At 59.7% G+C, this 50,539-nt stretch carries 52 protein-coding genes; 26 read left to right on the top strand and 26 right to left on the bottom strand.

The genetic code is table 11. The annotated features are described in order from the left end of the window. The first annotated feature begins 742 nt into the window (after positions 1-742). Entirely contained in the window at positions 743-1,393 is a 651-nt protein-coding gene (locus CKW14_RS17445; RefSeq protein ID WP_228759220.1) for a trimeric intracellular cation channel family protein, read from the top strand. Between the two features lie 130 nt (positions 1,394-1,523). Here the strand turns inward: CKW14_RS17445 and CKW14_RS17440 are convergent, their stop codons facing one another. The 6 genes from CKW14_RS17440 to CKW14_RS17415 form a co-directional block, all read right to left on the bottom strand. After that, positions 1,524-2,291, bottom strand: coding sequence for an SDR family oxidoreductase (locus CKW14_RS17440; protein WP_034152479.1), 768 nt, complete (start codon positions 2,289-2,291; stop codon positions 1,524-1,526). A 22-nt stretch (positions 2,292-2,313) separates the two neighbouring features. After that, positions 2,314-3,381 carry a phosphotransferase family protein gene (locus tag CKW14_RS17435; RefSeq protein WP_095047468.1) on the bottom strand — a complete coding sequence of 356 codons (1,068 nt, stop codon included), beginning with the start codon at positions 3,379-3,381 and terminating at the stop codon, positions 2,314-2,316. A gap of 220 nt (positions 3,382-3,601) precedes the next feature. After that, a complete protein-coding gene (locus CKW14_RS17430) occupies positions 3,602-4,570 on the bottom strand; it encodes a 2-hydroxyacid dehydrogenase (RefSeq protein WP_095047467.1) in 969 nt (322 codons plus the stop codon). Positions 4,571-4,741: 171 nt separating this feature from the next. Then, a complete protein-coding gene (locus CKW14_RS17425) occupies positions 4,742-5,170 on the bottom strand; it encodes a hypothetical protein (RefSeq protein WP_093437066.1) in 429 nt (142 codons plus the stop codon). A gap of 15 nt (positions 5,171-5,185) precedes the next feature. Next, the gene (locus CKW14_RS17420; protein ID WP_095047465.1) at positions 5,186-5,665 is read right to left on the bottom strand and encodes a DUF4822 domain-containing protein; all 480 of its coding nucleotides are present in this window, start codon (positions 5,663-5,665) and stop codon (positions 5,186-5,188) included. 467 nt (positions 5,666-6,132) lie between these two features. After that, positions 6,133-6,516, bottom strand: coding sequence for a tautomerase family protein (locus CKW14_RS17415; RefSeq protein ID WP_095047464.1), 384 nt, complete (start codon positions 6,514-6,516; stop codon positions 6,133-6,135). A 241-nt stretch (positions 6,517-6,757) separates the two neighbouring features. Between CKW14_RS17415 and CKW14_RS17410 the strand changes: the two genes are divergently transcribed. The 3 genes from CKW14_RS17410 (at position 6,758) to CKW14_RS17395 (ending at position 10,489) form a co-directional block, all read left to right on the top strand. After that, positions 6,758-6,952 (top strand): hypothetical protein, encoded by a 195-nt coding sequence (locus tag CKW14_RS17410; protein WP_095047463.1) that lies wholly within the window; start codon positions 6,758-6,760, stop codon positions 6,950-6,952. A gap of 529 nt (positions 6,953-7,481) precedes the next feature. Next, on the top strand, positions 7,482-8,762 hold the full coding sequence (locus CKW14_RS17400; RefSeq protein ID WP_095047461.1) for an HAAAP family serine/threonine permease: 1,281 nt from the start codon (positions 7,482-7,484) through the stop codon (positions 8,760-8,762). A gap of 80 nt (positions 8,763-8,842) precedes the next feature. After that, the gene (locus tag CKW14_RS17395) at positions 8,843-10,489 is read left to right on the top strand and encodes a SulP family inorganic anion transporter (protein WP_095125764.1); all 1,647 of its coding nucleotides are present in this window, start codon (positions 8,843-8,845) and stop codon (positions 10,487-10,489) included. 205 nt (positions 10,490-10,694) lie between these two features. Here CKW14_RS17395 and acnB read toward each other — a convergent pair whose 3' ends face one another. Continuing rightward, a complete protein-coding gene (gene acnB, locus CKW14_RS17390) occupies positions 10,695-13,304 on the bottom strand; it encodes a bifunctional aconitate hydratase 2/2-methylisocitrate dehydratase (protein WP_095047459.1) in 2,610 nt (869 codons plus the stop codon). A 468-nt stretch (positions 13,305-13,772) separates the two neighbouring features. On the opposite strand from acnB, the gene CKW14_RS17385 reads away from it, so the two are divergent. Further along, the gene (locus CKW14_RS17385) at positions 13,773-14,243 is read left to right on the top strand and encodes a DUF1289 domain-containing protein (protein ID WP_064117650.1); all 471 of its coding nucleotides are present in this window, start codon (positions 13,773-13,775) and stop codon (positions 14,241-14,243) included. Between the two features lie 87 nt (positions 14,244-14,330). Here the strand turns inward: CKW14_RS17385 and CKW14_RS17380 are convergent, their stop codons facing one another. Then, positions 14,331-15,194 carry a universal stress protein gene (locus CKW14_RS17380; protein WP_095047458.1) on the bottom strand — a complete coding sequence of 288 codons (864 nt, stop codon included), beginning with the start codon at positions 15,192-15,194 and terminating at the stop codon, positions 14,331-14,333. Positions 15,195-15,353: 159 nt separating this feature from the next. Here CKW14_RS17380 and CKW14_RS17375 point away from each other — a divergent pair, with 159 nt between their 5' ends. The 3 genes from CKW14_RS17375 to CKW14_RS17365 all read left to right on the top strand — a co-directional run bounded on the left by CKW14_RS17375 (position 15,354) and on the right by CKW14_RS17365 (position 18,169). Further along, positions 15,354-15,962: a tRNA-(ms[2]io[6]A)-hydroxylase gene (locus CKW14_RS17375; protein WP_095047457.1), complete on the top strand. Its 609-nt coding sequence runs from the start codon at positions 15,354-15,356 to the stop codon at positions 15,960-15,962. 212 nt (positions 15,963-16,174) lie between these two features. Then, a complete protein-coding gene (locus CKW14_RS17370; protein ID WP_095125763.1) occupies positions 16,175-16,882 on the top strand; it encodes a winged helix-turn-helix domain-containing protein in 708 nt (235 codons plus the stop codon). Beyond that, positions 16,883-18,169, top strand: coding sequence for an ATP-binding protein (locus tag CKW14_RS17365; protein ID WP_095047455.1), 1,287 nt, complete (start codon positions 16,883-16,885; stop codon positions 18,167-18,169). It abuts the gene before it with no gap. Positions 18,170-18,331: 162 nt separating this feature from the next. Here CKW14_RS17365 and CKW14_RS17360 read toward each other — a convergent pair whose 3' ends face one another. Beyond that, positions 18,332-18,820, bottom strand: coding sequence for a GFA family protein (locus tag CKW14_RS17360; protein ID WP_095125762.1), 489 nt, complete (start codon positions 18,818-18,820; stop codon positions 18,332-18,334). 138 nt (positions 18,821-18,958) lie between these two features. On the opposite strand from CKW14_RS17360, the gene glsB reads away from it, so the two are divergent. Beyond that, positions 18,959-19,867 carry a glutaminase B gene (glsB, locus tag CKW14_RS17355; RefSeq protein ID WP_007911001.1) on the top strand — a complete coding sequence of 303 codons (909 nt, stop codon included), beginning with the start codon at positions 18,959-18,961 and terminating at the stop codon, positions 19,865-19,867. Between the two features lie 199 nt (positions 19,868-20,066). Then, positions 20,067-21,569, top strand: coding sequence for an aldehyde dehydrogenase family protein (locus CKW14_RS17350; protein WP_095125761.1), 1,503 nt, complete (start codon positions 20,067-20,069; stop codon positions 21,567-21,569). 122 nt (positions 21,570-21,691) lie between these two features. Here the strand turns inward: CKW14_RS17350 and CKW14_RS17345 are convergent, their stop codons facing one another. The 3 genes from CKW14_RS17345 to cynS form a co-directional block, all read right to left on the bottom strand. Further along, the gene (locus CKW14_RS17345; protein ID WP_077573391.1) at positions 21,692-22,351 is read right to left on the bottom strand and encodes a carbonic anhydrase; all 660 of its coding nucleotides are present in this window, start codon (positions 22,349-22,351) and stop codon (positions 21,692-21,694) included. Positions 22,352-22,363: 12 nt separating this feature from the next. After that, positions 22,364-22,600 (bottom strand): DUF2790 domain-containing protein, encoded by a 237-nt coding sequence (locus CKW14_RS17340; protein WP_095125760.1) that lies wholly within the window; start codon positions 22,598-22,600, stop codon positions 22,364-22,366. A gap of 80 nt (positions 22,601-22,680) precedes the next feature. Further along, complete coding sequence (gene cynS, locus CKW14_RS17335; RefSeq protein ID WP_093437115.1) at positions 22,681-23,148, bottom strand: cyanase; 468 nt, start codon at positions 23,146-23,148, stop codon at positions 22,681-22,683. A gap of 120 nt (positions 23,149-23,268) precedes the next feature. Between cynS and cynR the strand changes: the two genes are divergently transcribed. Then, positions 23,269-24,156 (top strand): transcriptional regulator CynR, encoded by an 888-nt coding sequence (gene cynR, locus CKW14_RS17330; RefSeq protein ID WP_095125759.1) that lies wholly within the window; start codon positions 23,269-23,271, stop codon positions 24,154-24,156. A 257-nt stretch (positions 24,157-24,413) separates the two neighbouring features. Here the strand turns inward: cynR and CKW14_RS17325 are convergent, their stop codons facing one another. The 3 genes from CKW14_RS17325 to CKW14_RS17315 form a co-directional block, all read right to left on the bottom strand. Next, positions 24,414-24,743 carry a hypothetical protein gene (locus CKW14_RS17325; protein WP_093437124.1) on the bottom strand — a complete coding sequence of 110 codons (330 nt, stop codon included), beginning with the start codon at positions 24,741-24,743 and terminating at the stop codon, positions 24,414-24,416. A 510-nt stretch (positions 24,744-25,253) separates the two neighbouring features. Continuing rightward, on the bottom strand, positions 25,254-25,757 hold the full coding sequence (locus CKW14_RS17320; protein ID WP_095047450.1) for a GNAT family N-acetyltransferase: 504 nt from the start codon (positions 25,755-25,757) through the stop codon (positions 25,254-25,256). Positions 25,758-25,805: 48 nt separating this feature from the next. After that, complete coding sequence (locus CKW14_RS17315; protein ID WP_095125758.1) at positions 25,806-27,749, bottom strand: DNA topoisomerase III; 1,944 nt, start codon at positions 27,747-27,749, stop codon at positions 25,806-25,808. A gap of 277 nt (positions 27,750-28,026) precedes the next feature. Between CKW14_RS17315 and CKW14_RS17310 the strand changes: the two genes are divergently transcribed. Together CKW14_RS17310 and CKW14_RS17305 are read left to right on the top strand one after the other, a co-directional pair. Further along, a complete protein-coding gene (locus tag CKW14_RS17310; protein ID WP_095125757.1) occupies positions 28,027-29,433 on the top strand; it encodes a serralysin family metalloprotease in 1,407 nt (468 codons plus the stop codon). Between the two features lie 289 nt (positions 29,434-29,722). Next, positions 29,723-30,091, top strand: a complete 369-nt coding sequence (locus CKW14_RS17305) for a DUF427 domain-containing protein (RefSeq protein ID WP_093437143.1) — start codon at positions 29,723-29,725, stop codon at positions 30,089-30,091. Between the two features lie 55 nt (positions 30,092-30,146). On the opposite strand, the gene CKW14_RS17300 is transcribed toward CKW14_RS17305, so the two are convergent. Then, positions 30,147-31,769, bottom strand: a complete 1,623-nt coding sequence (locus CKW14_RS17300) for an MFS transporter (RefSeq protein WP_095047447.1) — start codon at positions 31,767-31,769, stop codon at positions 30,147-30,149. 139 nt (positions 31,770-31,908) lie between these two features. Next, on the bottom strand, positions 31,909-33,561 hold the full coding sequence (locus CKW14_RS17295; protein ID WP_095125756.1) for a GMC family oxidoreductase: 1,653 nt from the start codon (positions 33,559-33,561) through the stop codon (positions 31,909-31,911). A gap of 133 nt (positions 33,562-33,694) precedes the next feature. On the opposite strand from CKW14_RS17295, the gene CKW14_RS17290 reads away from it, so the two are divergent. The 7 genes from CKW14_RS17290 to arsH all read left to right on the top strand — a co-directional run bounded on the left by CKW14_RS17290 (position 33,695) and on the right by arsH (position 38,553). Then, positions 33,695-34,600: a LysR family transcriptional regulator gene (locus tag CKW14_RS17290; RefSeq protein ID WP_095125755.1), complete on the top strand. Its 906-nt coding sequence runs from the start codon at positions 33,695-33,697 to the stop codon at positions 34,598-34,600. A 74-nt stretch (positions 34,601-34,674) separates the two neighbouring features. Further along, a complete protein-coding gene (locus CKW14_RS17285) occupies positions 34,675-35,127 on the top strand; it encodes a GNAT family N-acetyltransferase (RefSeq protein WP_095125754.1) in 453 nt (150 codons plus the stop codon). After that, on the top strand, positions 35,117-35,548 hold the full coding sequence (locus CKW14_RS17280; RefSeq protein WP_095047443.1) for a VOC family protein: 432 nt from the start codon (positions 35,117-35,119) through the stop codon (positions 35,546-35,548). Before CKW14_RS17285 ends, CKW14_RS17280 begins: the two co-directional genes overlap by 11 nt. A gap of 146 nt (positions 35,549-35,694) precedes the next feature. Next, positions 35,695-36,042 carry a metalloregulator ArsR/SmtB family transcription factor gene (locus tag CKW14_RS17275; protein ID WP_095047442.1) on the top strand — a complete coding sequence of 116 codons (348 nt, stop codon included), beginning with the start codon at positions 35,695-35,697 and terminating at the stop codon, positions 36,040-36,042. Positions 36,043-36,065: 23 nt separating this feature from the next. Further along, positions 36,066-37,349, top strand: coding sequence for an arsenic transporter (locus tag CKW14_RS17270; RefSeq protein ID WP_095047441.1), 1,284 nt, complete (start codon positions 36,066-36,068; stop codon positions 37,347-37,349). A gap of 28 nt (positions 37,350-37,377) precedes the next feature. Then, on the top strand, positions 37,378-37,848 hold the full coding sequence (locus CKW14_RS17265) for an arsenate reductase ArsC (protein ID WP_095047440.1): 471 nt from the start codon (positions 37,378-37,380) through the stop codon (positions 37,846-37,848). Between the two features lie 9 nt (positions 37,849-37,857). Then, positions 37,858-38,553: an arsenical resistance protein ArsH gene (gene arsH / locus CKW14_RS17260; protein WP_095125753.1), complete on the top strand. Its 696-nt coding sequence runs from the start codon at positions 37,858-37,860 to the stop codon at positions 38,551-38,553. A gap of 29 nt (positions 38,554-38,582) precedes the next feature. On the opposite strand, the gene CKW14_RS17255 is transcribed toward arsH, so the two are convergent. Then, positions 38,583-39,509 (bottom strand): universal stress protein, encoded by a 927-nt coding sequence (locus CKW14_RS17255; protein WP_095047438.1) that lies wholly within the window; start codon positions 39,507-39,509, stop codon positions 38,583-38,585. Between CKW14_RS17255 and CKW14_RS17250 the strand changes: the two genes are divergently transcribed. Both CKW14_RS17250 and CKW14_RS17245 read left to right on the top strand, forming a co-directional pair. Further along, a complete protein-coding gene (locus CKW14_RS17250; RefSeq protein WP_095125752.1) occupies positions 39,508-39,723 on the top strand; it encodes a hypothetical protein in 216 nt (71 codons plus the stop codon). The genes CKW14_RS17255 and CKW14_RS17250 overlap by 2 nt on opposite strands. Positions 39,724-39,757: 34 nt before the next feature. Beyond that, positions 39,758-40,831, top strand: a complete 1,074-nt coding sequence (locus tag CKW14_RS17245) for an NAD(P)-dependent alcohol dehydrogenase (protein WP_095125751.1) — start codon at positions 39,758-39,760, stop codon at positions 40,829-40,831. A 49-nt stretch (positions 40,832-40,880) separates the two neighbouring features. Here CKW14_RS17245 and CKW14_RS17240 read toward each other — a convergent pair whose 3' ends face one another. The 8 genes from CKW14_RS17240 to CKW14_RS17205 form a co-directional block, all read right to left on the bottom strand. Continuing rightward, positions 40,881-41,444: a GNAT family N-acetyltransferase gene (locus CKW14_RS17240; protein ID WP_095047435.1), complete on the bottom strand. Its 564-nt coding sequence runs from the start codon at positions 41,442-41,444 to the stop codon at positions 40,881-40,883. A 154-nt stretch (positions 41,445-41,598) separates the two neighbouring features. Continuing rightward, positions 41,599-43,014 carry an ATP-binding protein gene (locus tag CKW14_RS17235; protein ID WP_095125750.1) on the bottom strand — a complete coding sequence of 472 codons (1,416 nt, stop codon included), beginning with the start codon at positions 43,012-43,014 and terminating at the stop codon, positions 41,599-41,601. Beyond that, positions 43,011-43,673: a response regulator gene (locus CKW14_RS17230; protein ID WP_007910671.1), complete on the bottom strand. Its 663-nt coding sequence runs from the start codon at positions 43,671-43,673 to the stop codon at positions 43,011-43,013. The genes CKW14_RS17235 and CKW14_RS17230 overlap by 4 nt, the downstream gene beginning before the upstream one ends. An 11-nt stretch (positions 43,674-43,684) precedes the next feature. Continuing rightward, positions 43,685-44,329, bottom strand: a complete 645-nt coding sequence (locus CKW14_RS17225) for a tetratricopeptide repeat protein (protein ID WP_095125749.1) — start codon at positions 44,327-44,329, stop codon at positions 43,685-43,687. Then, positions 44,326-45,135, bottom strand: coding sequence for an SDR family oxidoreductase (locus tag CKW14_RS17220; RefSeq protein ID WP_095125748.1), 810 nt, complete (start codon positions 45,133-45,135; stop codon positions 44,326-44,328). Before CKW14_RS17220 ends, CKW14_RS17225 begins: the two co-directional genes overlap by 4 nt. Continuing rightward, on the bottom strand, positions 45,122-45,796 hold the full coding sequence (locus tag CKW14_RS17215; RefSeq protein WP_095047431.1) for a TenA family transcriptional regulator: 675 nt from the start codon (positions 45,794-45,796) through the stop codon (positions 45,122-45,124). Before CKW14_RS17215 ends, CKW14_RS17220 begins: the two co-directional genes overlap by 14 nt. Further along, positions 45,793-47,274, bottom strand: a complete 1,482-nt coding sequence (locus CKW14_RS17210; protein WP_095125747.1) for an AMP-binding protein — start codon at positions 47,272-47,274, stop codon at positions 45,793-45,795. Before CKW14_RS17210 ends, CKW14_RS17215 begins: the two co-directional genes overlap by 4 nt. Beyond that, positions 47,264-47,941, bottom strand: a complete 678-nt coding sequence (locus tag CKW14_RS17205; RefSeq protein ID WP_095125746.1) for a thermostable hemolysin — start codon at positions 47,939-47,941, stop codon at positions 47,264-47,266. The genes CKW14_RS17210 and CKW14_RS17205 overlap by 11 nt, the downstream gene beginning before the upstream one ends. Before the next feature lie 209 nt (positions 47,942-48,150). Here CKW14_RS17205 and CKW14_RS17200 point away from each other — a divergent pair, with 209 nt between their 5' ends. From CKW14_RS17200 to CKW14_RS17185, 4 genes are all read left to right on the top strand, one after another. Next, complete coding sequence (locus CKW14_RS17200) at positions 48,151-48,699, top strand: cytochrome b (RefSeq protein ID WP_095125745.1); 549 nt, start codon at positions 48,151-48,153, stop codon at positions 48,697-48,699. A gap of 223 nt (positions 48,700-48,922) precedes the next feature. Beyond that, positions 48,923-49,135 (top strand): DUF4287 domain-containing protein, encoded by a 213-nt coding sequence (locus CKW14_RS17195; RefSeq protein ID WP_095125744.1) that lies wholly within the window; start codon positions 48,923-48,925, stop codon positions 49,133-49,135. Positions 49,136-49,148: 13 nt separating this feature from the next. Then, positions 49,149-49,628 carry a GNAT family N-acetyltransferase gene (locus CKW14_RS17190; protein WP_095125743.1) on the top strand — a complete coding sequence of 160 codons (480 nt, stop codon included), beginning with the start codon at positions 49,149-49,151 and terminating at the stop codon, positions 49,626-49,628. Positions 49,629-50,274: 646 nt separating this feature from the next. Next, positions 50,275-50,539 (top strand): DUF6124 family protein (locus CKW14_RS17185; RefSeq protein ID WP_095125742.1); only part of this gene is annotated, 265 nt, incomplete at its 3' end.

The raw sequence follows: 50,539 nt of genomic DNA, 5'->3' as shown, positions 1-50,539 counted from the left end.
GGCCTGACAGCCGACCAATCTCTGCCAGATGTACTCTGTTCAATTGTAGGAGCGAGCCTGCTTGCGAAGGCGGCCTGAAGCCGACCAATCTCTGCCAGATGTACTCTGTTCAATTGTAGGAGCGAGCCTGCTCGCGAAGGCGGCCTGACAGCCGACCAATCTCTGCCAGATGTACTCTGTTCAATTGTAGGAGTGAGCTTGCTCGCGAAGGCGGCCTGACAGCCGACCAATCTCTGCCAGATGTACTCTGTTCAATTGTAGGAGCGAGCCTGCTCGCGAAGGCGGCCTGAAGCCGACCAATCTCTGCCAGATGTACTCTGTTCAATTGTAGGAGTGAGCCTGCTCGCGATGAGGCTCTATCAGGCAAAGCACATTTCAATTTGCCAATCCTCTCGAATCCGAACGCAAAATCGACAGCCACTTCCTCCCGATCCGGCCGATTCACTGGCGCTTGCGGGGGGCTCGGCTATAAAGAATGAGTGGTCAGGTCTTCCGTGGTCGGTTCGGTCGCGGGAGTTGCTCTTCCATTTGTCGCGGGTCGTCCTATGAACAATCTTGGGAAACGCGTGTTGCCGTTGGCTTTCTTTACAGTGTTGTTGGCGGGTTGCGCCAGTCCTCCACCCCCTCCACCGGCAGCGCCGCCGCCACCGCCGGAGCGTACGTGTCAGGTGCTCGAAAACACTGAGGTCGCCGGTGACGTGTACGCCGACGGGCAGGTTACTCGACACATCACGACCACCCGTTGCGTCACGCAATAGCGCCGGCGGGGCGGCAGTCCCGGGTTGAGCGGATTGTGCTGGTAGCCGACCTGGCCGGCACTGCGGTGTTTGCCGTGGAAGGCGCTATTGCGGCGATGCGCAGTCAGCTCGACTTGCTCGGTGTGATGGTGATTGCGTTTATCGTCGCCCTCGGTGGCGGGGTGACTCGTGACTTGTTGATCGGTGCGACGCCACCCAATGCCGTGGCCGATTGGCGCTACCCGGCACTGGCGTTTTTCATGGGCGGGCTGGCGTTTGCCTTTCATGAGCAGGTGCTGGGCTGGTCCGGTTCAACCTTGATTGTGCTGGATGCTGCAGGCTTGGCGCTGTTTGCCGTGGCCGGTGCGCAGAAAGCGTTGAATTTCGGGATTACGCCGTTTGTGGCGATGCTGATGGGCACCATTACCGGCGTCGGTGGCGGGGTGATACGCGATATTGTGTTGGCGCGGATACCGGTGGTGTTGCAGGCGGATTTGTATGCGAGTTCGGCGTTTGTCGGTGCGGCGGTGTTGATCATCGGCCGCAGGCTGGGCGTTTCACCGGTAGCGGCGGCGTTGCTGGCGGGGGCGGCGTGTTTGCTGTTGCGTTTGCTGTCGGTGCATTTCGGTTGGCAGTTACCGAAAGTCATTGCCTGATACACAAAACCCTGTAGGCGCTGCCGAAGGCTGCGATCTTTTGATTTTGATTTTTTTACAAATAAGATCAAAAGATCGCAGCCTTCGGCAGCTCCTACAGGGACAAGATCAGTTCAAGTCTCGAGTGGAATCAGGACAGAAACCCACCGTCCACATTCAGCGCAACCCCGGTGGTGTAGCTCGACGCATCGCTCGCCAGGTACAGCACCGCACCGGCCATTTCGCTTGGATCAGCCACACGCTTGAGCGGGATCTGCGTCAGCGCTTGCTTGAGAATCGCATCATTCTTCACCAGCGCCGAGGCAAATTTGGTGTCGGTCAAACCCGGCAGCAGCGCGTTGCAGCGGATGCCGAACTGCGCGCACTCCTTGGCGAAGACCTTGGTCATGTTGATCACCGCCGCTTTGGTCACCGAGTAGATGCCCTGGAAGATCCCCGGCGAAATGCCGTTGATCGACGCGACGTTGATGATGCTGCCGCCACCGTTTTCGCGCATCAGCTTGCCGGCTTCGACCGACATGAAGAAGTAGCCACGGATGTTCACGTCAACGGTTTTCTGGAACGCACTCAGATCGGTGTCCAGCACATTGCAGAATTGCGGGTTGGTCGCGGCGTTGTTGACCAGAATATCGAGGCGGCCGAACTGTTCCTTGATCCCGGCGAACACCTGGCTGATCTGTTCCATTTCACCGATGTGGCAGGCCACGGCCGTGGCTTTGCCGCCGGCGGCGATGATCGCGTCGGCGACGTGCTGGCAACCGTCGAGCTTGCGGCTCGACACGATCACATGGGCGCCTTGCTGGGCCAGCAGTTTAGCGATGGCTTCACCGATGCCACGGCTGGCGCCGGAAACGAAAGCAATTTTACCGTCGAGGTCGAACAACTGAGTCTTGGACATAAGGGTTCCTGGGTGTGGGCCGTCAGAGGCTCGATTTCGCAATGACCTGCAAGCTCATCTGCTCCAGCAGTTTGTTCATGTGAATGAACTGCGCGAAGCGTTTGTCCTGGGTCTGGCCGTGGTAGAAGCGGTAGTAGATCTGCTGCACGATGCCGGCCAGACGGAACAGGCCGTAGGTGTAGTAAAAGTCGAAATTGTCGATCTGGATGCCCGAACGTTCGGCGTAGTAATCGACGAACTCGCGGCGGGTGAGCATGCCCGGCGCGTGGCTTGGCTGGCGGCGCATCAGTTGCACCGGCGCCGGATCGTCCGCCTGAATCCAATAGGCAAGGGTGTTGCCCAGATCCATTAACGGATCGCCGAGGGTGGTCAGTTCCCAGTCGAGCACGCCAATGATCTGCATCGGGTTGTGCGGGTCGAGGATGACGTTGTCGAAGCGGTAGTCGTTGTGGACGATACTTGAGGTCGGGTGGTCGGCCGGCATCTTGTCGTTGAGCCAGGCTTTTACTGCTTCCCAATGCGGCGCATCCGGGGTCAGGGCTTTTTCGTAGCGCTCGCTCCAACCTTTGATCTGACGGGCGACGTAGCCTTCCGGTTTGCCCAGATCGCCTAGGCCGCAGGCGTTGTAGTCGACGCGGTGCAGTTCGACGAAGCGCTCGATAAAGCTTTTGCACAGGGCTTCGGTCTTTGCCGAATCAAGGCCCAGCTCCGGCGGCAGCTCCGAGCGCAGGATGATCCCTTTGACTCGTTCCATGACGTAGAACTCGGCGCCGATCACCGATTCGTCGGTGCAGTGCACGTAGGCTTTCGGGCAATACGGAAAACCGTCGCGCAATTGATTGAGGATGCGGAATTCACGGCCCATGTCGTGGGCGGACTTGGCCTTGTGGCCGAACGGCGGACGGCGCAGGACGAATTCCTGTTCCGGGTATTCCAGCAGGTAGGTCAGGTTCGACGCACCGCCAGGAAACTGGCTGATCGCAGGTGTGCCGCTCAGGCCGGGAATGTGCGCCTTGAGGTACGGATCGATCAGGCTGGCATCGAGTTCTTCGCCAGAGCGGATACGGGTGGACTGGTCAGTAAGCGCCATGCTTATCCCTTCTGCTTATTTTGGAGGCCAGACATCATTGGCTAATCTAATAGCGCGCTCGGGTCGCCACAAGCGCGAGTCGGTCTTATAGGCTAGCGTGTTGCCCGATAATCACCTTTGGGAATGTGCGCGAAAGGTCGCGGTGAACCAAGGTTTAGCGGATATGCCGTGGCCGAAAAGGAGGGCTGGGACGAGCGCTCGCCACGTCGTCCGGTGTGCTTCAGTGCACGCGCTGGTTGTTGAGTTTCGGAGGCAAGGCAATGGGCGTCAGTACCGGTTCGCCCGAAAAAAACGCCACGAGATTTTTGCCCACCAACTCCACCGTGCCTTGAGTGGCTTCCGGTGACAGACCGGCGACGTGTGGCGTCAGAAGCACGTTGCTCAGGGTTTTCAGCGCATCCGGCACTTGCGGCTCGTGGTCGAACACATCCAGTGCGGCGCCGGCAATTTTGCGTTGCTCAAGCGCCGTGATCAGGTCCGCCGTGGCGATCACACTGGCGCGGGCGATGTTGACGATAAAGCCTTTCGGCCCAAGCGCATCGAGCACCGGGCGAGTCACCAGATGCTGTGTACCGATGCCGCCGGGCGTGGCGATGATCAGGAAATCCGAGGCCCGTGCCAGTTCGGTTGGCGTCGAGCAGAATGTGTAAGGCACATCGCTGCGCATCTGGCGGCTGTGATAGCTGATCTCCATGTCGAAGCCAAGGTGGGCGCGTTTGGCTATCGCCATGCCCACGGCGCCCAGTCCGAGAATCCCCAGGCGTTTGCCGGCCAGCGACGGGCGCATGATCTTCGGCCATTCACCGCGGCGTACCGCCGCGTCACAACGGGGGATATCCCGGACCAGCGCCAGCAGCATCGCCATCGCATGGTCGGCCACCGACGAGGCATTGACCCCGGCGCCGTTGGTGACGGTAATGCCACGGTTACTGGCGGCTTGCAGGTCGACCTGCTCGTAACCGGCGCCGATTACCGTGATGATTTTCAGCGCCGGCAGGGCGGTGATTTCATCGGAGGTCAGGCCCAGCGGGCCGCGGGTCAGCACCGCGTCGATGCGGCTGCCGTGAGTGGCGATGGCTTGCGCACGCTCGGCCGGCGTGGGGGCGAGGATCAGGTGAAAACCCTGATGTTCGAGGATCGGCAAATAGTCATTGATGGTTTCAACCAGTACCAGAACGGTTGCGGGCATTGCGCGGCTCCTGTGAACGTCGGCGGGTCGGTCGCGAAAGTCGTTTCAGAGTGCTGAATCCGCAGCGGCTTGGCAATCGTTGTCATTCGCGCAGTGGTGCTTTGATTCTGGACGGCTTCGGGCAAGAAGCAAGGGTAGGCAGCACACCGGTGATCCGGTGTGCTGTCGGCATCATTGGGCTGCTTGGGCTTTGGTTTGTTCTGCGAGGGCAATCGGCTTGAAATCATAGGTTGGATAAAACTCGGTTCGGTAACTGCCCCATGCGGTGTTTTCCAGGGCAAGGTTCACTTCTGCCAGCCGTGAGGCGGGGAAGCGTACGGTCACCACTTGGCCAATGCCCATCATGATGTTCCAGCTCACCACTTCGACCCCGGCAGGGGGGAAGGTCTTGTAGAAGCCTTGTTGTGTGAGCTGGGCCTTGAGTTCGCTCAGCGGGCGGGTCTGATCATGTTTCAGAAATACGGTCAGCATCATTGCATTGTCGGCGGTGGCAACAGTATTTGTGGCGGGTTGGGTGGCGGCTTGCGCACTGACTCCGGCGCAATACACCGTGGAGGCCAGCAACGTCGACATCAGCAGGGTTTTGACTGTCTTTTGCATGTTGAACTCCAGGTTTTATTGTTTGATGGCGGATTTGGTTTCTACGGTGCCGGTATACGGCGCGTGAACGACATGAATACGTACAAGTGGATTGTTGTCGATCATGTCGCGGGGGACTTCCCGAGAGTAAGTGAATTCACTGTTGTTTAGTGTTTCCAGGCGCCTGACAATTGTTTTGGTCGGACCGACATCGGGTACCAGAATGTGCTGTTTCTGGTTACCGGTGACAAAGAAATAACCGCCTCCGCCTTTGTTGTACTTTGACTCGCCCGTGTCGGTGTAAAAGAACTCGTATCGATTACTCTCGGGATCCCAGGTCGATATACCTACGACGCCGGGATACTTCGCCTTGACGTCTGTTTCAGGAGCGCCATCGATGTAGACCTTGGTAGTCAGCCATCGCGGCGAAGAAGCCAGCTCGCGGACATCAGCGCTGGCAAGCGGGGTGAAAAGCAGTCCGGTCAACAGCAGGCCGGTGATCGTGCGCTTTTGCATGCTTTTTCCTCTTTATCAAACTTCGAAGGTCGTTTGCGATTGGTCTTTCGTCATTCAGGGCGTGGAAAATATAGGCCTGAAAAAGAGGAATGTTCAATGGCTGCGTAGTTGCTTGTAACAAATGACTGTTATTCGGATTTCGGTAATATTTCGTCGTGGTTTTATTAGGTGTTTTTGGTTGTAGGAGTATTCTGAAGTATCGATAAGCGAAGGGCTTTTTATTGGTGTTTTCTGTAATTCATAGCGCAGATGACATTAGAGAAGTACACGCAGTTGTAGGACGGAGGATAAGGTTACAAATTCGTGATTGACGCAACCGCAGACAGCGAAGTTGCGTCAATTTCAAGGAGCGTTTCTTTTAAAACCTGAAATGAGCACTGTCGATTACTCGTGCGAAGGCAGCGCCGAGGGTTGCGTTGTGATGTTTGATGATCGCTTCGGCCGGTAGCTGGCTGTCAATTGCGGGGTCAGGTGACGTACTGGGCAATGCCATTGCCGAATGACCAGTTCTCTTTTTTCACCTCGACCAGATTAATGAACACGTCTTCCAGGCGCACCGCCAACTGCGCGTGCAGGCGCTCGGCGATGGTTTTGAACAGCAATTGCTTTTTCTCCACTGTGCGCCCTTCGCTGATGGTGATCTGAATGAATACCACGCCGTCGCTGCGCTGGATCCCCAGGTATTGCGGATCGTAGACCAGGTGCTGGCCATCGTGCTCGGTCAGGATCTGAAAGTTGTCGTGCTCGGGCACATCGATACAACTGCGCAGGGCGGCGTAGATCTGCTCGCCGATGCGTTTGGCGAAGTTGGGGTCGGGGTTTTGTCTGATGTCGACGCGAACCAATGGCATGGGAAGGCTCCGCAGGGCAGGGGGACTCATTTCACGCTAGATCATGTGGGCCAAATTGAAAGGCACGGGTACTTGATCGCGAGGTGTTTTCTGAAAGGTCTCTGTATGAGGCTGCCTACCTGACTCGCGGATTTTGCCTACGAATTCGACAGATCCGTCCGCTATCGGGCAGTTGATGAATGCGAAATCATGAGGGCACAAAGCAGCCCGGGCACTCAGTGCTAAACGCCAAGGAAGGCACATGCTTCAGAATGATCGAGAAAACCTGGAACTCGAAAGACTACAAAACGAATCCCGCAAGCTCATTGTCGAGAGGCGCAAGCTCATGGCTGAGGAAAACAAACTCAAGCGAGAAAGGTTCTGGTACCCGGTGGCCGTAGGCACGGGACTGCTAACTGCGATTACGGCTGTATTCGGGATATTGACCAAGCTTTGAATGAAACGCTGCAAGCATCATGGTTTGCGATCAGGCGTATCGGATGCTCAACAACGATTTGCATAGCAGATTGATCTCGTGACTTCGCAAAGGACAATAAACATGTACACAGAAGATCCCAAGGCCAGAGTCGAACGACTTCGACGAGAGGACGCCGAGTTCGCTGAAGAGGCGAAAGGACTGTCCCCCGCGGAGATTCGCTCTGAATTATTCAGGTTCGCCATGGGGGCAATATTTGCGCTGGTCGTCATCACAATCGGAACCCTGGTTCTTCGTTCGGTCTGAAATGTGTTCTTGAACTCGCACGGTCATACTAAAAACGACATTCGGCGTGTCTTTGTACGACAGCCATTTTTCCGAAAACGACACTCGACTGATCTGCTCCGCACAACCATTCCTCAGCTAAGTCTTTGCTTCTGCTCATTTATCGCGGAGAATCGCGCCCCTGTTTCGGCCGGAGCATGTCTGTCGGTTTTTTCCGACGCGTCTGACCGAGTGGCAAGTGACCGGAATGCGGAGATCCGACCGGATGAATGATCAGGCCAATAGCGTCGAAGAGCGCTTTGATGCAGCAGCACCCGCTGAACTTTCGAGCTGGAATCGCCAGGACACCACCTGGATGTTGGGACTGTTTGGGACGGCCATCGGCGCCGGTACCCTGTTTTTGCCGATCAACGCAGGACTGGGTGGCTTCTGGCCGCTGGTGGTCCTTGCGCTGCTGGCCTTCCCGATGACGTTCTACGCGCACCGTGGCCTGACCCGCTTTGTGCTTTCCGGTCGTGAAGGCGCCGACATCACTGAAGTGGTCGAGCAGCATTTCGGCATCAAGGCCGGCGCGCTGATCACCTTGCTGTACTTTTTCGCGATCTTCCCGATCCTGCTGATCTATAGCGTCGGTCTGACCAACACGGTCGCCAGTTTTCTCGAACATCAACTGCACATCACGCCGCCACCGCGCGCTCTGCTGTCGTTCGTGCTGATCCTCGGTCTGCTGGCCGTGGTGCGTTGCGGTGAGCAGGCGATCGTCAAGGCGATGAGCCTGATGGTGTATCCGTTTATCGTTGCGCTGCTGTTCCTCGCCGTTTACCTGATTCCACACTGGAACGGCGGCATTCTCGCCACGGCTTCGCAGGTGCCGGCACCGTCTGCGTTGCTGCACACGCTGTGGCTGGCGATTCCGGTGATGGTGTTCTCCTTCAACCACTCGCCGATCATCTCGGCGTTTGCGGTCGATCAGAAGCGTCGTTACGGCGTCCACGCTGAAGAGCGCAGCTCGCAGATCCTGTCCCGCGCACACCTGTTGATGGTGGCGATGGTGCTGTTCTTCGTCTTCAGCTGTGTGCTGACCCTGTCGCCGGCACAACTGGCCGAGGCCAAAGCGCAGAATCTGTCGATCCTGTCGTACCTGGCCAACCACTTCAGCAATCCGACCATCGCTTTCGCAGCGCCGTTGATTGCGTTTGTGGCGATCTCCAAGTCGTTCCTCGGTCACTACATCGGTGCCAGCGAAGGTCTCAAAGGCCTGATTATCAAGAGCGGCAAACGCCCGGGCGCCAAGGCGCTGGATCGCATCGTGGCGGCCTTCATGTTGGTGGTTTGCTGGATCGTGGCAACCCTGAACCCGAGCATTCTGGGCATGATCGAAACCATCGGCGGCCCGGTGATCGCGGCGATTCTGTTCCTGATGCCGATGTACGCAATCCGTAAAGTGCCAGCGATGGCCCGCTATCGCGGCCAGGCGTCGAACGTGTTTGTAACGGCTGTCGGCCTGGTAGCGATTTCGGCGTTGATTTATTCGCTGACCGCGTAAGCTACAACTCCAGATACTCAGCTACAGTGGCCGCTGCATACGACGTATGCAGCGGCTTTTTTTCGTCTGGAGACAGTGGATTGTCGAGCGCCCCGCAACCTGTAGAGCAACGCAATCGCTGGCGGGATGTACTCGCCGGTCTATCGATAGCCGGTCTCTTGCTGCCCGAAGCGGTGGCGTATTCGACCATTGCCGCGCTGGCGCCACAGGCCGGGGTAATCGCGCTGTTTGCCGGGCTGTTCTGCTACGGGGTATTCGGTACGAGTCGCTTTGCGATTGTCTCGGCGACGTCTTCTTCGGCGGCTGTGCTGGCGGCGGCGACGGCGACACTGGCCAATGGTGATCCGCAATTGCGCTCCGCTTTGGCGGTCGGTCTGGTGCTCATCAGCGGTGCGCTGTTTTTGCTGGCCGGGGTGTTTCGTCTGGGCAGTGTCACGTCCTTCATCGCCAAACCGGTTCTGCGCGGATTCGCCTTCGGCCTGGCGTTGACCATCATTCTCAAGCAGGTCGCCACTGTGGTGGGCGTGCATCTGATCGAGGCCAATCTGGTGCGCTTCGCCCCGCAACTGCTAGAACAACTGCCGCATTGGAACTGGATGGCCGCGGCTGTTGCGGCCGTCGCGCTGGTGTTGCTCGCGGTGTTTTCACGATTCCCGCGGGTGCCCGGTGGCTTGCTGGTTGTAGTGATCGGCATCGCCGCCGGGCAATGGTTGAATCTGTCGGCGTACGGCGTGCAGATGATCGGCATTATCGACCTGAGCCTGGAAGTTCCTAACCTGCCGGTGCTGCCATTCGCCGACTGGCTACGGCTGGGGGAGGTGGGTTTTGCGCTGGTGATGATTCTGTATGCGGAGTCTTACGGGTCGATCAGTGCGTATGCGCTCAAGCATGGCGATCGCGTCACCTCAAACCGTGATCTGTTGGCGTTAGGCGCATCGAATCTGCTCTCCGGATTGTTTCATGGCATGCCGGCCGGGGCAGGGTACTCGGCGACCTCGGCGAATGAAGCAGCAGGTGCGACGTCACGCTGGGCCGGCGGTGTGGCGGCGTTGGTGGTGTTAATCATCGTGCTGACGGTGTTGCCGTGGATCGCCCTGACCCCGGAGCCGATCCTCGCCGCGATTGTCATGCATGCGCTGGGTCGCGGTTTGAGTCTGCAGCCGCTGGGCCGCTACTTCATCTGGCGCCGGGATCGTGTGCTGGTGATCTGCGCGGTTACGGCCGTGTTGGTATTGGGCGTGCTGGACGGTCTGCTGGTTTCGGTGGCGATCAGTGTGCTGCTGATGCTCAAGCAGATGTCAGCCGCGGACATTCAAGTGCTCGGGCGGATTGATGGCGGGCACGATTTTGTCGATGTGCAGCGTCATCCCGTTGCGCGAACGGAGCCTGGCGTACTGATCATTCGGCCCAGTGAGGCGTTGTTCTTTGCCAACGTTGAGCGGATTCTGGGCGCGGCGTTACGGCTGATCCGCCATGCAGAAATGCCAGTGCATACGGTGATTCTGAGTCTCGAGGAGACGCCGGATCTGGATGGCACCAGCATTGAGGCGATGCAGGAGTTCTTTGTGCGGGTGCATCAGGAAGGCAAGCGTTTGATTCTGGCGCGGCTCAAGCATGAGGCGCTGGCGGTGCTGGAGGCGTTGCCCGAAGTGCAAGCCAACGCTGTGATCCTCAGCGGTTTGAGCGTCGATGGCGCCGTGCAGAAAGCCCTCAAGCTCAACCCGTAACCCTATCGGGAAATGCAGGTCTCTTGTCTGGTAAGAATCAAACGTGGGAGCGAGCCTGCTCGCGAAAGCGATTCATCATCCAATAGTTACATCGACTGACACACCGCTTTCGCGAGCAGGCTCGCTCCCACAGGGTCTATGTGTGAGGCATAAAAAAACGCCGCTCATCTCACGATGGGCGGCGCTTTTTCATTGCGTTGCAGCGTTAGGCTTGAACGACCGGGATGTTGGCGTTCGCAGCAGCTTCACGGAACTCGGCAATCTGGTCGAAGGACAGGTAGCGGTAGATATCGGCCGCCATGCTGTCGATCTTGCCAGCGTATTCCATGTACTCCTCGACGGTCGGCAGGCGACCCAGGATCGAAGCCACGGACGCCAGTTCGGCCGAAGCCAGGTAGACGTTCGCGCCGTCGCCCAGACGGTTCGGGAAGTTACGGGTCGACGTCGACACCACGGTGCTGTTCGGCTCAACGCGTGCCTGGTTACCCATGCACAGCGAGCAGCCTGGCATTTCCATGCGCGCGCCAGCCTTGCCGTAGATGCCGTAGTAGCCTTCTTCGGTCAGTTGGTGAGCGTCCATTTTGGTCGGCGGCGACAGCCACAGACGGGTTGGCAGCTGACCCTTGACCTGATCCAGCAGTTTACCGGCAGCGCGGAAGTGACCGATGTTGGTCATGCACGAACCGATGAACACTTCGTCGATCTTCTCGCCAGCAACGCTGGACAGCAGACGGGCGTCGTCCGGATCGTTCGGCGCGCACAGTACCGGCTCGTTGATGTCGGCCAGATCGATTTCGATGACTTCGGCGTATTCGGCGTCGGCATCGGCTTCCATCAGTTCCGGGTTGGCAACCCAGGCTTCCATCGCTTGGGCGCGACGTTCCAGGGTGCGCGCATCGCCGTAGCCTTCGCCGATCATCCAGCGCAGCAGGGTGATGTTGGAGTTCAGGTACTCGGTGATCGACTCTTTCGACAGCTTGATGGTGCAACCGGCAGCCGAACGTTCGGCCGAGGCGTCGGACAGTTCGAACGCCTGCTCCAGGGTCAGACCTTCCAGGCCTTCGATTTCCAGGATGCGGCCGGAGAAGGCGTTTTTCTTGCCTTTCTTCTCGACGGTCAGCAGACCGTTCTGGATAGCGAAGTAAGGAATGGCATGAACCAGGTCACGCAGGGTGATGCCAGGTTTCATTTTGCCTTTGAAACGCACCAGGATCGATTCCGGCATGTCCAGCGGCATAACGCCGGTGGCTGCGGCAAACGCAACCAGACCGGAACCGGCCGGGAACGAGATGCCCATCGGGAAACGGGTGTGGGAGTCACCACCGGTACCCACGGTGTCTGGCAGCAGCATGCGGTTCAGCCACGAGTGGATGATGCCGTCGCCCGGACGCAGGGAAACGCCGCCGCGGGTCATGATGAAGTCAGGCAGGGTGTGGTGGGTGGTCACGTCGATCGGCTTTGGATACGCCGCGGTGTGGCAGAAGGACTGCATCACCAGGTCAGCCGAGAAGCCCAGGCACGCCAGGTCTTTCAGTTCGTCACGGGTCATTGGACCGGTGGTGTCCTGAGAACCCACGGTGGTCATCTTCGGTTCGCAGTAGGTGCCAGGACGAACGCCTTGGCCTTCTGCCAGACCGCAAGCCTTGCCGACCATTTTCTGCGCCAGGGTGAAACCCTTGGTGCTTTCAGCTGGTGCTTCTGGCTTCTTGAACAGGTCGAACGGTGGCAGACCCAGTTCGGCGCGAGCCTTCTCGGTCAGGCCACGGCCGATGATCAGCGGGATACGGCCGCCAGCACGGACTTCGTCCAACAGCACCGGAGTCTTCATTTCGAAGGTGGTCAGGACTTCGTCGGTGCCGTGTTTGCAGACTTTGCCAGCATGCGGGTACAGGTCGATCACGTCGCCCATGTTCATGTTGGAAACGTCGAACTCGATTGGCAGTGCGCCGGCATCTTCCATGGTGTTGTAGAAGATCGGAGCGATTTTGCTGCCGAAGCAGAAACCGCCAGCACGCTTGTTCGGCACGTAAGGAACGTCGTCGCCGAAGAACCACAGCACCGAGTTGGTGGCCGATTTACGCGACGAACCGGTACCGACCACGTCACCGACGTAGGCGATCGGGAAGCCTTGACCGCGCATTTCTTCGATCTGCTTCATCGGGCCGATGGCGCCCTGCTGATCAGGAACGATGCCGTCGCGGGCCATTTTCAGCATGGCCAGGGCGTGCAGCGGGATGTCTGGACGCGACCAGGCATCAGGAGCAGGGGAGAGGTCGTCGGTGTTGGTTTCGCCGGTAACCTTGAACACGCGCAGGCTGATCTTGTCGGCCAGGGTCGGACGGTTTTTGAACCACTCGCCGTCAGCCCAGGATTGCAGCACGGCTTTAGCGTGAGCGTTACCGTTCTTGGCTTTTTCCGCGACGTCGTGGAACGCATCGAACATCAGCAGGGTGTGCTTGAGTTGCGCGGCAGCGACCGGCGCCAGCTCGGCGTCGTCCAGCAGGTCAACCAGAGTGACGATGTTGTAGCCGCCCTGCATGGTGCCGAGCAGTTCTACAGCGCGTTTTTTGTCCAGCAGAGGGGAGGAAACTTCGCCCTTGGCCAGTGCAGACAGGAAGCCGGCTTTGACATAGGCCGCTTCGTCCACGCCTGGTGGAATGCGATTGGTGATCAGGTCAACGAGAAATTCTTCTTCGCCAGCCGGAGGGTTTTTCAGCAGCTCGACCAGGCCTGCTGTTTGTTCGGCGTTAAGCGGCTGGGGAACGATACCCAGGGCTGCACGCTCTTCGATATGTTTGCGGTAGGCTTCAAGCACAGTTATTACCCTCATCAGTGGTCCCAAATGGGTGTCCGGGACGCTCATCCCGAAACTGCCGTACTCATGCTCCTCACGACGTTGTGGGTCGTTCGGCCAGAATTACCGGCAATTCCTTACAGAAGCTGCTTTCAAAGTTTTACGCCTGCAGAACGGGGAGCTGATGAGGGTTGGCGCTGGATTTTTCCCCGCTGGAAAAATCCCTCGCCAACACCGCTCTGAAGGAACGACTGTGCTCGTGACGCTTTGAAAACAGCTTCTAACGGACATTGGCGCCTTAAAAGGCTGGCTGATTCTACGGCAAAAAAAATTTAAAGGTAAGTCGGGCTCTATTGGACTTTCGTGGCAATGCGCGTGGCCAGGGCAAACGCCGCGCGTGGCTGTGACCCTGAAGTTTGAGGGGTGATCAATGCCCGACAAAGGGCTAACATGCCGACCTGTTCCGCGTTTCAGTGTTTTACCTATCTTATGCCCAATCAGACCATCAAGACCCCCTGCGTCGGCCTCTGCTCCACTGTTTACGGTGATCTGGTGTGCCGTGGCTGTAAGCGTTTCCACCACGAAGTGATCCACTGGAATGGCTACAACGAGGAAGAAAAACGTGCGGTGTGGTTGCGTCTGGAGCAATTGCTGTCACAAGTGATGGCGGCCAAGGTCGAGATTTTCGATTCGGCGCGCCTGCGCGAGCAACTCGAGCAGCGCAAGATCCGCTTCGTGCCGCATCAGTCGGAATATTGCTGGGCGTATCAGCTGATTGCCCGTGGGGCGCGGGTGATCATTAATCTGGAAGCGTACGGGATGGTGTTGCTGCCGGAGTTTCGCGACTGGAACCTGCCGGAATTGCGCGATGCCATTGATCGGGAATTCTTCCTGCTGTCGGAAGCGCACTATCAGCGTTACATCGCCCCCGGATTTCTCAAAGACGCCTTTGGCGCCTGAAGGTCAAAAGATCGCAGCGTGCCGCAGCTCCTACATGGGAATGCGTTCTACCTGTAGGAGCTGCCGAAGGCTGCGATCTTTTGATCTTTAATGTTTCACCGCCAACTCCACCAGATGATCCTCAACCTCCTGCGGTTTGAGCACCAACACATCACTTTCCAGCGCATCCAGCACCACTTCCGCGGTATTGCCGATCAGCGCCCCTGATAACCCGGTGCGTGCCACCGTGCCAATAACCGTCACCGCCGCCTGCAGCTTGTGCGCCATGAACGGGATCAACACGTCCGCCGGGCCTTCCTCGATGTGCAGATGCTCATCATCGACATCGAATTCCGCCTGAAACGCTCGACATTGCTCGCGATAACGCGCCTCGATGGTTTCGCTCAGTTGCAGCGTCGGGTCTGCAGCCGACAGCATCGGTGATGGATGCGCAGCGATCACATGCAGATGCGCCTTGGCCAGGCTGGCGATGTCGTAGCCATGATCAATGATCGTCGTGTGCAAATGCCGATGTTCACCATCGGCATTGCCCACGTCCACGGCTGCCAGAATCACCTTGTCCTTCCACGAACCGGCGGTTTTCACCAGCAGCACCGGGGTAGGGCAGTGGCGCAGGAGCTTCCAGTCCGCCGGGGTCAGCAGGGCTTTTTTCAGTGAGCTGTCGGGGAAATGCTGCTTGATCACCAAACCGCAGCCCTCGGCCTGCTGCACCTCGATGATGGTTTCATGCAGGCTCTCGTTCCACGCCTGTTCGGTGGTCACGCTGTAGCCGTCGGCCACTAGTGCGGCTTTGAGCACACCGAGCATGCCGGCGTGGTCGTGCTTCTTGTCGCACACCAGCAGGTGCAGATGGGCCTGGGTTACGCCGGCGATCAATTTGGCGCGCTTGAGCGCCAGGCTTTCCGAATGTTCGGGTTCGATGACCACCAGAATGCTGCGAATGGCTTGCATGAGCGGAGTCTCCAGCAAAGAAAAGGCACGGCGTTGCACAACTATAGTTGCTGTCCGATCGTGCGCGACTTGATGCATATCAACGCCAGCCGCTGGTGGTCTGCGGACAGGCCGGTATAATCGGCGCCCTTCGCTCGAACACCTTTTACCGTGAGCCCCATGATCCTTCCCGAAATCCACGAATTCCTTGGCTGCCGCACCCCCGACGCCTGGGTTCAGGCTGCACTGGCCGATCAGGAAACCCTGCTGATCGACCACAAGAACTGTGAGTTCAAGGCTGCCAGCACCGCCCTGAGCCTGATTGCCAAGTACCATTCCCACGTCGACCTGATCAACATGATGTCGCGTCTGGCCCGGGAAGAACTGGTGCACCACGAGCAGGTCATGCGCATCATGAAGCGGCGCAAGATCGAACTGCGCCAGCTCCACGCCGGTCGTTACGCTTCGGGCTTGCGCAAGGTAGTGCGCAGCCACGAGCCGGTGAAACTGGTGGATACGCTGGTGGTCGGCGCGTTTATCGAAGCACGCAGTTGCGAGCGTTTCGAAGCACTGGTGCCGCATTTGGACGAAGAACTCGGCAAGTTCTACTTTGGCCTGCTGAAAAGCGAGGCGCGGCATTTTCAGGGTTATCTGAAACTGGCCTATCAATACGGCGATGCGAAGGATATTGCTCAGGTCATCGAGAAAGTCCGCGCCGCCGAGCAGGAACTGATCGAGTCGCCGGATGAAGAATTCCGCTTCCACAGCGGTGTGCCTGTCGCGGCATAACCCTGTTCGAAAAAACAACGTCAAAATATCGCAGCCTTCGGCAGCTCCTACATTTGGAATGCGTTTCCCTGTAGGAGCTGCCGAAGGCTGCGATCTTTTACGTTTGAATGTTAAAAACTCTTAAGAGTATGAAACATTACCGATAACGGACCTCCGCCTGCGATTGCCGCCATAATGCCGACCACTTCACACATGGGCGGCACACGGTCGTTATGGAAAACCTGGGTTTTGGCAAACTCCTGCTGGTGGAAGACGATGAGCGCCTCGCCGCGCTGATCGCCCACTTTCTCGAACAACACGGCTACGAGGTGCGCACGGTGCATCGCGGTGATCTGGCCGTGGCTGCCTTTCTCGAGTTCAAACCGAAAGTCGTGGTGCTCGACCTGATGTTGCCGGGGCAGAGCGGTTTGCACGTGTGCCGCGAGATTCGCAGTGTATCGGACACGCCGATCGTGATTCTGACGGCCAAGGAAGATGACCTCGACCATATCCTCGGTCTGGAGTCCGGCGCCGATGACTACGTGATCAAACCGATCAAGCCACCGGTATTGCTGGCCCGGCTGCGAGCGCTGCAGCGGCGGCAGGTGCCGGATAGCAATGTCGTCAGTTTTCTGGAGTTCGGCCAGTTGAGCGTCGACCGCAGTTGCCGTGAAGTGCGGCTGGCGGGCGAGGTCATTGAAATGACCACCATGGAATTCGAGCTGCTGTGGTTGCTGGCCAGCGCGGCGGGCAAGGTGCTGTCGCGGGATGACATTCTCAATCGCATGCGCGGGATTGCCTTCGACGGGCTCAATCGCAGCGTCGACGTGTACATCAGCAAATTGCGCAACAAGCTCAAAGACAATCCCCGCGAGCCGATGTGCATCAAAACCGTGTGGGGCAAGGGGTATCTGTTCAATCCGTTCGCGTGGGAGCTGTAGATGCTGCGGTTATTTCTCGGGCTGTTTCTGGTCATGACGATAGGTCTGGTGCTGGCGCTGCAAACGGTCGAGCGTACTTTTGATGCCTTGCTCGATTATCAGATGCAGGACTACAACCGTGAGGCCGTGCGCGGCCAGGCCTGGACGTTGGGCCAGCAACTGCGCGACCTCGACAGACCGGCCCGGGAACAACAGCTGGAAACGATCCGCCCGCATTACGGTTTGGGGCTGACGCTGGTCGACGCCTCTGAACTGGCCCTGAGCAACGAGGAAAAAGCCGAGCTGGCCAAAGGGCTGCTGGTGATCCGCGACAAGTACAACCAGTACATTTCTGCGATTGACGAGGGGCCGCAGTTGCTCAGCATCCGATTGCCGGCCGAGCCGAGCCTGATGCCGTTCTACATCGCCAGTGCCTACCTGATGATTGCCGTGTTGATCGGCATCGTCCTGTTTTTCTGGGTGCGCCCGCACTGGCGCGATCTGGAAAAACTGCGCCTGGCCGCCGAGCGTTTCGGCGATAACGACCTGTCGGTGCGCATTCAATTGTCGAAACGCTCGAACATTCGCGATCTGGCCGAACACTTCAATCTGATGGCGGCGCGCATCGAAGGGCTGATCGCCAATCAGCGTGAGCTGACCAATGCCGTGTCTCACGAACTGCGCACGCCGATTGCGCGGCTGTCGTTTGAACTCGACCAGCTTAAGCAACAGCCGGACGCCAGCCAGAACCGCGAGCTGATTGCCGACATGTACGCCGACCTTGGTGAACTGGAGGAGATGGTGTCCGAGCTGCTGACCTACGCCAGCCTTGAGCGCGGCGCGACGGTGATCAAGCGCGAAAACATCCAGGCTGCCAATTGGCTTGATAGCGTGGTTGGCAGCGTGGCGCTGGAGGCCGAAGCGGCGGGGGTGCAGTTGCTGATCGCGGATTGCCGGATCGACACAGTGCGCATCGAACCGCGATTCATGGCGCGGGCGGTGATCAATCTGCTGCGCAACGCGATTCGTTATGCCGAACAGCGGGTGGAAGTGACGCTGGAACGCACGGGCGATTATTACCAGGTGCGGGTTAACGACGATGGGCCGGGGGTGCCGGTGGACGGGCGCGAGAAAATCTTTGAACCGTTTTCGCGGCTGGATGCCAGTCGCGATCGCCGCACCGGCGGGTTTGGTTTGGGCCTGGCGTTGGTGCGACGGGTCTCGCAGTCCCATGGCGGGCAGGTTGAGGTGGGCGATTCGCCTTGGGGTGGGGCGTCGTTTCGCATGACCTGGGCGCATCTGGATTGAATGCGTTGCCCTGTGCCGCCCCCTTCGCGAGCAGGCTCGCTCCCACAAATGGAATGCGTTCTCCTGTGGGAGCGAGCCTGCTCGCGAAAGCGTCGGGTCAGTCAGCATGGGTGTGCCTATCCACCGCTATCGCGAGCAGACTCACTCCTATAGGGGCACTGTTCAACGGGTCAAGCCGAGGCGCTCATGCCACTGGGCAATCGATTCTTCGGGATATTCGTCAAATTGCTGGTCCTTGGGTTTCACCTCGACTTCCACCCAGGTTGCTTTCGAACCGAGCATCAGATGCGTATTTTCCGGCGGCACCGGCAACGGCGTGTCGATGGCCGAGGCAAACGGGTGGATCAGTTCCGGCCATTCCGGGCTGAACAGCCACAAGCCGCTGCCGCACAGTGAACAGAAATGTCGTTCGGCGCTGCTGCGATGGGCGCGCTGGTCGCCTTCGTCTTTCATCTTCGCGTGGTAAATGCTGATGTGTTTGCGCCCGCGCACCTTGAGGCTGGTCGCGTCGCCGCCAAGGTTGATCGCATAACCGCCGCCGCCCTGAGTCTTGCGACAGATCGAGCAATAGCAGCGTTGATAAGGGTAGGGATGGGCGCTGGTGAGACTGAACGTGACCTCGCCACAATGGCAGGAGCCTTCGAGTTGCATGGTTGCTCTCCCGTTTTTGAATGTGCGGTTGAGCCTAGAACATTCAGTACGATGGCGGCCGGTGTGATTCGACGGGCGGGCGCAGCGTCTAGCCCCAGTGTCCCCGCAATCCCATGGGGCGAGACTTCGGAACCCGGCATGCAAGCGCTGTTGAACGAGATTCTTGACGCTGTCCGCCCGTTGATCGGGCAGGGCAAGGTGGCTGACTACATTCCTGCCCTCGGCACCGTGCCGGCCAATCAGCTGGGCATCGCCGTGTACGGCAACGACGGCGAGATGTATTGCGCCGGTGACGCCGAGACGCCGTTCTCGGTGCAGAGCATTTCCAAGGTGTTCAGCCTGGTGCAGGCGATCGATCATTCCGGCGAAGCGATCTGGGAACGCCTCGGACACGAGCCGTCCGGGCAACCGTTCAACTCGCTGGTGCAACTGGAATTCGAGCGCGGTCGGCCACGCAACCCGTTCATCAATGCCGGCGCGCTGGTGATCTGCGACATCAACCAGTCGCGCTTTGCTGCACCAACCCTGTCGATGCGCGATTTCGTCCGCCGACTGTCAGGCAATCCGCAGATCATGATCGACGGCAAAGTCGCCGACTCCGAATATCAACACCGTGCGCGCAATGCAGCGATGGCGTATCTGATGCAGTCGTTCGGCAACTTCCACAACGACGTCGAAGCGGTGTTGCGCAGCTATTTCAGCCACTGCGCGTTGCGCATGAACTGCATTGATCTGGCCCGGGCTTTCTGCTTTCTGGCCAACGACGGTTTCTGCAAACACAGCGGCGAACAGATCCTCACGCGTCGGCAAACCCAACAGGTCAACTCGATCATGGCTACCAGCGGCTTGTATGACGAAGCGGGCAACTTCGCTTATCGCGTTGGCTTGCCGGGCAAGAGCGGTGTCGGCGGCGGGATTGTCGCGGTGGTGCCGGGGCAGTTCACGGTGTGCGTGTGGTCGCCAGAATTGAATGCGGCGGGGAATTCGTTGGCGGGCATGGCGGCGCTGGAGATGCTTAGCGCGCGGATTGGCTGGTCAGTCTTCTGACCTGATCACACAGACACCACAAAACCCTGTGGGAGCTGGCTTGCCAGCGATGAGGGTCTGTCAGTCACTATAAATTGACTGAACCACCGCTATTGCTGGCAAGCCAGCTCCCACAGGTTTCTTAAGTGTTTGAAGAGGTGTATTTCATCGAGTAATCCGCTACATTTTCCGGCCGCTCCCTGCATGGTGAATCCGCTTCATGTCTCTCGCGCTCGAACGTCTAGTCGCTGGCACGCCGATCCCTTTCGCTGGTAACCGCGTCACCGTGGTCAGCCCCGAACTGGCCGCGCGCTTTCAGCCCGGAGACCATCTGCTGGTGGAGCAGGTCAGTGGCGAGTTGCTGTTGATTCCCGTGGCGGATCAGCAAGCGGCGTCCGTGGCGATCGAGCGTGCGGCAGCGGCATTCACTGCGTTGTCGGCGGTGTCCGATGAGGCCATCAGCCAGTTTTTCGACCTGTTTGCGCAACGTCTGGAAACCCCTGCGTGCTGGGCACACATCGAAACCGCCAACCGCGCGGACATCGAACGGGCCAAGGCGCGCGGTCGTTCCACCACCCGATTGCTCGCCGATGAGCGCATGCGTGGCGACATGATCGCCGGCCTGCGCGCCTGGCGAGATGCCGCAGCCACGCGCGGTAAAGTCATCAGCAGCGTCGAGCACGACGGCTGGAAGGTCGAGCAAGTGGTTTCGCCGTTGGGCATCGTCGCGTTTGTCTTTGAAGGCCGGCCGAACGTGTTCGCCGACGCAGCCGGTGTCTTGCGCACTGGCAACACCGCCGTGCTGCGCATTGGCAGCGATGCGTTGGGCACCGCGCAAGCCATCGTCACTCATGCGTTGAACCCGGCACTGTCCGATGCCGGTCTGCCGGCTGGTGCGGTGTCGTTGGTGGAAAGTGTCAATCATGCCGCCGGTTGGGCGATGTTCGCTGACCGGCGTTTGTCGCTGGCCGTCGCGCGTGGTTCGGGTCGTGCGGTCAGTCAACTGGGCAGCATTGCCCAGCAGGCCGGCACCGCCGTCAGCCTGCACGGCACGGGAGGTGCGTGGTTGATCGCTGATCGTGATGCGGATGCCCAACGTTTCGCCGCCGTGGTGCGCAACTCGCTGGATCGCAAAGTCTGCAATACGTTGAACGTCTGCCTGATCCAGCGTGATCGCGCGGTGGAACTGGTGCCGTTGTTTCTTGAGGCATTGCAACAGGCCGGCACCGCGCGTGGTCAGGGCTGCAAATTGCACATCGTCGAAGGCAGCGAAAGTTGCTTGCCGAGCGAGTGGCAGAACGCGACGGTCGAGGTCTATCGCGCCGAGGGCTATCAGACCGAAGCACTGGCCGAACCCTTGGCAGAGTCCGAGTTGGGCCGCGAGTGGGAGTGGGAAGAAACCCCGGAAGTCAGCCTGATGATCGTTGACGATCTGGATCATGCGATTGCGCTGTTCAACCGCTACAGTCCGCAATTTACCGTGTCGTTGATCAGCGAGGATGCGCAGGTTCAGGAGCGCTTTTACAACGCGGTCAACGCGCCGTTCGTGGGCAACGGCATTACTCGTTGGGTCGATGGGCAGTACGCGCTCAACAAACCAGAGTTGGGGCTTTCGAACTGGGAGAGTGGGCGCTTGTTTGCGCGCAGTGCGATTCTTTCGGGGGATGGCGTGTTCACTGTTCGTAGCCGCATGACCCAAGTAGACCTCACGGTAAAACGCTGATCTGGCGGACAATGATCGTTCCCACGCTCCAGCGTGGGAACGCAGCCCGTGACGCTCCGCGTCACTGGACGCAGAGCGTCCCCTGAGGCATTCCCACGCAGAGCGTGGGCACGATCAGTTGCTCAGGCGGCGTGGGTGGTTTGTGCATGAATCGCGCAAGTCGCCGGCTGTTCAGCCAGCGGTACAAACGTGCGGCGGTCGGCGGACAGCGCATCGATCGAGCCGGTCTCGATGTCATACACCCAGCCATGCAGATTCAGCAGGCCTTTTTCCTGAGCCAGACGTACGCTCGGGTGGGTCTGAATGTTTGCCAGTTGCGCGATCACGTTTTCGCGCACCATCGAACTCAACTTCGCCGCGTCATTGGCATGCGGCCGCGCTTCATTCACCACTTTTGCCGACTCGGCATGCTGCAGCCAGCCACTGACGGCGGGCAGGTGATCCATGCATTTGCACTGGGCAATCGCGGTCATCGCGCCGCAGTCCGAATGGCCGCAGATCACAATGTCGGTCACGCCGAGCACCGCCACCGCATATTCGACCGTCGCCGAAACCCCGCCCGGATGCGGGCTGTAGGACGGCACGATATTGCCGGCATTACGGATCACGAACAGCTCGCCGGGTTCTTGTTGAGTCAATAATTCTGGCACTACACGGCTGTCGGAACAGGTGATGAACAAGGTGCCGGGCTGTTGCGTGGTCGCCAGGTGTTTGAACAGTTCGGTGCGTTGCGGAAACGCTTCGTTCTGGAATTTCAGGAAGCCATCAATCAGGTTTTTCATGGTGTTGTCCTCTTAGTTCGAGCAACCGCTGCCGAATTCGCTGTATTGAAGAACGTGTTTGCCACCGTGGCTGTCCAGATACGTCATCTCCACCGGCACCACGCCACACACATCGGCAACCGGGGTAATGTTCAGCACTTGGGCGATATCCAGCTGCATGCCGTAGCGGTAGGCAACGGCCTCGTCAGCGGCAGATGCCTGGACGGAAAAGCCGCCGAGCAGGGCCAGGATCAGTAGAATTTTTTGCATGGGGCAGCCTCCAGACGCAGTGGTGACGGGTAACCATTTGGGGTGGGTTGGCCCGCACGCAGGGTGCGGGCCGGTGCGGATCAGAACGGACGCAGGGGCAGGAACTTGCCGTCGAGGGTGACCACAGCGCGGGAGCCGCCTTCCGGGTCTTCAACTTTCTTGATGTCGAGCTTGAAGTTGATCGCGCTGATGATGCCGTCGCCGAACTGTTCGTGAACCAGGGCCTTGAGGGTGGTGCCGTAGATCTGGATCATCTCGTGGAAGCGGTAGATGGTCGGGTCGGTCGGCACGCCGCTGAGGCTGCCACGCAGCGGGATGATCTGCATCGCCGCGACGTCTTCAGCGCTCAGTTCCAGCTTGTCACCGACCACTTGGGCGGCGTTTTCCGGCAGCGGGTGCTGACCGAGCAGGGCAGCGGTGACGTACGCCAGGCTCAGGCCGGTGTCGTCGGCGAGATCCTGCCACGACAGATCTTTGCGTGCCTTGGCATCGAGAATGCGGGTAGTCAGGGCCAGGCTGGTGTCGTTGTAGGCGTGGGACTGTTGCATGGTGTCACTCCTTTCAGGGGTTGGCTTGCTGTGTGGGATTGATCTTCTGCCGATTGATCCATAGCGTCCAAGATCGATATACAATGCTTTGTATAAGTACTGCCTATAGATGGTGTTCCCATGCTGCTGCGACATTTGCGTTACCTGCTGGCCGTTGCCGATCACGGCGGCTTTACCCGTGCCGCCGAGGCATTGCATGTTTCACAGCCGACCCTGTCGCAGCAGATTCGCCAACTGGAAGAGACACTGGGGGTCAATCTGTTTGATCGCACCTCGCGGACGGTCAAACCCACCGATGCTGGCGAGGCCTACATCGAATGCGCGCGACGGGTGCTGGTGGAGCTGGAGGCGGGCAAGCGCGCGTTGCATGAGGTGAAGGATTTGTCTCGCGGGACGTTGCGTCTGGCGATGACACCGACGTTCATGGCGTACCTGGTCGGGCCGTTGGTGCGCGACTTTGCCGCGCGCTATCCGGGAATTCATTTGCAGATTTTCGAGCTGTCGATGGACGACATCGAGGCGGGGTTAGCGGATGACTCGCTGGATATTGCGATTGCGTTTACGCCGGTGCGCAATGCTGATATCGAATGCATTCCGGCGTTTACCGAAACGTTGGGGATCATGGTCGGGCGTGAGCATCCGCTGTATGACAGCCACTCGTTACTGACGTCGGAAGATATTGCTTCACTGGATTTCGCCTTGTTGGCGCCGGACTTCATCACGCGGTTATCGGTGGATGAATATTTCCGTCAGCACGCAATTACGCCGCAGGTGCGGATTGAGGTGAATTCGGTGAGTACGTTGCTGGAAGTGGTGCGGCACTCACCGCTGGCGACGATGCTGCCGCAGGCGATTGCGACGGAGGATCGGGCATTGCGCCGGTTGCGCGTGGAGAGCGAGGCGCCGCAGCGTGGAGCGGCGTTGTTGCGGCGGCGCAATAATTATCACAGTGCGGCGGCGGTGGCGTTTGCTGAAATGGTGTTGGGCTGGGGGATGCCCTCACCCTAACCCTCTCCCAAGGGGAGAGGGGACTGACCGAGAGATGTTGGAGTAATACGCCGACCTGAAAGTGTTTTGCTGAATCCATAATCAACTCGGTGTTCCGGGTTGACGGATGACTTGAGATCACTCGATCGGCTCCCTCTCCCTCGGGAGAGGGCTGGGGTGAGGGGCTACAATTCCAGTCACGCCAAATCAATGCAAGCGAACAAAAAAAGGCCTGCTTCCTTTAAGGAAGCAGGCCTTTCAATTATTTAATTACTAGCTCAGCAGAACCGATCAATCACCCGAACTTCATTCTTATTCTGCATCGAATCCCACGCCTGTTTCAGCGTTTGCAGAACATTCCCGATGAAGTCCTTGTCGGCCGCGGCTTTCTTGCCAACATAACCGTGGCCGCGGCGGTACATCTTCAAGCGGGCCAGCAGGTTCTGATGATTGCGGTCGAACTCGTCTTCGTCAGCATGGGTCGCCAGGCAGTCGATATGCACCTGACCCGACTTGCTGATCCAGAGAATATGGCTGTCATGGCTGTCTTTCTGCGCAGCGAACATACGAGCCAGTTCTTCGATAGTAGGTTGATTGTTCAGATTCATGATATTGCCCCTTGACCAGTCTGGTGATCTTTCAAAGTTGATTCGCTAATACAGGTAGCCCATCGGTTAGTTGATCCCTGGCACCGAAACCAGGACGTCAGCGCTCGCCCGTGTGAAGTACGGGGTCGTGCATCTGTTGCATGTAGTCGTGTTGAATAACTGCTACGCAATAGCGTCACAACGAGGAGAAGCAGCGAAAACCGGGAGGCTCCTTGACGACATTTACCGTGTCGACCACAAGCATCTTGAGAATTTTCGCCAGCGCTTCTCGTCCTTGTACTGGACGTTCAGGCCAGGTCAGCTTCTTCAATCTGCCTTGTGGGCAGCGTGTATCCGGAAAAAACAACTCGGCGGTCAGACGAGTTTGCTCAAGCGTGTTACTGGTGTTCCCGATCGGGGAACGTCTTCATCATGCAAAAGCAAAACGACGCCGTCAACGGTTTTGTAGTGATTATTTTTACTCACTACATATTGTCGGACAAAGCTGTTTTGGAATGAGAAAGAATCCGTTCAGGCAACGGAAAAAGGCGTTCGCAGCACGTAGAAGGTGCACGGATAGCCGTCCACTTCACGCTGCTGCAGGGTGAAGTGGCCGTCGCTCAATAAAGGAATCAGCCTGGCCCAGAAGCGCTGTGCCGGCAGGTTGGCGTCGATATGGAAAATCTGCCATTGACCGGGGATGCGGCTCAAGAGGGCAGAGACGACAAACTGCGCGACGCCTTGGCCACGAAAGCGTCGGGCGATGAAGAAGTAGCCGATGTTGTGTTCGGCCCCGGCGATGTGGATTTCGTTATCGACGGTCACGAAACCGGCGAGTTCGCCATTGACGCGAATCAGGAACGGTTGGGTGGTCGGGTGACGCCAATAGCCGATTTTCGGCTGGATCGAGAAAAAACCGTGCTCGGCGAGCTTCAGCGGCAGCCATTCGCTGAAGTCGTACATGTAGAACTGCATGAGGTTTTCGATGATATCCAGTTCATCGCGCTGAGCGGGGTGCAGTTCGATATTGGCCATGCGCAGGGTTCCTGAAAGTGCTGAGCCTTGCAGAAACACTAGCGGGTTTTATTTGCCTGACGGTTTCGCTGTGCGTTTTGTCGTACCCGTGGTTTTGCTGCGGGTCGATTTGCGTTTTTTCTTCCACGGGGCCGCCGCTTTACCGGCTGGTGGCGGGCCGCTGATGGTCAGGCTGAGACTGGAACAGCGCGTCACCTGTTTGCTCATCCACGCTGCCTGTTTGGTGACGAACTCTTCCAGACTCATTTCGCCACTTTGCACCATGTCCAGCGCCTGCTCCCAAATGGCTGTGGTGCCGGGGTCGGCAATTGCGCGGGGCACCGCGTCGATCAGGCTGAACGCCGCCGGGGTAGCGGCGAGGGCCTTGCCGTTTTTCACCAGATAGCCACGGTCAAGCAAGCCCTGAATGATCGAGGCGCGGGTCGCTTCTGTGCCGATCCCGGTGGTGTCCTTGAGCTTCTGTTTGAGCAGCGGATCTTCCACCAGTTTGGCGACGTTTTTCATCGCCTTGATCAGATCGCCTTCGGTGTAGGGTTTGGGCGGTTGCGTCCACAGATCCTTGAACTTGACGTCAGCCACCGCGCACTCAACGCCTTGCGTAAGTGCCGGCAAGGTTTGCGGTACCGGTGCCTCGCGGCCCTTGGCCGCTGCCAGCGCCTCGGGCAGTGCGCGTTTCCAGCCCGGTTCGATGATCTGCTTGCCGACCGCACGCAACGCTTCACCAGCGCAATCGAAATCGGCCTGGGTGCGATCGTATTCGTGATTGGGCAGGAACTGCGCCAGATAGCGCGCACGTATCAGTGTGTAGACCGCGCGGTGTTTGCCGGTCAGGCGCTCTAGATTCTTCGCTGCAGCGGTGGGAATGATGCCGTGGTGCGCGCTGACCTTGGCGTCGTTCCACGCGCGGGATTTGCGTTGCGGCTCCAGAAACCCGTTGAGCGCCTCAAGGCCCGGATCGGCCTGACGCAGCGCGGCGAGAATCCCCGGCGCCTCACTGTGCTGGCTCAGCGGCAAATAACCGCAATCACTGCGTGGATACGTGACGACTTTGTAGGTTTCGTAGAGAGCCTGGGCGATGTCGAGGGTTTCCTGCGCGCCGAGGCCGAGTTTCTTCGAGCAGACTTCCTGCAAAGTGCCGAGATCGAAGGGCAGGGGCGCCACCTCGCGCAGGCGCTCGGTTTTCAGTTTGACCACCCGGGCACTCGCAGCGCTGCTGATCGCAGCCGCCGCTTGCTGGGCCAACGCCTGATTCAGGCAGCGATCCTGATCGTCACAGGTATCCGACGGCGCACGCCACTGCGCAGTAAACGGTATGCCGTTGTGCAGCAGATCGACATCAATCGCCCAGAACGGCACTGGCACGAAATCGGCGATGCTGCGGTCACGATCCACCACCAGGCGCAAGGTCGGCGTCTGCACCCGGCCCACCGGCAACACGCCCTGATAACCCGATTGCCGACCCAGCAGCGTGAATAGCCGGCTCATGTTCATGCCGATCAGCCAGTCCGCCCGCGAGCGGCCCAGCGCCGAGTGATACAGGCTGAAGGTTTCGGCCCCCGGCTTCAATGCCGCCAGGGCTTTGCGGATCGAAGCTTCGTCCAGCGCCGACAGCCACAAACGCCGGATCGGCCCGCGATAGCGACAGTGCTCGACCAGTTCCCGGGCGATCATCTCGCCCTCACGGTCGGCGTCGGTGGCGATGATCAGCTCGCTGGCTTCACCGAGCAGGCGTTTGACCGCTTTGTACTGGCTGGCGGTGCGCGGTTTGACGGTCATTTTCCACTTGTCCGGGATGATCGGCAGATCGGCCAGGACCCAGCGCTTGTAGCGGGGGTCGTAGGCGTCCGGCGGGGCGGTTTCGAGCAAGTGGCCGATGCACCATGTCACCGTGACGTCTGTTCCCAGCCAGCAGCCGTCACCCCGACGCCTGGCGCCGAGCACGGCCGCAATGTCTTTGGCCTGAGAAGGTTTTTCACAGAGGTACAACCGCATAACCACCCACGTCGATCAAGGTCCGCACAGGTGCACAGAATGGCCGGACTTGGCGTCAGCAGCAACTTTTATCTGTATGGATATACAGATAAAAAGCATTGCAGCACATGACGGGTAATACAGGGACGCAGCCCGGGCTATCGAGAAATTGATTAGCCTGCGGTTTACACCTGTGTCAGGTTTTTCAGCGATTCAAACACGCGAGTGACAGGACGATCTCGCCAGAAGATCGCCGTGGTCTGTCGACACTGACTACTCAGAAACAAGGAAGTCCACCATGGCTCAAGCCAAATCCAAAACCACCAGCGCCTTCGACGAAATCGATACGTTCAGCCACCTGTATGACCGTGGTGTCGGGCAGGTCAATGGCAAACCCTCATTTACCGCTGACCAGGCCGCTGATGAAATCCTGCGTAAAGGCCTGTCGTGGGGCGACAAGAATGCTGATGGCAAGATCGACCTCAGCTACAGCTTTCTGACCGACAAACCGGCGAACTACAACGTCAAGCTGGGCAACTTCAGCGAGTTCAGCGCCCAGCAAAAAGCCCAGGCGGTGCTGGCCATGCAATCCTGGGCCGACGTCGCTAACGTCACCTTTAGCGAAGGCAAGGGCGGCGATGGCCACATGACGTTCGGCAACTACGACGTCAGCACCGGTGGTGCGGCATTCGCTTATCTGCCCAGCGGCGGTGGCTATGACGGCCAGTCGTGGTACCTGATCAACGATCAGTATCAGGTCAACAAAACTCCGGACACCAACAACTACGGGCGCCAGACCCTGACCCACGAGATCGGTCACACCCTCGGCCTGTCGCACCCGGGTGCGTACAACGCCGGCAACGGCAACCCGACTTACAACGATGCCAAGTACGCTGAAGACACCCGTGGCTACAGCCTGATGAGCTATTGGAACGAAGCCAATACCGATCAGAATTTCAGCAAGGACGGCAGCGGCGCATACGCCTCGGCGCCGTTGCTGGACGATATCGTTGCGGTGCAAAAACTCTACGGCGCCAACTACGCGACCCGCGCCGATGACACCACGTACGGTTTCAATTCCAATGCCGAGCGCGATTTTTACAGTGCCACTTCGACATCTTCCAAAGTGGTGTTTTCGGTGTGGGACGGCGGCGGCAACGATACGCTGGACTTCTCCGGCTTCAATCAGAACCAGAAGATCAACCTCAATGAAGGTTCGTTCTCCGATGTTGGTGGCTTGGTGGGCAACGTCTCCATCGCTCACGGCGTGACCGTGGAAAATGCCATCAGTGGCTCAGGCAATGACCTGCTGATCGGCAACGCCGTTGCCAACGAGCTGGTCGGCGGTGCCGGTAATGACATCATTTACGGTGGTGGCGGTGGCGACACCTTGTGGGGTGGTGAAGGTGCGGATACTTTCGTGTTCGGTGCTGCCAGCGATTCAACTATGACTGCGCCGGACTGGATCATGGATTTCACCAGCGGCCTGGACAAGATCGACCTGTCGGGGATCGCCGGTTTCGCCACGGGCGCGGCGTCGCTGAATTTTGTCAGCGGTTTCACCGGGCATGCCGGCGATGCGATCCTGACTTACTTCGCGCAGACCAATCAGACCAGCCTGATGGTTGATCTGACGGGGCAGGGTTCGGTGGACTTTGCTGTGGGTGTGGTTGGGCAGGCGGTGGCGGCTGATATTGTTGCGTGATGCCTGAAAGCGGCCCTCACCCTAACCCTCTCCCAGTGGGAGAGGGGACTGATTGGGGGATGCTACAGAAATACATCGACCTGTCAGCGCTTTGCCGAATCCATAATCGAAGTAGGACTTTTAGGTCGATGTTGAACGCAAAACAACACGGTAGGCTCCCTCTCCCTCTGGGAGAGGGCTGGGGTGAGGGGCTTTTGATGTTGAAGGGCCGTTCGGCTGCAAACCCACCCCAACCAGAACCAATGAGCTATACCTGAACCGGTCTCTTCGCCGTATCCAGGAGAACCCCATGAAAAGCTCCGGCCCTAGTCCCGTCATTGCCCTCGAACAACTTCCCGGCTGCCTGATAGTGAAATTCCACGGCATCCAGGTCGCGGCCTCGTCCCACGTACTGATCCTCAACGAAGCCAACTACCCGCCGGTCTATTACGTCCCCCGCGAAGACATCGACGAAAAGTATTTCGCCCGCACCGATCACACCAGTTATTGCCCGTACAAGGGCGACGCCAATTACTTCAGTCTGCAAGTGCCGGGGCATGAAGGGGCGAATGCGGTGTGGACTTATGAGAAACCGAAAATCTCGGTTGGTCCGATCAAGGACTACGTGGCGTTTTATCCGGATCAGGTGAAGTTCGAAGTGATCAAGGCTGATGCCTGAGCAAAAAAAACGGCGAGGGTCAAAGCCCTCGCCGATTGAGTTGTCAGGTTGAGTTTCAGTTCTTGTCGAGATCTATATTCTTCGTCTCACGCAAACAGATCATCCCCACCACCAGGCTCACCCCGGTAATCAGCACTGGATACCACAGCCCATAAAAGATGTCCCCGGTGTACACCACCAGCGCAAACGACACCGTCGGCAGAAACCCGCCAAACCAGCCGTTGCCGATGTGGTATGGCAGCGACATCGAGGTGTAGCGAATGCGTGTCGGGAACAGTTCGACCATCAGCGCCGCGAGCGGGCCGTAGCACATGGCCGAGATGATGATCAGCGCCACGATCAGGGCAACGATCATTGGCTTGTTGATCTGCTGCAAATCGGCCTGTTGCGGGTAGCCGGCCAGGGTGATCGCGCCGCGCAGTGCGGCCTCGTCGAAGCCATCGAGTTTGACGTCGCCGACGCTCACTTGCACGGCGCTGCCGGCCGGGGCGGCGGCGCTGGAGTAGGGCAGGCCCTGTTTGACCAGGAAGGTTTTGACCTTGTCGCACGGGCTGTCGAATTTGGCTTTGCCCACCGGGTCGAACTGAAAGGTGCAGGTCGCCGGATCCGCCAGTACGGTGATCGGTGCCTGACGGCTGGCCTGATCAATCGCCGGGTTGGCGTAGTGCGCGAGGGATTTGAAGATCGGGAAGTACAGCGCCGTGGCCAGCAGCAAGCCGAGCATCAGCACTGGTTTACGGCCGACCTTGTCCGACAGCCAGCCGAAAAAGATGAAGAACGGCGCGCCGATCACCACGCTGATGATCAGCAAGGTGTTGGCCACCGCCGGATCCATTTTCAGGAACTGGGTCAGGAAGAACAGCACGTAAAACTGCGCGGCGTAAAAGGTCACCGCTTGCCCGGCGTTGATGCTGAACAGGGCGATCAACACGACTTTGAGGTTTTCCCATTTGCCGAAGGATTCGCGGATCGGCGCTTTCGAGGTTTTGCCTTCCTCTTTCATTTTCAGATACGCCGGCGACTCGTGCAGGCTCAGGCGGATCCAGGTGGAAATGCCCAGCAGCACGATCGACAGCAGGAACGGAATACGCCAGCCCCACACCTCAAACTGATCGCCGGTGAAGTAGCGGCAACCGAGCACCACCAGCAGCGACAGCAACAGGCCGAGAGTGGCGGTGGACTGAATCCAGCTGGTGTGGAAACCGCGTTTGCCGATTGGCGCGTGTTCTGCCACATAAGTCGCAGCACCGCCGTATTCACCGCCGAGCGCGAGGCCCTGAAGCATGCGCAGCACCACCAGAATGATCGGCGCGGCGATGCCGATGCTGGCGTAGGTCGGCAGCAGGCCGACGCAGAAGGTCGCCACGCCCATCAGAATGATCGTTGCCAAAAAGGTGTATTTGCGCCCGATCATGTCCCCCAACCGACCGAACACCAGGGCCCCGAATGGCCGCACGATAAAGCCGGCGGCGAAGGCCATCAGCGCAAAGATGAACGCCGTGGTGTCGTTGACCCCGGCGAAAAACTGCTTGCTGATCACCGCCGCGAGGGCGCCATAGAGGAAGAAGTCATACCACTCGAACACCGTACCGAGTGATGAAGCGAAGATGACTTTGCGTGTATCCGGGCTGGTCTCCGCGCTGCGCACGGCGTCCAGCGGCTGAACGTGTTCTGACATATCGGTATCCCTCACAGTGATTGTTTTTGTTGTTCCACTGGTGTTGCGTGTCCGGGTGATGCCTTGAATTAAACGCGGTCCCCTGTAGGAGTGAGCCTGCTCGCGATAGCGGTGTATCAGCCAACGCAGATGTTGAATGTTATTCCGTCGTCGCGAGCAGGCTCACTCCTACAGGGGTTGTGTTTACAGCTTGGGAATTGCTGATCAGTTGTGCAGCCTTCTCGGCAATCATCAGCGTAGGCGAACAGGTGTTGCCCGAGGTGATGCGCGGCATGATCGAGGCATCGGCGATGCGCAAACCGGGCACGCCGTGGACGCGCAGCTGTGCGTCGACCACCGCCTCAGCGTCGTTGCCCATGCGGCAGGTGCCAACCGGATGGAAAATCGTCGTACCGATCTTCGCCGCCGCTTCCTGCAACTCTTCATCACTTTGCAGGCTGGCGCCGGGCAGATACTCGACCGGTTTGAACGCTTGCAGGGCAGGGGCGCTGACGATGCGCCGGGTCAGGCGAATCGCATCAACCGCGACGCGCAAATCCTCTGGATGACTGAGGTAGTTGGGCTGAATCAACGGCGCCTCCTGCGGATCCGCCGAACGAATGTCGATGCGTCCACGACTCTGCGGACGCAAATCACACACCGACGCGGTAAACGCCGGAAAGCTGTGCAGCGGCTCGCCAAAACGCTCGAGCGACAGAGGCTGCACGTGATATTCCAGATTCGCCGAAGTCTGCTCCGGCCCCGACCGCGCGAACGCGCCCAACTGACTCGGCGCCATCGACAGCGGCCCGCTACGGTCATACAGATAACGCAGGCCCATGCCCATCTTGCCCCACACGCTGCCAGCGATCTGGTTGAGGGTTCGGGCGTTTTCCAGTTTGTAGATCAGGCGCAGTTGCAGGTGATCCTGCAGATTGCCGCCGACGCCCGGCAGCTCATGAATCACGCCGATGCCCAAGCGCTCGAGCAGCGGACGCGGGCCAATCCCGGAGCGCTGCAGAATGCTCGGCGAACCGACCGCGCCGGCGCACAGGACGATCTCCTTGCGTGCCTTGAACTGTTTGATTTGACCTTCGTGACGCGCGCTGACTTTCGAGGCGCGACCGTCTTCGAGCAGCACCCGATCCACCTCAACCCCGGTCAGCACTGTCAGATTCGCCCGGTCGCGCACCGGTTTCAAAAATGCCTTCGCTGCGTTCCAGCGTACGCCGGATTTCTGATTGACCTGGAAGTAGCCGCAACCCTCGTTGTCGCCCTGATTGAAGTCGTCGATGCTGGCGATGCCGCTTTGCTCAGCCGCACTGCGAAAGGCATCCAGAATCGGCCACGACAGACGCTGCTGCTCGACCCGCCACTCACCCTTGGCGCCGTGAAATTCAGCCGCACCGGCAAAGTGGTTTTCGCTTTGTTTGAACAGCGGCAGCACGTCGTTCCAGGCCCAACCCGGGTTGCCCTCGGCCGCCCAGCCATCGTAGTCGTTGGCCTGGCCGCGCATGTAGATCATGCCGTTGATGGACGAACAACCGCCCAGCACTTTACCGCGCGGATAGCTCAGCGCGCGGCCGTTGAGGCCCGGTTGTTCTTCGGTCTTGAAGCACCAGTCGGTGCGCGGGTTACCGATGCAGAACAGGTAACCGACAGGAATGTGAATCCACGCATAGTTGTCGCGCCCGCCGGCTTCAAGCAGCAGCACACGCTGCTGCGGATCTGCCGACAGCCGATTGGCCAGCAAACACCCGGCAGGGCCGGCGCCGACCACGATGTAGTCGTATTCATCGAGGGAAGTCTGCATTCCCTGACCTCGCTTTTTGTTTTTATTGTCGGACACTCTAGTTGTTAGCTTTCGTTAAAAGAATGTTAGTTTTTGCGCAGCCGCTGTGCGTTTTTAAACAGCCTGCATTGACCATAGCCGACAAGGACACGCCATGTTCGACTGGAACGACCTGCGGTTTTTTCTCGAGCTGCAACGCAGCGGCCGCCTGCTCACCGCCGCCCGCCGCCTCAACACCACCCACGCCACCGTCGCCCGCCATATCGAAGCCATCGAAAAAAGCCTCGGCACCGCGCTGTTCGTCCAGCACGCCCAAGGCTACGAAATGACCCCGGCGGGGGAGGCGCTGCTTAAACATGCTGAAGCGATGGAAAACGTTGCGTTGCTGGCGCAGGAAGAGATCACCCAATCCACTGCGCCACTGGGCAAGATTCGCGTCGGTGTCACCGAAGGACTTGGCATCAAGTTTCTCGCCAGCCGCATGATCGGCTTGTTCGAGCGTTATCCAGGTCTGGAAGTAGAGTTGGTCGCGGTGCCGCGCTTTGTCAGCATCCTCAACCGTGAAGCGGAAATCAGCATTCACCTGGAGCGCCCGGCGGCGGACATGCTGGTCACGCGCAAGCTCACGGACTATCGCTTGGCGCTGTACGCCAGCCAGCGCTATCTCGATAAAGCCCCGCCCCTGCACAGCCGCGAGGACCTTGGGCGGCATGCGTGGATCGGTTATGTCGACGATTTGCTGTTCAGCCAGGAATTGATGTTTCTCAACAGTTTCTGTCGCAGCCCTCGGGTTGTGTTTCACAGCACCAGCGTCATCGCGCAGCAGGAGGCGGCGCGGTCGGGATTGGGCATTGCGGTGTTGCCTTGCTACATGGCCGAGTCGGATCCCGATCTGGTGCCGTTGCTGCCGGATGAAAGCATCGAGCGTAGTTACTGGATCAGTACGCGGCGCGAGTTGCACAAGTCGGTGCGGCTGCGGGTGGTCTGGGATTATGTGGTGGGGTTATGTGAAGCGGAGCAGGGGTTGTTGCTGGGCAGATCGCAGGCCGGCATCCATTAATCCTTTTGGCTGTGCTGCTGTTGGCGCCGCTTTTGCTTGAATAGCTTCAAAGCCTTTGGCAATGGAGAGCAGCAATGAGGGAATGGCTTAGCGTTCGCGACATCAATGCGGACACCTTGAAGGCCATCAGTGACGGCGTCTTACGGCATGGCCGAGCCTTGTCTGAGGCTCGCGGCGGGCACGCTGAAGCCATCGCCTGTGCGCTGATGGAGGAGGGAACACTGATCGGCGGCGCTACCGGCAGAACCGAATTCCGGCGCCTGTTTGTCAATTACCTGTGGATCGACGTGCAATGGCGCGGAACCGGGCTGGGTACTCAGGCGTTGCACAAGCTTGAGGCGCTGGCCGTTGAAAGGGCGTGCGTGGATGCCTTGATCGAAACGCTGGATGACGACGTCGCCCGTTGGTACACCCGCTGCGGCTACCGATTGATCGCGCACGTGCCTGAGTACTGCGGCCCGTGGAGTCGTCATACGCTGTTGAAAACCCTTGGCGCAACCCAGGGAAATGCCGCCGATGACCAATAGCGATCTGGGCAGTACACCCAAAACCGGCAGGCTTCATCACGTTGAAATCAACGTCTCATCGCTGGAAGTCTCGCTGCGCTTTTGGCAGCCGTTGCTCTTGATGCTGGGTTATACGCAGCATCAAAACTGGCCCGCCGGGCGCAGCTTTATTCTCAACGGCACCTACCTGGTGTTCGTTCAGGCAAGCGATCTGCAACAGGGCTTTAACCGCCGGGGCGTGGGCTTGAATCATCTGGCGTTCCAGGCGGGTTCACAGGCGCAAGTGGATGAAATGGCGGATTGGCTGCGAACGTCCGGTTTTCGTCTTCTCTACGAGAGCGCCTATCCGCACGCCGGCGGCCCGGAGCACTACGCCCTCTACTGTGAGGATCCGGACAAGATCAAAGTAGAGATCGTCGCGCCGGTGGACACGCACCTGTAGTCCCGTTTGCAGGGCTGGCAGGAATGACGTTGCGTGCGGCATTGAAGTGTGCCTTCTACAGCGCTTTGGCAAAAAGGAAATTCTTGGGGTTGATTAATATATGGATATCCGTATATTCGAATTTCCATATGTGCAGAGCCCATTCCATGATCACTCCCACCGAAGTCTTCAAGAGCCTCGCTGACGAAACCCGTGTCCGCGCCATGCTGCTCATTTCCGATCAAGGTGAACTCTGCGTCTGCGAGCTGATGTGTGCGCTCGACGACAGCCAACCGAAAATCAGCCGCCACCTCGCGCAACTGCGCAGCAATGGCTTGCTGCTCGATCGCCGTCAGGGCCAGTGGGTCTATTACCGGCTCAATCCGGAGCTGCCGGCGTGGGTGCGCGAGATTCTGCAAGTGACGTCCAAAGCCAACGCCGATTGGCTCAAGGACAACGCCGCCCGCCTGCAGAACATGGACGGGCGTCCGGTGCGCGAAGCCGCCTGCTGCTGAATCCGGATTTAGAGAGTTCTGACATGTTGCTGGCTTTCGCTGTTTTCGTCTTCACCCTCGTACTCGTCATCTGGCAACCCAAAGGATTAGGCGTCGGTTGGAGCGCCACGTTCGGTGCCCTGATCGCCCTGGCTGTCGGTGCCGTTTCGCTGCAGGACATTCCCACAGTGTGGGCCATCGTCTGGAACGCCACCGCCACGTTTATCGCGGTGATCATCATCAGCCTGCTGCTGGATGAAGCCGGCTTCTTTGAATGGGCGGCACTCCACGTTGCACGATGGGCAAAGGGCAGTGGTTATCGATTGTTCGCGTTCTGCGTGTTGCTCGGCGCGGCGGTGGCGGCGGTGTTCGCCAACGACGGTGCGGCGCTGATCCTCACACCCATTGTCATGTCGATGTTGCTGGCGCTGCGCTTTTCACCGGCGGCGACGTTGGCATTCGTCATGGCCGCCGGGTTTATTGCCGACACGGCCAGCCTGCCGCTGGTGGTATCAAATCTGGTCAACATCGTCTCCGCCGACTACTTCGGCTTGGGCTTTGCCGAATACGCATCGGTGATGGTGCCGGTGAGTCTGGTCAGTGTCGCGGCGACGTTGCTGGTGCTGTTTGTGTACTTCCGGCGCGATGTGCCACAGCGCTACCCGGTTGAGGCGCTTCAGGAACCCAAAGCAGCGATTCGCGACCACGCCACCTTCGTGGTCGGCGGCTGGACACTGCTGATACTGCTGGTCGGACTGTTCGCACTGGAACCGCTGGGGATTCCTGTCAGTGCCGTCGCGGCAGTGTGTGCGGCGATCCTTTTTGCGGTCGCTGCCAAGGGCCACAAGATCGCTACCCGACGGGTTTTGCGCGATGCACCGTGGCAGATCGTGGTGTTCTCGCTGGGCATGTATCTGGTGGTGTATGGCCTGAAGAATGCCGGGTTGACTGACCTGCTGGCCGTCGTCCTCGACCGCTTGGCCGAGCAAGGTTTATGGAGTGCCACCCTCGGCACTGGCCTGCTGTCCGCGCTGTTGTCATCGGTGATGAACAACATGCCCAGCGTGCTGATCGGTGCGCTGTCGATCCAGGCCAGCGACGCCCAAGGGCTCGTTCGCGAAGCGATGATCTACGCCAACATCATTGGCTGCGACCTCGGCCCGAAAATCACCCCCATCGGTAGCCTCGCCACGTTGCTCTGGCTGCATGTGCTGGAACGCAAAGGTCTGCGCATCACCTGGGGCTACTACTTCAAGGTCGGCATTCTGCTGACCCTTCCGGTTCTGTTGATCACTCTTTCGGCCCTGGCACTGCGCCTGAGCCTTTGATGTCCGCCAAAAGCGGTAGGAGCAATCCATGCGAGTTTTGTTCATGTGCACGGCCAACAGCTGCCGCAGCATCCTCTCTGAAGCCATGTTCAATCATCTGGCGCCAGCGGGATTCGAAGCGGTGAGTGCCGGCAGTTTTCCCAAAGGTCAGGTCTTGCCGCGCAGCCTGTCGACGCTGCAACAGGCCGGCATCGCCATTGATGGTTTGCACAGCAAAGGCAACGACGCTTTTGAAAGCAACCCGCCAGATATCGTCATCACCGTGTGCGACAAAGCCGCTGGCGAGACTTGCCCGGTGTATTTCGGCCCGGCGCTGAAATCCCACTGGGGGCTGGAAGATCCGTCCGAAGTGAAGGGCGACGAAGCCACTGTCGACGCGGCTTTTCACGCCACCCTTATGCGCATCGGCCAACGCTGTCAGGCCTTCCTCGATCTGCCTTTCCACTCGCTCAGCCGCGATCAACTCAAGGCTGAGCTCGACCGCGTCGGCACGCTTTAAGGAGGATTTATGTCCGAACTGCCCAACCTCGATCTCAATCTGTTCGATAACGCCAAACCGTCGCAAGCGGGCGCGCACAAACCGCGCATCCTGCTGCTCTACGGCTCGACCCGCGAACGCTCCTTCAGCCGTTTGCTGGTAGAGGAGGCCGCACGTCTGCTCGAACACTTCGGCGCTGAAACGCGCATCTTCAACCCGTCCGGTCTGCCACTGCCCGACGACGTTCCGGTCGACCATCCCAAGGTGCAGGAACTGCGCGAGCTGGTGCTGTGGTCGGAAGGCCAGGTCTGGTGTTCGCCAGAACGGCACGGCGCGATGTCCGCCGTGTTCAAGGCGCAGATCGACTGGGTGCCGCTGGAACTCGGCGCCGTGCGCCCGACTCAGGGTAAAACCCTGGCCGTAATGCAAGTCTGCGGTGGCTCGCAGTCGTTTAACGTGGTCAACCAGTTGCGCGTGTTGGGCCGCTGGATGCGCATGTTCACCATCCCCAACCAATCCTCGGTGCCGAAGGCCTACATGGAGTTCGACGACACCGGGCGGATGAAAGCGTCGCCGTTCTACGATCGTGTGGTGGATGTAATGGAAGAACTGGTGAAGTTCACCGTGCTGCTGCGTGATCAACAGGCGCATCTGGTCGACCGTTACTCCGAGCGCAAGGAAAGTGCCGAGCAATTGATGGCGCGGGTCAATCAGCGCTCGATCTGAGGCCGTCCCTCGGCGAGGGACGGCTGCGTTCAGTCGACCAGTACTTGCGGTGACACCACCCAGACGCTGCAGGGCATTTTGTACAGCAACTGTTCCACCGTGCTGCCGATCAACCGACCGAGGCCGCGATGACCGATCCGGCCCATGACGATCACGTCGATGTCATAGGCATCGGCGTAGCTGCACAGCACTTTGGCCGGATTGCCCATGATCATGTGCTGGCGTTCCGGCGCGATGCCGTTGCGCTCGGCCAGTTCGCGGAATGCATCACCTTGCGCATCGAACAGGGTTTTCGCCTTGCCCGGGGTAAAAAACGTCGAGGCGTTGCCAAAACCGAACTCGTCGGCGCTGATCGATGACAGGTCGTAGGCGTAGATCACATCCAGTTCGGCATCGCAGAGGCTGGCCAGTTTCGCGGCCTCGCGCAGGATGCGGTCGTTGAAGTCAGCGTATTGCTCGTCGCGATGAAACGGATCAATCGCCGCGACGATCCGCCGAGGCCGGGCATGCTGAACATGGCTGACAAAGTGCAGCGGCACCCGGCATTCGCGCAGCAAATGAACATCGAGCGGGGTGAACATCAATCGCGACATGAACGAGGCGTGCTGCAGATCCTTGATCAGCAGGGCCATCGGCTGCTCCTTGAGGTGAATCTGGATTTCACGCAACGGATTGTCGACCCACACCACTTCCGTGGTCACGGTCACGCCGAGGTGGCGCATGGGCCGGGCCTGGTCCTCCAGCCATTGGCGGTGGCGCTCGACATAACCCAGGCGCATCTGTTCCAGGGCCTGCTCGTTGACCAATCCGGCGGTCGCCAGCCCTTCGAGGTAATCGAATGCCACGATATGCAGCGCCGCACCCGATGCCTTGGCCAGGGCAGCGGCCCGATCGAACGCAGGGCTGTGTTTCATCAGCGGTGAAGCTACCAGCATGAAACGTGCTTGCTCGGACATGACGAATCTCCTGTGGGTAGCGGCATTGGCCGGCCAGACGCAACGGCGTCAGTTCATGTTGCTCCGTGCCGCCGGGCGCGGCTTGATCTTTGTCAATGACGCAGCCGAGCAACGCCCGCGCCCGACGGGCGGTAACGGCGGGCGCAATCCTGCATTGATTGATCGTTATCAACCTTGTGTCGGTCAGTTCGGCGCAGCCTTGGAAAGGTGCTGAACTCACTGCAAACACCTGCACAGGAGTCTTGATCATGGCCATGATGAAAGCGGCGATATTCGTCGAAAAGAATCGCATCGTGCTGGATGAAAAACCGATCCCCGAGGTTGGCCCGCTGGACGCACTGGTGCGTATCACCACCACGACGATCTGCGGCACCGACGTGCATATCCTGCGTGGCGAGTATCCGGTGGCCAAAGGTTTGACCGTCGGTCACGAACCGGTGGGCGTGATCGAGAAACTCGGCTCACAGGTGCGCGGATTTTTCGAAGGCCAACGGGTGATTGCCGGCGCCATCACCCCCAGCGGCCAAAGCTACGCCTGCCTGTGTGGCTGCGGCTCCCAGGACGGGCCGGACACTCGCCACGGCTTTCGCGCCACCGGCGGCTGGAAATTCGGCAACATCATCGATGGCTGCCAGGCGGAGTACGTCTTGGTGCCCGATGCCTTGGCCAACCTGTGTCCGATCCCCGACGGGCTGAGTGACGAACAAGTGCTGATGTGCCCGGACATCATGTCCACCGGATTCTCCGGCGCCGAACGTGGTGAAGTCAGTATCGGCGACAGCGTTGCGGTGTTCGCGCTGGGGCCGATCGGCCTGTGTGCGGTGGCCGGGGCGCGGCTCAAGGGCGCGAGCGTGATCATTGGCGTCGACGCGGTGGCCGAGCGCATGAGCGTCGCGCGGCAGTTGGGTGCGACCCATGTGGTCAACTTCAAGGATGGCGACGTGGTCGAGCAAATCATGGCGTTGACCGACGGGCGCGGCGTGGATGTGTCCATCGAAGCCTTGGGCACCCAAGGCACGTTCGAGTCTGCCTTGCGGGTGTTACGCCCGGGCGGACGCTTGTCGAGCCTTGGGGTTTACGCGTCGGACCTGCGCATTCCCTACGATGCCTTCGCGGCGGGGCTGGGCGATTACAGCATCGTCAGCACCCTGTGCCCCGGCGGCAAGGAGCGCATGCGCCGGTTGATGGCGGTGGTGCAAAGCGGTGGTGTCGATCTGTCGCCGCTGGTGACCCACCACTTCAAACTGGACGATATCGAAGCCGCCTATGAACTGTTCGCGCATCAGCGCGATGGGGTGATGAAGGTGGCGATCACGCCTTGATTGGCAATGCGCCCCGTACTGTTTACTGGTGCAGGGCGCAGGAATGGCGCTACAGACTCAGGCGATGAATGACCTGATGGGGATCATCAGGATCGCTGTGGGTTTCAAAGCCCAGTGATCGGGCGAGGTCGCGCATGGCCGTGTTGCTGGCCGAATCCACCGAATACAGATGTTTGAAACCGTTGAGCCGGGCGGCTTTGATCAGGTGCTCCATCAGCAACGTGGCCAGGCCCAGGTGCATCCATTCATCGGCGACCGTCACAGCGCATTCGCAGTCCTGTTCGCCCGTGGCGGCGTAGCGGCTGATGCCGATCTCGATCAATTCGCCATTTTCGTGAACCAGTGCGATGAAGGCCGCGCGTTGTTTGTAATCGACGTCCATCAACTGATCGAGCAACGCGGTGCCCGGCTCACTCATCTGCGCGAGAAAACGCAGGTGTCGGGACTCGGGCGACAAGCGCTTGATAAACGCGTACTCGCGTTCGCGATCCTTGGCGGCCAGTGCGCGGATCAAGACGTGGCGGCCATCCTTGAGCGACTCGATCCAGTATTCACCTTGGTGCGCGGCATAGGCCGGCGCCGCGCGGTCATTGTGGTCTTTGACAGTGAGCATGAGATGAGCCTCCATCGGGGCTGAACGAGCAACGCGCAGGAGAGTGCGCTGAGTCTGTTCTACACCGATGTCAGCCCCGGAAGCTGATCTGGATCAGATTCCGACGCGCGGCCACTGTTTTTTAGCGGGCGATGCTTTTGTTTCCGCAACAGGCTCAGCCCTGAGGTGGTTCGCGGGTGCTGCGTTGCGATGCGGGGCGCGGTTGCCCGTCGGGAATCGACAAGGTCGCACGAAGGCCGCCCTCCGCGCGGTTGACCAAAGTGATCCGTCCGCCCAACTGCGTGGCAATGGTGTTGACGATGGTCAGTCCCAGCCCCGCGCCGTGGGCATTGCCGCGACTGTAGAAGCGTTCGAACAAGCGCGCCCGGTCGGTTTCATCGATGCCCGGCCCCTGATCTTCAACGCTCAAGTGATAGAAACCCTCAGCCTGGCTGAGCAGCACGGTGATCACGCCGTGTTCCGGGGAGAAGTTCGCAGCATTGGTGATCAGGTTGTTCAGGGCAATGTCGATCGTGCCGGGGCTGGCCATGATGTTGAACGGCTGGGCGCTGTCTTCAAAGGCCAGTTCCAGGTGTTTGCTCAGCAACCATGGCGTCAATTGCACCAGGCTGTTGCGCACGGTTTCGCTGAGGTCGATGGGTTGCAGCGGCGGCGGATTGGGTTTCGGCTCCAGACGCGCCATGGTCAGCAACTGGTTGACCAGGCGACTGGTGCGGTCGACCCCGGCGATCAGAAACGCCAGCGATTCGCGGCGTTCCTGTTCGGTGCCGGCCTCCTGCAGGTTCTGCGCATGCACCCGCAGCACCGCCAGCGGCGTACGCATTTCGTGGGCGGCGTCGGCGATAAAGCGCCGCTCGCGGCCGAGCACTTCCTGGATCTGCGCGAGCATACGGTTGAGCGCCGCCTGCATCGGTTCCAGCTCACTGGGCAGCGGCGCCAATTGCAACGGTTCCAGCGAACCGCTGTGGCGGGCGCGCAAGGTTTCGGCCATGTTCGCCAAAGGTTTGAGGCCCCAGCCAATCGCCAGCCAGACCATCGCTGCCAGCAGCAGGCTGCCGACCACGTTCGGCCACAGCGTGTGACGGACGATGCGGTCGACCAGATCGGCGCGCACATCGTCGCGCTCACCGACCCAGATGCGCAGGCCGTTCTGTTTGTCTTCAAGGAGAAAGGCGCGCCAGTGCCGATTGTTCAGATCCACCACATCGCTGAAACCGGGCTGAGTCGGCGGCGCCTTGAAGGACGGTGCGCTGGCGGTGTGCACCAACACATCACCGGCAGGATTCCACACCTGAAAGGCGATTTTGCGTTCGTAAGGATGACCCTCGCCGCGCGGCACCGCTTCGCCCAGCGCCGAGTTGAACGCCTGGTAAAGCTCTGCGTGCTGTTTGCTGGCCAGGGGCATGCGCATCACCCCTTGCAACAAGCGCGCGTTCTGCGCCAATTGTGCGTCGTAGACTTCGGCGATTTCGTGGTTGCTGTCGTGCAGGTTAAAGGTGCTGAGCACTGCGAGGCCGGCCAGCAACAGGCCGATGATCAAGGTCAGCGTGCGGCGGCGGATTGAGGTCATCGACGCTCCTCCACCAGATAACCGACACCGCGAATGGTGCGGATCAGGTCGGTGGAAAACTTCTTGCGCAGGTGATGGATGTGCACTTCGAGGGTGTTGCTTTCGGCTTCTTCATTCCAGCCGTAAAGCAGCTGCATCAACTGATCGCGGGTCATCACCCGGCCCGGCGGTGACAGCAGTTCGTGCAGCAACTGATATTCCTTGGGCGTCAGAGCCACGGGCTGGCCCTGATAGCTGACTTGCTGGGTGCCGGGGTTAAGGCTGATGCCGGCATGCTCGATCAACGCCTGGGCGCGCCCGGCACTGCGCCGCAACAGGGCGCGCAAGCGTGCCTTGAGCTCGTCCAGGTCGAACGGTTTGATCAGGTAGTCGTCGGCCCCGGCGTCGAGCCCGGCGATACGGTCTTCAGTAGCGTCGCGGGCAGTCAGAATCAGCACCGGCAGATTCGAACCGCTGTCGCGCAGGCGGCGCAGCACTTGCAGGCCGTCCATGCGTGGCAGACCGAGATCGAGCACGGCGACATCGAAGGTTTCACTGAGCAGCGCATGCAACGCGCTGCTGCCGTCCTTGAGCCAGTCGACGGTGTAACCCTCGCGGCCCAGCGCCTGATGAATGCCTTCACCCAGCGCCACGTCATCCTCAACCAGTAATAAACGCACGCGGACTCCTGTCAGTCGAGTTTCTTGTTCACGTCCACCAGAAGGGCGGCGATCTCTTTGCGACGCCCGGCATCGGCACTTTCCCGGCCCGGACGCGGCGCGGCTTGTTGGGCTTTGAGCAGGGCTGCTTTGGCTTCAGCGTAGCGCTTCTGACGGTAGAGGTGATCGCCCCAGAAGTACAGGCTGTCGATGCCGTTGGGGTTTAGTTGCAAGGCTTGCTTGAGCAGTTGCTCGGCCTTGTCGCTGTCGCCGAAACCGATGGGCCAGCCGGGCACGCGGTCATACAGCGCGGCGAGGCTGGTGTAGGCCGAGCCTTGCAGGGCTTTGGGGTCGAGGGTCAGGGATTTTTCCAGATCGGCCTTGGCGTCCTTGGCTTTGCCCAGTGCGCCGAGTCCGCCCTCGGCACCGGCCCAACTGCTGGTGACGATGCCTTTCCAGATCCACGCTTCGGCCACCGCCGGGCGCTGCGTGGTGAACGTGTTGGTTTCGCTGGCCAATTGTTCGAACGCGGCGGCGCGCTGTTTTTCCGCCACTTCATATTGGATGTGCGCCCAGCTCTGCTGGATGCCCTCGAGACGTTGCTGGTCGGCCGGTTCCAGCGCCCAGACACTTTGACTCAAGGCGGCGAGCAACAGGCATGCGGATAGTTTTTTCATGGCTTTGGCGACTCGTGGTCAGGTTTTTCACTGAGACGGCGGATCAGCGGCAACTGCTTGCGCAGGCCTCGATCCACCAGATGCGGGAGCAGATTGTTCAGGCGGACGAAGAAGCGTTCCGGCCAGCCCAGGTAGAGGTCGCGACGATCACCGGCAATCGCATGGATCACCGCCGAGGCCACGGTTTGCGGATCGTCGACGTTGGCCTTGAGTGCGTCGTTCAACGCTTGTGCGGCGGCGCTGTTCATCGAGGTGCGCGTGGCGCGGGGCGCGACGTACAGCACGCTGACGCGGGTGTCGGCGAGCTCGCGGCGCAGCGCCTCGGAAAACCCGCGCAAAGCGAATTTGGTCGCGCAATAACTGGCGTAACCCGGGTAGCCGATCGAGCCATAGGTCGAACCGACGTTGACCACCATGGCGCTGTCGGCCTGCTTGAGCAGCGGCAACAGCAGTTTGGTCAGGCACATCGGTGCACTGATGTTCACCGCCAGCATCGCGTTGATGTCGCTGTCATCGAGCTGTTCAAGCATGGCGAAGTGATTGACCCCGGCGGCGTTGATCAGCAGGTTGATGCCGCCGATGGCTTCGGCGGCGACCAGCACTTTGCGCCGATCGCTGAGGAAGGTCAGGTCAGCCGCGACCCAGCACAACGAGTCGGGGTAGCGCTTGAGCAACGGCAGCAATGCCTCCTGATGCCGCGCCACCGCGAGCACATGGGCACCGGCTGCGCACAAGGTTTCGGCGATGGCCAGGCCGATGCCGCCACTGGCACCGGTCAGCACCACCCGCGCATCACGCAGCTGCATGTTGAGCCTCCGCGTCACGCGGCAAGCCACGGAACATGTCGGTGTACAGGCGATAGACGACTTTCGAGGCATGGATCACGGCGGCTTGATCGGCAGGATCTTCCAGCTGATTCATCAGGCGCCGATAGGTCTGCATGTGCTCGATATCGAGCGAACCGTGGGAGCTCAGGTAACTGAACGCCGTTTCCGGCAACGCCAGGCGCTCGCGAATGCTGCCCGCCGCGTGGGTGGCCAGGGCGATGCTGGTGCCTTCGAGCACGTTGACCATGCCGAACAGACCGACCGGATTGCCCCGGGCGATCAGGTCGTAAAGAAAGCTGACCATCAGTTCGATCGACAACGACGGCTGACCGTCGCGCACCGCATCACGATCACCGCCACATGCAGCGATGTCGTTGAGCACCCAGTGCTCGTGGCCGTATTCGTCTTCGATGTACTCGGCCACCGCTTTGCGCAGCCATTCCAGACGCGTCGGCAGGCGCGCACCGCAAGCCATCATCAGCGGCACGGTGTGGCGCACGTGGTAATACGCTTGCGCGAGAAACGCCCGATAGCTGTCGAGGCTGACCTTGCCTTGCAGGGCATCGACGATGATCGGCAGGTTGAACAGTTCGTGGCGTTCCTGTTGCGTGGCTTCTTGCAGGGTGTCAAAAAAACTCATGATGCGGACTCCTCGGAAACAGCGGATTCGGTCAATTGCGCGTGGTACTGCGCGACGATGGCGTCGCGGCGCGGGCGGCCATTGGCGGTGAGCAAGCCATTGGCGGCGGTGAAGGGTTGCGGCAGGCGCGTCCACTGATGCACCTGGGCGTAATCGGGCAAAGCCTCGTTGGCTTCGGCGACGGCAGCGGCCAGTTCGGCGTCGGTGCAGTCCGGACGATGTGGCCAGAGCAGTGCGTGGTTATGCGGCAAGGCCTCGCCGTAAACGAACGCCTGAGCGATGTGGCGGCGCTGGGTCAGCTCGGACTCGACCCATTCCGGGTTGACGTTGCGCCCGAAACTGGTGACGAACTGGTGCTTCTTGCGGCCCTTGAGATAGAGAAAACCTTCCGGGTCGAACTCGCCCAGATCGCCGCTCGGCCACCACTCATCGGCGTACGGCGCGTCGCCCAGATAACCGAGCAATGTGGACCCCTTGATCAGCACCTCGCCGTCCTCGGCCAGCCGCACTTCAACATGTGGCAGCGGTCGGCCGACACTGCCGGGGCGGCGTGCGCCGGGGCGATTGAGGCACACCACCGAGGCGCATTCGGACAGGCCGTAGCCTTCGTAAACTGGCAGCCCGACCCGTTGCGCACGGTGCAGCAGATCCTCCGAGACCCGCGCACCGCCGACAGCGGCAAAGCACAGGGTTTGCGGGTCGAAGGCTTTCTGTTCGGCGGCGCTGACCAGCAACAACAGCAACTGCGGCACCAGGATCAGACTCTCCGGCGCACGGCTGGCGAGATAACCGAGCAGGTGCGGAATTTCGACGCCGCTGGCGCCCTGAATGCCGAGGGTTTTCTGGCTCGGCAAACTCAGCATGGCGCCGGCATACAGCGCGGCATAGCAGCCGAGGTTCTCTAGCAGAATCGCCAACGGCAACAGCGCCAGATGATGCTGCGGGCCGGTCGCTTCGCTGGCCTGATCCAGCTCCCGCGCCACCCGCAGCAGGCTGTCGGCGCTCAGGCATACACCTTTCGGCGTGCCGGTGGTGCCGGACGTGAAAGTGAGTTTCGCGGTGCCGGCCGGCATGCGACTGGGGCCACTGAACGAGCGGCGCCAGAACTCGCCACGTTGTTCATAACCAGCCGCGAGCAGTTCGGCGCCCAGTTCTGGCTCGGCGATCACCCGTTCGGCCTGGCTCTGTTGCAGACAATGGGCGCGTTGCGTCGCACTGAAAAACGGCGGCAGCGTCACGCAGGTCAGGCCTTCAAACAGCACGGCCAGATCCCACAGCATCGCGTCGACGCCGTTGTCCAACGCCAGCGCAATCACTTGCGCCTGCTCGTCGCGCAGGCGCTCCTGGCGATACAACACCTCGGCGTACAGCGTGGCGTAATCGAGTTTCAGCGTGTCGCCCCACAGGGCAGTGGCGTTGTCATTGCGCCGGGCATGGTCGCGCAGGGCTTCCTGGAAGCGTTGCAGTTCAAGCGACATGACAGGCTCCTTCAATCGAACCGGGCAAACCGAGGCGGGCAAACAGGCCGATATCGCGCAAATGGACGAACCCGGCGCGGATGTTGCCGACGTGCACCCAAGGTTTACTTTCGTAATAACTGCCCCAGTGTTGACGCTCGTCACCCAACCGTTCCGGATCAGCGGCGCACAATGTCACTGGCTTCAAACCCAGGCGATGGAAGCTGTTGACCAGGCCGATGTTGCCGGTGAACGTCACCCATTCCAGGCCGCCCATGGCCAGCAGGTAGGTGATGGCGATGATGCTCAGGCGCGCGCTGCCGGTGTCGCTGGCGGCGAGGTTGCCGACTTCGACGATGGCGCTGCGCTCGACCGGACGATCTGCCGCCGCGCTGATCAACGGCTCGATCGGCTCATCCAGATAGCGCTCAAGGAACAGTGATTCCAGATGCGCGCGACGCACCCCGGCCACGGCGCACAACTCGCCGTCGCCGTTGTGCATGCCGAACAGCTCGGGCATGAAGTGGCGGATATCGGCGCCGTGGGCCTTGCGAAAGCGTTGCTGGATAAAGCTTTCAAACATCGCTCGCAGAGTGTCGTCGGGCAGCGCGCCGGTTAGTGTCATCTGCGGTGTTTCGGCTTGACCGAAGCGCAGGGGCAGGGGGATGTTCCAGTCAAAATCGGGCATGGGCAGAACGCCTCCCTCAATAGGTTTGAGGCGAGTATCGGAGGCATTTCTTAACGAAGTCTGAAGGTGAAAAAAGGTTAACGTGAGGGTCTGTCTTCAGACTCTCTTAAGACTGGGCGGGCAGGGTAACGCCGTCGGTTCGCCCAACAACCGGAGCGAGGCAGTCGAACGAATCGGCCGTCACTCACGACAATCAAGAGGCGCAGCTTATGTCCCACGACATCGCCGTAACCCGTTACGGAAAACTCTCAATCACCCTGCACTGGCTAATGCTGGCGCTGTTCGTCGGCGTCTACGCATGCGTCGAAATCAAGGGCTACATGCCCAAGGGCAGCGAAGCACGCGGCTTGCTGATGGGCTTCCACGGCCTGTTCGGCGCGAGCATCTTCGCCCTCGTGTGGATCCGCCTGCTCGGCCGCCTCAGCCCACGCCCACCGATCACGCCCAAGCCACCGGCGTGGCAGACCGGCATCTCGCACCTGATGCACCTGGCGCTTTATGGGCTGATGATCGCCACGCCGATCCTCGCCTGGCTGATGCTCGCGGCGGGCGACAAACCGTTCCCGTACTTCGGCTTCCACGTCCCGGCACCCGTGGCCATCGACCCGGACTTCGCCAAGCAACTGAAGTACTGGCATGAACTGATTGGCAGCACCGGTTACTGGCTGATCGGGCTGCATGCGCTGGCGGGGTTGTTTCACCATTATTGGGTGCGGGATAACACGCTGGTGCGGATGCTGCCGGGGCGCACCGAATAACGCAGATATCACTGTAGGAGTGAGCCTGCTCGCGATAGCGGTAGTCCAGTCAATGTAAGTGTTGACTGAACAAACGCCATCGCGAGCAGGCTCACTCCTACAGGGTTTTTGGGATGTCTGGCAGAGCGGGGCAGTTGCCGGAATCGCACTTCGCGTCCACTCTATGGCCTGCCGACAAGGAGCGTCCGCCGACCCTCCGTCGTGACCACAGGGAGCTTGCAGCATGAGCGAAGACAACAAGGTAAAAGGCCCGGCGTCGTACTTCCCCTCCATCGAGAACAAATACGGCCAGCCCATCGAACACTGGCTGAGCCTACTCGCCGGCATCAGCGACAAGAAACACATGGAACTGGTGGCGTGGCTCAAGGAGGAACACGGCATGGGCCACGGTCATGCCAACGCCTTGGTTGCGCATCATCTGGCGGGAAAAAAGTGAGGGCAGGGCAGCGATGAATTTCACCCACCGGCCCGTGACGGCCGACGACGTCAACACCCTCTGCAGCTTTCCCCAAGGCGAACAAGAGCTGTTCTTCATGTTCCCGAAAGCCAACTTCCCGCTGACGGAAGAACAGATGCACAGCGCAATCAGCCAACGCTTCGACTCCACGGCTTTTCTGGCCAACGGCGAGTTCGTCGGCTTCGCCAACTTCTACCGCGCTGAGCACGATGGCATCTGCTGCATCGGCAACGTCATCGTCGCGCCATATGCCCGTGGCCAGGGGGGTGCGCGATACATCGTCGAGACCATGACCGCAGTGGGGTTCGAAAAGTACCAGGCCAAGGAAGTGCAACTGTCCTGCTTTAACGAAAACACCGCAGGCTTGTTGCTTTACCCAAAACTCGGCTTCGTGCCGTTCTCCATCGAAGAACGCCCGGCGCCGGGTGGCAAACGTTCAGCGCTGATCAACATGACACGCCACCGACCATAGCCATCCCCCAATTCCTGTGGGAGCCGGGCTTGCCCGCGATGACGCCAGCCCGGCCGCCGCGAACCCAGAAGCCCAACACAAAACCTGTGGGAGCGAGCCTGCTCGCGAAGACGCCAGCCCAACCACCCCAAATCCCAAGCCAGACTCAATCCCATGTAGGAGTGAGCCTGCTCGCGATAACGCCAGCTCAGCCACCACCAATCCCAACTCAACCACAAATCCCTGTGGGAGCGAGCTTGCTCGCGAAGACGCCCACCGAGTCACCCCATCAACCACTGACCGAAATAAACAGTAAAAACCACCACTGTTTAAACGAAGCCTCAAGTAACCACCGAAACCCTACAACGCCTTGCGCCGTTACCTACGACTAAGCCAGAATCCGCCGGCTTGTGCGTCTAGGTCGCGGGCTCTATCGTCTGTCGGTCGCTGTAAAACAGTGATCGGGTTTGGTAGCCCTGAGTTTTCGTAGATTGCATAAGCATCATGATTCGCAGTGTCTTTTCGACAAGGCTTTATGGTGGTCATGCACAGGGCGTCTTCGGGCGCGCCGGTTTTCTACGTCCCGGTCTACCAACCTGCGCATGGCCGCCACCCTCGTTTGGTAGCGAGAGTGATGGCTCCTTTTTTTGACGTAGGAGCTTCATCAATGATCAAACCAACACCCAACCCACCAGAAACCGACCCCACATCCCCCTACGAATCCCCCGATTCCAAGCGATTCCACGAAGCCGCCGAACGCGCCCTCGACCACTACCTCAAACCCGCCAGCCAAATAATGGCCACCACCCAACAACCCGAACGCATGTACCTCGCCAACCCCAAGTACAACAGCGAATCCCTGCTCGCCAACGCCAGCGAAACCCTCGGCTCCGCCAGCGAAATGCTCCTCAACTTCGCCGCCATGCTCGACA

The sequence above is a fragment of the Pseudomonas sp. Irchel s3a12 genome, from assembly GCF_900187485.1.
Lineage (GTDB): Bacteria > Pseudomonadota > Gammaproteobacteria > Pseudomonadales > Pseudomonadaceae > Aquipseudomonas > Aquipseudomonas neuropathica.
Note: the sequence above shows the minus strand (reverse complement) of the source record. Positions and strands in the feature narration are given on the sequence as shown.

Bases quoted from the DNA above. Each gene is read 5' to 3' on its own strand.
- CKW14_RS17440 (WP_034152479.1), bottom strand. From the start codon at position 2,291: ATGTCCAAGACTCAGTTGTTCGACCTCGACGGTAAAATTGCTTTCGTT.
- CKW14_RS17435 (WP_095047468.1), bottom strand. From the start codon at position 3,381: ATGGCGCTTACTGACCAGTCCACCCGTATCCGCTCTGGCGAAGAACTC.
- CKW14_RS17430 (WP_095047467.1), bottom strand. From the start codon at position 4,570: ATGCCCGCAACCGTTCTGGTACTGGTTGAAACCATCAATGACTATTTG.
- CKW14_RS17425 (WP_093437066.1), bottom strand. From the start codon at position 5,170: ATGCAAAAGACAGTCAAAACCCTGCTGATGTCGACGTTGCTGGCCTCC.
- CKW14_RS17420 (WP_095047465.1), bottom strand. From the start codon at position 5,665: ATGCAAAAGCGCACGATCACCGGCCTGCTGTTGACCGGACTGCTTTTC.
- CKW14_RS17415 (WP_095047464.1), bottom strand. From the start codon at position 6,516: ATGCCATTGGTTCGCGTCGACATCAGACAAAACCCCGACCCCAACTTC.
- CKW14_RS17410 (WP_095047463.1), top strand. From the start codon at position 6,758: ATGCTTCAGAATGATCGAGAAAACCTGGAACTCGAAAGACTACAAAAC.
- CKW14_RS17400 (WP_095047461.1), top strand. From the start codon at position 7,482: ATGAATGATCAGGCCAATAGCGTCGAAGAGCGCTTTGATGCAGCAGCA.
- CKW14_RS17385 (WP_064117650.1), top strand. From the start codon at position 13,773: ATGCCCAATCAGACCATCAAGACCCCCTGCGTCGGCCTCTGCTCCACT.
- CKW14_RS17380 (WP_095047458.1), bottom strand. From the start codon at position 15,194: ATGCAAGCCATTCGCAGCATTCTGGTGGTCATCGAACCCGAACATTCG.
- CKW14_RS17375 (WP_095047457.1), top strand. From the start codon at position 15,354: ATGATCCTTCCCGAAATCCACGAATTCCTTGGCTGCCGCACCCCCGAC.
- CKW14_RS17370 (WP_095125763.1), top strand. From the start codon at position 16,175: ATGGAAAACCTGGGTTTTGGCAAACTCCTGCTGGTGGAAGACGATGAG.
- CKW14_RS17365 (WP_095047455.1), top strand. From the start codon at position 16,883: ATGCTGCGGTTATTTCTCGGGCTGTTTCTGGTCATGACGATAGGTCTG.
- CKW14_RS17360 (WP_095125762.1), bottom strand. From the start codon at position 18,820: ATGCAACTCGAAGGCTCCTGCCATTGTGGCGAGGTCACGTTCAGTCTC.
- glsB (WP_007911001.1), top strand. From the start codon at position 18,959: ATGCAAGCGCTGTTGAACGAGATTCTTGACGCTGTCCGCCCGTTGATC.
- CKW14_RS17350 (WP_095125761.1), top strand. From the start codon at position 20,067: ATGTCTCTCGCGCTCGAACGTCTAGTCGCTGGCACGCCGATCCCTTTC.
- CKW14_RS17345 (WP_077573391.1), bottom strand. From the start codon at position 22,351: ATGAAAAACCTGATTGATGGCTTCCTGAAATTCCAGAACGAAGCGTTT.
- CKW14_RS17340 (WP_095125760.1), bottom strand. From the start codon at position 22,600: ATGCAAAAAATTCTACTGATCCTGGCCCTGCTCGGCGGCTTTTCCGTC.
- cynS (WP_093437115.1), bottom strand. From the start codon at position 23,148: ATGCAACAGTCCCACGCCTACAACGACACCAGCCTGGCCCTGACTACC.
- cynR (WP_095125759.1), top strand. From the start codon at position 23,269: ATGCTGCTGCGACATTTGCGTTACCTGCTGGCCGTTGCCGATCACGGC.
- CKW14_RS17325 (WP_093437124.1), bottom strand. From the start codon at position 24,743: ATGAATCTGAACAATCAACCTACTATCGAAGAACTGGCTCGTATGTTC.
- CKW14_RS17320 (WP_095047450.1), bottom strand. From the start codon at position 25,757: ATGGCCAATATCGAACTGCACCCCGCTCAGCGCGATGAACTGGATATC.
- CKW14_RS17315 (WP_095125758.1), bottom strand. From the start codon at position 27,749: ATGCGGTTGTACCTCTGTGAAAAACCTTCTCAGGCCAAAGACATTGCG.
- CKW14_RS17310 (WP_095125757.1), top strand. From the start codon at position 28,027: ATGGCTCAAGCCAAATCCAAAACCACCAGCGCCTTCGACGAAATCGAT.
- CKW14_RS17305 (WP_093437143.1), top strand. From the start codon at position 29,723: ATGAAAAGCTCCGGCCCTAGTCCCGTCATTGCCCTCGAACAACTTCCC.
- CKW14_RS17300 (WP_095047447.1), bottom strand. From the start codon at position 31,769: ATGTCAGAACACGTTCAGCCGCTGGACGCCGTGCGCAGCGCGGAGACC.
- CKW14_RS17295 (WP_095125756.1), bottom strand. From the start codon at position 33,561: ATGCAGACTTCCCTCGATGAATACGACTACATCGTGGTCGGCGCCGGC.
- CKW14_RS17290 (WP_095125755.1), top strand. From the start codon at position 33,695: ATGTTCGACTGGAACGACCTGCGGTTTTTTCTCGAGCTGCAACGCAGC.
- CKW14_RS17285 (WP_095125754.1), top strand. From the start codon at position 34,675: ATGAGGGAATGGCTTAGCGTTCGCGACATCAATGCGGACACCTTGAAG.
- CKW14_RS17280 (WP_095047443.1), top strand. From the start codon at position 35,117: ATGACCAATAGCGATCTGGGCAGTACACCCAAAACCGGCAGGCTTCAT.
- CKW14_RS17275 (WP_095047442.1), top strand. From the start codon at position 35,695: ATGATCACTCCCACCGAAGTCTTCAAGAGCCTCGCTGACGAAACCCGT.
- CKW14_RS17270 (WP_095047441.1), top strand. From the start codon at position 36,066: ATGTTGCTGGCTTTCGCTGTTTTCGTCTTCACCCTCGTACTCGTCATC.
- CKW14_RS17265 (WP_095047440.1), top strand. From the start codon at position 37,378: ATGCGAGTTTTGTTCATGTGCACGGCCAACAGCTGCCGCAGCATCCTC.
- arsH (WP_095125753.1), top strand. From the start codon at position 37,858: ATGTCCGAACTGCCCAACCTCGATCTCAATCTGTTCGATAACGCCAAA.
- CKW14_RS17250 (WP_095125752.1), top strand. From the start codon at position 39,508: ATGACGAATCTCCTGTGGGTAGCGGCATTGGCCGGCCAGACGCAACGG.
- CKW14_RS17255 (WP_095047438.1), bottom strand. From the start codon at position 39,509: ATGTCCGAGCAAGCACGTTTCATGCTGGTAGCTTCACCGCTGATGAAA.
- CKW14_RS17245 (WP_095125751.1), top strand. From the start codon at position 39,758: ATGGCCATGATGAAAGCGGCGATATTCGTCGAAAAGAATCGCATCGTG.
- CKW14_RS17240 (WP_095047435.1), bottom strand. From the start codon at position 41,444: ATGCTCACTGTCAAAGACCACAATGACCGCGCGGCGCCGGCCTATGCC.
- CKW14_RS17235 (WP_095125750.1), bottom strand. From the start codon at position 43,014: ATGACCTCAATCCGCCGCCGCACGCTGACCTTGATCATCGGCCTGTTG.
- CKW14_RS17225 (WP_095125749.1), bottom strand. From the start codon at position 44,329: ATGAAAAAACTATCCGCATGCCTGTTGCTCGCCGCCTTGAGTCAAAGT.
- CKW14_RS17220 (WP_095125748.1), bottom strand. From the start codon at position 45,135: ATGCAGCTGCGTGATGCGCGGGTGGTGCTGACCGGTGCCAGTGGCGGC.
- CKW14_RS17215 (WP_095047431.1), bottom strand. From the start codon at position 45,796: ATGAGTTTTTTTGACACCCTGCAAGAAGCCACGCAACAGGAACGCCAC.
- CKW14_RS17210 (WP_095125747.1), bottom strand. From the start codon at position 47,274: ATGTCGCTTGAACTGCAACGCTTCCAGGAAGCCCTGCGCGACCATGCC.
- CKW14_RS17205 (WP_095125746.1), bottom strand. From the start codon at position 47,941: ATGCCCGATTTTGACTGGAACATCCCCCTGCCCCTGCGCTTCGGTCAA.
- CKW14_RS17200 (WP_095125745.1), top strand. From the start codon at position 48,151: ATGTCCCACGACATCGCCGTAACCCGTTACGGAAAACTCTCAATCACC.
- CKW14_RS17195 (WP_095125744.1), top strand. From the start codon at position 48,923: ATGAGCGAAGACAACAAGGTAAAAGGCCCGGCGTCGTACTTCCCCTCC.
- CKW14_RS17190 (WP_095125743.1), top strand. From the start codon at position 49,149: ATGAATTTCACCCACCGGCCCGTGACGGCCGACGACGTCAACACCCTC.